General features: G+C 42.8%; 66 protein-coding genes, 1 tRNA gene and 14 pseudogenes (1 of these 81 cut by a window edge). 35 read left to right on the top strand and 46 right to left on the bottom strand.

The window, feature by feature from the left end; genetic code table 11:
- A protein-coding gene (locus tag HK413_RS16065; protein ID WP_246229522.1) for a methionine--tRNA ligase crosses the window boundary here: on the top strand, positions 1-248 show its 3' portion. It extends 247 nt beyond the left edge of the window; the window shows 248 of its 495 coding nt (coding positions 248-495); the start codon falls outside the window, past its left edge; the stop codon is at positions 246-248.
- 86 nt (positions 249-334) lie between these two features.
- Positions 335-406 (top strand) — tRNA-Arg (locus HK413_RS01915).
- A gap of 108 nt (positions 407-514) precedes the next feature.
- Here the strand turns inward: HK413_RS01915 and HK413_RS18990 are convergent.
- From HK413_RS18990 to HK413_RS01870, 13 genes and pseudogenes are all read right to left on the bottom strand, one after another.
- Complete coding sequence (locus HK413_RS18990) at positions 515-601, bottom strand: hypothetical protein (RefSeq protein ID WP_317169197.1); 87 nt, start codon at positions 599-601, stop codon at positions 515-517.
- A 26-nt stretch (positions 602-627) separates the two neighbouring features.
- A complete protein-coding gene (locus HK413_RS01910; protein ID WP_262886733.1) occupies positions 628-1,731 on the bottom strand; it encodes a HAMP domain-containing sensor histidine kinase in 1,104 nt (367 codons plus the stop codon).
- A 77-nt stretch (positions 1,732-1,808) separates the two neighbouring features.
- Entirely contained in the window at positions 1,809-2,195 is a 387-nt protein-coding gene (locus HK413_RS16060; protein ID WP_246229521.1) for a hypothetical protein, read from the bottom strand.
- 71 nt (positions 2,196-2,266) lie between these two features.
- A pseudogene (locus HK413_RS01905) lies at positions 2,267-3,393 on the bottom strand (sensor protein KdpD).
- Positions 3,394-3,505: 112 nt separating this feature from the next.
- A complete protein-coding gene (locus HK413_RS01900) occupies positions 3,506-4,069 on the bottom strand; it encodes a K(+)-transporting ATPase subunit C (protein WP_175268933.1) in 564 nt (187 codons plus the stop codon).
- A 4-nt stretch (positions 4,070-4,073) separates the two neighbouring features.
- Positions 4,074-6,091: pseudogene (gene kdpB / locus HK413_RS01895) on the bottom strand (potassium-transporting ATPase subunit KdpB).
- Positions 6,092-6,103: 12 nt separating this feature from the next.
- A pseudogene (gene kdpA, locus HK413_RS01890) lies at positions 6,104-7,821 on the bottom strand (potassium-transporting ATPase subunit KdpA).
- Positions 7,822-7,832: 11 nt separating this feature from the next.
- Positions 7,833-7,910: a potassium-transporting ATPase subunit F gene (locus tag HK413_RS21820; RefSeq protein ID WP_175268938.1), complete on the bottom strand. Its 78-nt coding sequence runs from the start codon at positions 7,908-7,910 to the stop codon at positions 7,833-7,835.
- Between the two features lie 246 nt (positions 7,911-8,156).
- Positions 8,157-8,297, bottom strand: coding sequence for a helix-turn-helix domain-containing protein (locus tag HK413_RS20500; RefSeq protein ID WP_317169196.1), 141 nt, complete (start codon positions 8,295-8,297; stop codon positions 8,157-8,159).
- A 66-nt stretch (positions 8,298-8,363) separates the two neighbouring features.
- A pseudogene (locus HK413_RS01880) lies at positions 8,364-9,505 on the bottom strand (sigma-54-dependent transcriptional regulator); the annotation flags it as partial.
- Positions 9,506-9,791: 286 nt separating this feature from the next.
- A pseudogene (locus HK413_RS18985) lies at positions 9,792-10,909 on the bottom strand (glycoside hydrolase domain-containing protein).
- 58 nt (positions 10,910-10,967) lie between these two features.
- The gene (locus HK413_RS18980; protein WP_217451947.1) at positions 10,968-12,023 is read right to left on the bottom strand and encodes a glycoside hydrolase domain-containing protein; all 1,056 of its coding nucleotides are present in this window, start codon (positions 12,021-12,023) and stop codon (positions 10,968-10,970) included.
- Positions 12,024-12,296: 273 nt separating this feature from the next.
- The gene (locus HK413_RS01870) at positions 12,297-13,259 is read right to left on the bottom strand and encodes a glycosyltransferase family 2 protein (protein ID WP_175268932.1); all 963 of its coding nucleotides are present in this window, start codon (positions 13,257-13,259) and stop codon (positions 12,297-12,299) included.
- A 190-nt stretch (positions 13,260-13,449) separates the two neighbouring features.
- On the opposite strand from HK413_RS01870, the gene HK413_RS21815 reads away from it, so the two are divergent.
- Positions 13,450-13,716 carry a nucleotidyltransferase family protein gene (locus HK413_RS21815; protein ID WP_175268937.1) on the top strand — a complete coding sequence of 89 codons (267 nt, stop codon included), beginning with the start codon at positions 13,450-13,452 and terminating at the stop codon, positions 13,714-13,716.
- Positions 13,715-14,539: pseudogene (locus HK413_RS01860) on the top strand (nucleotidyltransferase family protein); the annotation flags it as partial. The gene HK413_RS21815 and the pseudogene HK413_RS01860, both read left to right, overlap by 2 nt.
- 50 nt (positions 14,540-14,589) lie before the next feature.
- Here the strand turns inward: HK413_RS01860 and HK413_RS18975 are convergent.
- From HK413_RS18975 to HK413_RS16045, 4 genes are all read right to left on the bottom strand, one after another.
- On the bottom strand, positions 14,590-14,718 hold the full coding sequence (locus HK413_RS18975; RefSeq protein WP_262886732.1) for a hypothetical protein: 129 nt from the start codon (positions 14,716-14,718) through the stop codon (positions 14,590-14,592).
- Positions 14,715-15,128 carry an ATP-binding cassette domain-containing protein gene (locus HK413_RS18970; RefSeq protein WP_262886731.1) on the bottom strand — a complete coding sequence of 138 codons (414 nt, stop codon included), beginning with the start codon at positions 15,126-15,128 and terminating at the stop codon, positions 14,715-14,717. Before HK413_RS18970 ends, HK413_RS18975 begins: the two co-directional genes overlap by 4 nt.
- Positions 15,109-15,807, bottom strand: coding sequence for an ATP-binding cassette domain-containing protein (locus HK413_RS18965; RefSeq protein ID WP_262886730.1), 699 nt, complete (start codon positions 15,805-15,807; stop codon positions 15,109-15,111). The genes HK413_RS18970 and HK413_RS18965 overlap by 20 nt, the downstream gene beginning before the upstream one ends.
- 76 nt (positions 15,808-15,883) lie before the next feature.
- The gene (locus HK413_RS16045) at positions 15,884-16,243 is read right to left on the bottom strand and encodes a hypothetical protein (protein ID WP_246229520.1); all 360 of its coding nucleotides are present in this window, start codon (positions 16,241-16,243) and stop codon (positions 15,884-15,886) included.
- A 258-nt stretch (positions 16,244-16,501) separates the two neighbouring features.
- Here HK413_RS16045 and HK413_RS01850 point away from each other — a divergent pair, with 258 nt between their 5' ends.
- Both HK413_RS01850 and HK413_RS01845 read left to right on the top strand, forming a co-directional pair.
- Complete coding sequence (locus tag HK413_RS01850) at positions 16,502-17,245, top strand: serine kinase (RefSeq protein ID WP_246229519.1); 744 nt, start codon at positions 16,502-16,504, stop codon at positions 17,243-17,245.
- Between the two features lie 143 nt (positions 17,246-17,388).
- Positions 17,389-18,246, top strand: coding sequence for a sulfotransferase domain-containing protein (locus HK413_RS01845; protein WP_175268931.1), 858 nt, complete (start codon positions 17,389-17,391; stop codon positions 18,244-18,246).
- A 116-nt stretch (positions 18,247-18,362) separates the two neighbouring features.
- Here the strand turns inward: HK413_RS01845 and HK413_RS01840 are convergent, their stop codons facing one another.
- The 6 genes and pseudogenes from HK413_RS01840 to HK413_RS01815 form a co-directional block, all read right to left on the bottom strand.
- The gene (locus tag HK413_RS01840) at positions 18,363-18,920 is read right to left on the bottom strand and encodes an SET domain-containing protein-lysine N-methyltransferase (RefSeq protein WP_175268930.1); all 558 of its coding nucleotides are present in this window, start codon (positions 18,918-18,920) and stop codon (positions 18,363-18,365) included.
- 10 nt (positions 18,921-18,930) lie between these two features.
- Positions 18,931-19,659, bottom strand: coding sequence for an asparagine synthase-related protein (locus HK413_RS01835; RefSeq protein WP_246229518.1), 729 nt, complete (start codon positions 19,657-19,659; stop codon positions 18,931-18,933).
- Complete coding sequence (locus HK413_RS16040) at positions 19,626-19,892, bottom strand: hypothetical protein (RefSeq protein ID WP_246229517.1); 267 nt, start codon at positions 19,890-19,892, stop codon at positions 19,626-19,628. Before HK413_RS16040 ends, HK413_RS01835 begins: the two co-directional genes overlap by 34 nt.
- A 44-nt stretch (positions 19,893-19,936) precedes the next feature.
- On the bottom strand, positions 19,937-20,257 hold the full coding sequence (locus HK413_RS01830; protein ID WP_175268929.1) for an asparagine synthase-related protein: 321 nt from the start codon (positions 20,255-20,257) through the stop codon (positions 19,937-19,939).
- Positions 20,258-20,365: 108 nt separating this feature from the next.
- Positions 20,366-20,694, bottom strand: a pseudogene (locus tag HK413_RS20495) (hypothetical protein); the annotation flags it as partial.
- Complete coding sequence (locus tag HK413_RS01815; RefSeq protein WP_175268909.1) at positions 20,595-20,804, bottom strand: hypothetical protein; 210 nt, start codon at positions 20,802-20,804, stop codon at positions 20,595-20,597. The pseudogene HK413_RS20495 and the gene HK413_RS01815, both read right to left, overlap by 100 nt.
- 80 nt (positions 20,805-20,884) lie before the next feature.
- Here HK413_RS01815 and HK413_RS01810 point away from each other — a divergent pair, with 80 nt between their 5' ends.
- The gene (locus HK413_RS01810) at positions 20,885-21,439 is read left to right on the top strand and encodes a hypothetical protein (RefSeq protein ID WP_175268927.1); all 555 of its coding nucleotides are present in this window, start codon (positions 20,885-20,887) and stop codon (positions 21,437-21,439) included.
- Here HK413_RS01810 and HK413_RS01805 read toward each other — a convergent pair.
- The 3 genes and pseudogenes from HK413_RS01805 to HK413_RS01795 all read right to left on the bottom strand — a co-directional run bounded on the left by HK413_RS01805 (position 21,433) and on the right by HK413_RS01795 (position 22,808).
- Positions 21,433-22,050 carry a 2OG-Fe(II) oxygenase gene (locus HK413_RS01805; protein WP_175268926.1) on the bottom strand — a complete coding sequence of 206 codons (618 nt, stop codon included), beginning with the start codon at positions 22,048-22,050 and terminating at the stop codon, positions 21,433-21,435. The genes HK413_RS01810 and HK413_RS01805 overlap by 7 nt on opposite strands.
- A 105-nt stretch (positions 22,051-22,155) precedes the next feature.
- Positions 22,156-22,299, bottom strand: a pseudogene (locus tag HK413_RS21810) (lasso peptide biosynthesis B2 protein); the annotation flags it as partial.
- A gap of 212 nt (positions 22,300-22,511) precedes the next feature.
- Positions 22,512-22,808, bottom strand: a complete 297-nt coding sequence (locus HK413_RS01795) for a PqqD family protein (RefSeq protein ID WP_175268925.1) — start codon at positions 22,806-22,808, stop codon at positions 22,512-22,514.
- A gap of 73 nt (positions 22,809-22,881) precedes the next feature.
- On the opposite strand from HK413_RS01795, the gene cysC reads away from it, so the two are divergent.
- From cysC to HK413_RS21805, 5 genes are all read left to right on the top strand, one after another.
- Positions 22,882-23,373: an adenylyl-sulfate kinase gene (gene cysC / locus HK413_RS01790; protein ID WP_246229516.1), complete on the top strand. Its 492-nt coding sequence runs from the start codon at positions 22,882-22,884 to the stop codon at positions 23,371-23,373.
- 278 nt (positions 23,374-23,651) lie between these two features.
- The gene (locus HK413_RS01785) at positions 23,652-24,077 is read left to right on the top strand and encodes a response regulator transcription factor (protein WP_246229515.1); all 426 of its coding nucleotides are present in this window, start codon (positions 23,652-23,654) and stop codon (positions 24,075-24,077) included.
- A 159-nt stretch (positions 24,078-24,236) separates the two neighbouring features.
- A complete protein-coding gene (locus tag HK413_RS01780) occupies positions 24,237-24,713 on the top strand; it encodes a DUF4199 domain-containing protein (protein ID WP_175268924.1) in 477 nt (158 codons plus the stop codon).
- Positions 24,714-24,733: 20 nt separating this feature from the next.
- The gene (locus HK413_RS01775; protein WP_246229514.1) at positions 24,734-24,991 is read left to right on the top strand and encodes a hypothetical protein; all 258 of its coding nucleotides are present in this window, start codon (positions 24,734-24,736) and stop codon (positions 24,989-24,991) included.
- An 18-nt stretch (positions 24,992-25,009) separates the two neighbouring features.
- A complete protein-coding gene (locus tag HK413_RS21805; RefSeq protein ID WP_394353105.1) occupies positions 25,010-25,120 on the top strand; it encodes a VOC family protein in 111 nt (36 codons plus the stop codon).
- A gap of 62 nt (positions 25,121-25,182) precedes the next feature.
- Here the strand turns inward: HK413_RS21805 and HK413_RS01770 are convergent, their stop codons facing one another.
- From HK413_RS01770 to HK413_RS18955, 4 genes are all read right to left on the bottom strand, one after another.
- Positions 25,183-26,067 (bottom strand): pirin family protein, encoded by an 885-nt coding sequence (locus tag HK413_RS01770; protein WP_175268923.1) that lies wholly within the window; start codon positions 26,065-26,067, stop codon positions 25,183-25,185.
- A gap of 64 nt (positions 26,068-26,131) precedes the next feature.
- Positions 26,132-26,992, bottom strand: coding sequence for a sigma-70 family RNA polymerase sigma factor (locus HK413_RS01765; RefSeq protein ID WP_175268922.1), 861 nt, complete (start codon positions 26,990-26,992; stop codon positions 26,132-26,134).
- A 243-nt stretch (positions 26,993-27,235) separates the two neighbouring features.
- Entirely contained in the window at positions 27,236-27,451 is a 216-nt protein-coding gene (locus HK413_RS18960; RefSeq protein WP_262886729.1) for a DUF1080 domain-containing protein, read from the bottom strand.
- Positions 27,452-27,536: 85 nt separating this feature from the next.
- Positions 27,537-28,061, bottom strand: a complete 525-nt coding sequence (locus HK413_RS18955) for a 3-keto-disaccharide hydrolase (protein ID WP_262886728.1) — start codon at positions 28,059-28,061, stop codon at positions 27,537-27,539.
- A gap of 151 nt (positions 28,062-28,212) precedes the next feature.
- On the opposite strand from HK413_RS18955, the gene HK413_RS01755 reads away from it, so the two are divergent.
- From HK413_RS01755 to HK413_RS01725, 7 genes are all read left to right on the top strand, one after another.
- Positions 28,213-28,830 carry a hypothetical protein gene (locus tag HK413_RS01755; protein WP_175268921.1) on the top strand — a complete coding sequence of 206 codons (618 nt, stop codon included), beginning with the start codon at positions 28,213-28,215 and terminating at the stop codon, positions 28,828-28,830.
- On the top strand, positions 28,793-29,599 hold the full coding sequence (locus HK413_RS01750) for a hypothetical protein (protein ID WP_217451946.1): 807 nt from the start codon (positions 28,793-28,795) through the stop codon (positions 29,597-29,599). The genes HK413_RS01755 and HK413_RS01750 overlap by 38 nt, the downstream gene beginning before the upstream one ends.
- 342 nt (positions 29,600-29,941) lie before the next feature.
- Entirely contained in the window at positions 29,942-30,484 is a 543-nt protein-coding gene (locus tag HK413_RS01745) for a hypothetical protein (RefSeq protein WP_175268919.1), read from the top strand.
- Positions 30,469-31,170, top strand: a complete 702-nt coding sequence (locus tag HK413_RS01740) for a sensor histidine kinase (RefSeq protein WP_217451945.1) — start codon at positions 30,469-30,471, stop codon at positions 31,168-31,170. Before HK413_RS01745 ends, HK413_RS01740 begins: the two co-directional genes overlap by 16 nt.
- A gap of 61 nt (positions 31,171-31,231) precedes the next feature.
- Positions 31,232-32,812 carry an XdhC family protein gene (locus tag HK413_RS01735; RefSeq protein WP_175268917.1) on the top strand — a complete coding sequence of 527 codons (1,581 nt, stop codon included), beginning with the start codon at positions 31,232-31,234 and terminating at the stop codon, positions 32,810-32,812.
- Between the two features lie 2 nt (positions 32,813-32,814).
- The gene (locus HK413_RS01730) at positions 32,815-33,300 is read left to right on the top strand and encodes a nucleotidyltransferase family protein (protein WP_217451944.1); all 486 of its coding nucleotides are present in this window, start codon (positions 32,815-32,817) and stop codon (positions 33,298-33,300) included.
- 177 nt (positions 33,301-33,477) lie between these two features.
- Positions 33,478-33,969 carry a DinB family protein gene (locus tag HK413_RS01725; protein ID WP_175268916.1) on the top strand — a complete coding sequence of 164 codons (492 nt, stop codon included), beginning with the start codon at positions 33,478-33,480 and terminating at the stop codon, positions 33,967-33,969.
- Positions 33,970-33,971: 2 nt separating this feature from the next.
- Here HK413_RS01725 and HK413_RS01720 read toward each other — a convergent pair whose 3' ends face one another.
- From HK413_RS01720 to HK413_RS01710, 8 genes and pseudogenes are all read right to left on the bottom strand, one after another.
- On the bottom strand, positions 33,972-34,520 hold the full coding sequence (locus tag HK413_RS01720) for a hypothetical protein (RefSeq protein WP_175268915.1): 549 nt from the start codon (positions 34,518-34,520) through the stop codon (positions 33,972-33,974).
- A gap of 234 nt (positions 34,521-34,754) precedes the next feature.
- A complete protein-coding gene (locus HK413_RS14390; RefSeq protein WP_217451943.1) occupies positions 34,755-35,069 on the bottom strand; it encodes a molybdopterin cofactor-binding domain-containing protein in 315 nt (104 codons plus the stop codon).
- A gap of 87 nt (positions 35,070-35,156) precedes the next feature.
- Positions 35,157-35,723: pseudogene (locus HK413_RS14385) on the bottom strand (molybdopterin cofactor-binding domain-containing protein); the annotation flags it as partial.
- A complete protein-coding gene (locus HK413_RS14380; RefSeq protein ID WP_217451942.1) occupies positions 35,711-35,998 on the bottom strand; it encodes a hypothetical protein in 288 nt (95 codons plus the stop codon). The gene HK413_RS14380 and the pseudogene HK413_RS14385, both read right to left, overlap by 13 nt.
- On the bottom strand, positions 35,992-36,291 hold the full coding sequence (locus tag HK413_RS14375) for a hypothetical protein (RefSeq protein WP_217451941.1): 300 nt from the start codon (positions 36,289-36,291) through the stop codon (positions 35,992-35,994). Before HK413_RS14375 ends, HK413_RS14380 begins: the two co-directional genes overlap by 7 nt.
- A 38-nt stretch (positions 36,292-36,329) precedes the next feature.
- Positions 36,330-36,812, bottom strand: coding sequence for a molybdopterin cofactor-binding domain-containing protein (locus HK413_RS14370; RefSeq protein WP_217451940.1), 483 nt, complete (start codon positions 36,810-36,812; stop codon positions 36,330-36,332).
- Complete coding sequence (locus HK413_RS22560; RefSeq protein ID WP_317169193.1) at positions 36,809-36,958, bottom strand: 2Fe-2S iron-sulfur cluster-binding protein; 150 nt, start codon at positions 36,956-36,958, stop codon at positions 36,809-36,811. The genes HK413_RS14370 and HK413_RS22560 overlap by 4 nt, the downstream gene beginning before the upstream one ends.
- Positions 36,958-37,275 (bottom strand): 2Fe-2S iron-sulfur cluster-binding protein, encoded by a 318-nt coding sequence (locus HK413_RS01710; protein ID WP_317169192.1) that lies wholly within the window; start codon positions 37,273-37,275, stop codon positions 36,958-36,960. The genes HK413_RS22560 and HK413_RS01710 overlap by 1 nt, the downstream gene beginning before the upstream one ends.
- Before the next feature lie 552 nt (positions 37,276-37,827).
- On the opposite strand from HK413_RS01710, the gene HK413_RS01705 reads away from it, so the two are divergent.
- Positions 37,828-39,222: a hypothetical protein gene (locus HK413_RS01705; protein ID WP_175268914.1), complete on the top strand. Its 1,395-nt coding sequence runs from the start codon at positions 37,828-37,830 to the stop codon at positions 39,220-39,222.
- A 186-nt stretch (positions 39,223-39,408) separates the two neighbouring features.
- Positions 39,409-39,879, top strand: coding sequence for a hypothetical protein (locus tag HK413_RS01700; RefSeq protein ID WP_175268913.1), 471 nt, complete (start codon positions 39,409-39,411; stop codon positions 39,877-39,879).
- 573 nt (positions 39,880-40,452) lie between these two features.
- Here the strand turns inward: HK413_RS01700 and HK413_RS01695 are convergent.
- The 6 genes from HK413_RS01695 to HK413_RS20480 form a co-directional block, all read right to left on the bottom strand.
- Positions 40,453-40,956, bottom strand: coding sequence for a dihydrofolate reductase family protein (locus tag HK413_RS01695; RefSeq protein ID WP_217451939.1), 504 nt, complete (start codon positions 40,954-40,956; stop codon positions 40,453-40,455).
- Between the two features lie 313 nt (positions 40,957-41,269).
- On the bottom strand, positions 41,270-42,028 hold the full coding sequence (locus HK413_RS01690; protein ID WP_175268912.1) for a hypothetical protein: 759 nt from the start codon (positions 42,026-42,028) through the stop codon (positions 41,270-41,272).
- A 346-nt stretch (positions 42,029-42,374) separates the two neighbouring features.
- Positions 42,375-42,815 carry a DUF1801 domain-containing protein gene (locus tag HK413_RS01685; RefSeq protein WP_175268911.1) on the bottom strand — a complete coding sequence of 147 codons (441 nt, stop codon included), beginning with the start codon at positions 42,813-42,815 and terminating at the stop codon, positions 42,375-42,377.
- Positions 42,816-42,858: 43 nt separating this feature from the next.
- Positions 42,859-44,577, bottom strand: a complete 1,719-nt coding sequence (locus HK413_RS01680; RefSeq protein ID WP_175268910.1) for a PQQ-dependent sugar dehydrogenase — start codon at positions 44,575-44,577, stop codon at positions 42,859-42,861.
- 151 nt (positions 44,578-44,728) lie between these two features.
- On the bottom strand, positions 44,729-44,983 hold the full coding sequence (locus HK413_RS20485; RefSeq protein ID WP_317169191.1) for a substrate-binding domain-containing protein: 255 nt from the start codon (positions 44,981-44,983) through the stop codon (positions 44,729-44,731).
- Positions 44,984-45,311: 328 nt separating this feature from the next.
- Entirely contained in the window at positions 45,312-45,749 is a 438-nt protein-coding gene (locus tag HK413_RS20480) for a GntR family transcriptional regulator (RefSeq protein WP_317169190.1), read from the bottom strand.
- A 114-nt stretch (positions 45,750-45,863) separates the two neighbouring features.
- Here HK413_RS20480 and HK413_RS22555 point away from each other — a divergent pair.
- The 12 genes and pseudogenes from HK413_RS22555 to HK413_RS16015 all read left to right on the top strand — a co-directional run.
- Positions 45,864-47,090, top strand: a pseudogene (locus tag HK413_RS22555) (family 78 glycoside hydrolase catalytic domain); the annotation flags it as partial.
- 62 nt (positions 47,091-47,152) lie between these two features.
- Positions 47,153-48,241: pseudogene (locus HK413_RS22550) on the top strand (alpha-L-rhamnosidase-related protein).
- Positions 48,216-48,527, top strand: a complete 312-nt coding sequence (locus tag HK413_RS21800; protein WP_394353108.1) for an alpha-L-rhamnosidase C-terminal domain-containing protein — start codon at positions 48,216-48,218, stop codon at positions 48,525-48,527. Before HK413_RS22550 ends, HK413_RS21800 begins: the two are co-directional and overlap by 26 nt.
- A gap of 12 nt (positions 48,528-48,539) precedes the next feature.
- Positions 48,540-49,511: an L-rhamnose/proton symporter RhaT gene (gene rhaT / locus HK413_RS01665; protein ID WP_246229513.1), complete on the top strand. Its 972-nt coding sequence runs from the start codon at positions 48,540-48,542 to the stop codon at positions 49,509-49,511.
- 10 nt (positions 49,512-49,521) lie between these two features.
- Positions 49,522-49,665, top strand: a complete 144-nt coding sequence (locus HK413_RS16025; protein ID WP_246229512.1) for a hypothetical protein — start codon at positions 49,522-49,524, stop codon at positions 49,663-49,665.
- 23 nt (positions 49,666-49,688) lie between these two features.
- Positions 49,689-49,895 carry a hypothetical protein gene (locus HK413_RS21795; RefSeq protein ID WP_394353104.1) on the top strand — a complete coding sequence of 69 codons (207 nt, stop codon included), beginning with the start codon at positions 49,689-49,691 and terminating at the stop codon, positions 49,893-49,895.
- A 49-nt stretch (positions 49,896-49,944) separates the two neighbouring features.
- Entirely contained in the window at positions 49,945-50,172 is a 228-nt protein-coding gene (locus tag HK413_RS21790) for a hypothetical protein (protein WP_394353103.1), read from the top strand.
- On the top strand, positions 50,070-50,420 hold the full coding sequence (locus HK413_RS21785) for a class II aldolase/adducin family protein (protein ID WP_394353107.1): 351 nt from the start codon (positions 50,070-50,072) through the stop codon (positions 50,418-50,420). Before HK413_RS21790 ends, HK413_RS21785 begins: the two co-directional genes overlap by 103 nt.
- The gene (gene rhaD, locus HK413_RS01660; RefSeq protein WP_394353106.1) at positions 50,350-51,804 is read left to right on the top strand and encodes a bifunctional rhamnulose-1-phosphate aldolase/short-chain dehydrogenase; all 1,455 of its coding nucleotides are present in this window, start codon (positions 50,350-50,352) and stop codon (positions 51,802-51,804) included. Before HK413_RS21785 ends, rhaD begins: the two co-directional genes overlap by 71 nt.
- Positions 51,805-51,810: 6 nt before the next feature.
- Positions 51,811-53,079: pseudogene (locus HK413_RS01655) on the top strand (L-rhamnose isomerase).
- Positions 53,063-53,239, top strand: coding sequence for a hypothetical protein (locus HK413_RS16020; protein ID WP_246229511.1), 177 nt, complete (start codon positions 53,063-53,065; stop codon positions 53,237-53,239). The pseudogene HK413_RS01655 and the gene HK413_RS16020 overlap by 17 nt, the downstream one beginning before the upstream one ends.
- Before the next feature lie 655 nt (positions 53,240-53,894).
- Complete coding sequence (locus tag HK413_RS16015) at positions 53,895-54,371, top strand: FGGY-family carbohydrate kinase (RefSeq protein WP_246229510.1); 477 nt, start codon at positions 53,895-53,897, stop codon at positions 54,369-54,371.
- Position 54,372: 1 nt separating this feature from the next.
- On the opposite strand, the gene HK413_RS16010 is transcribed toward HK413_RS16015, so the two are convergent.
- Both HK413_RS16010 and rlmF read right to left on the bottom strand, forming a co-directional pair.
- The gene (locus HK413_RS16010) at positions 54,373-54,567 is read right to left on the bottom strand and encodes an RlmF-related methyltransferase (RefSeq protein ID WP_246229509.1); all 195 of its coding nucleotides are present in this window, start codon (positions 54,565-54,567) and stop codon (positions 54,373-54,375) included.
- A pseudogene (gene rlmF / locus HK413_RS01645) lies at positions 54,510-55,249 on the bottom strand (23S rRNA (adenine(1618)-N(6))-methyltransferase RlmF). Before rlmF ends, HK413_RS16010 begins: the two are co-directional and overlap by 58 nt.
- A 213-nt stretch (positions 55,250-55,462) precedes the next feature.
- On the opposite strand from rlmF, the pseudogene HK413_RS14345 reads away from it, so the two are divergent.
- Positions 55,463-56,040, top strand: a pseudogene (locus tag HK413_RS14345) (alpha-L-fucosidase).
- A gap of 10 nt (positions 56,041-56,050) precedes the next feature.
- Positions 56,051-56,788, top strand: coding sequence for an alpha-L-fucosidase (locus HK413_RS14340; RefSeq protein ID WP_217451935.1), 738 nt, complete (start codon positions 56,051-56,053; stop codon positions 56,786-56,788).
- Positions 56,789-56,848: the final 60 nt, after the last annotated feature.

Raw genomic sequence — 56,848 nt, 5'->3', positions numbered from 1 at the left:
CCAAAAAGCTGATGAAACTGACCATTGATACCGGCATAGACCAGCGTACAGTAGTATCGGGCATTGCCGAACATTTTGAGCCCGAAGGTATAATTGGCCAGCAGGTAAGCATATTGGTAAATTTAGAGCCCCGCGAAATAAAAGGCATACTATCACAAGGCATGATTTTAATGGCTGAGAATGCCGAGGGTAAACTCAATTTTGTATCACCTGTAAACTGGATGCCTAACGGCTCGGGTGTACGGTAGTGGATGTGCAAATGGATTTAAATTTGCGCTTTAGATAATCATCTATAATTTGCACATTTGCACATCTGCATATTTGCAAATCAAATGGTCCCGTAGTTCAACGGATAGAATAGGAGTTTCCTAAACTCTAGATATGAGTTCGATTCTCGTCGGGACCACGTTTAAAAACAAATAAACTCTGTAAGTTAATGACTTATGGAGTTTATTGTTTTTTGCCAACAACAATCCAATTTTTAAATAAGCAGTATCATCCTGTTTAATCTAAATTAAGCGGTAGCCACAGGCAATGTAAAACTAAACCGACTACCGACACCAACTTCACTTTCTACACTAATATCACCACCCTGTGCTATTATAAATTCTTTTGATATCGCTAAACCTAATCCTGATCCCGATTTGTTTTGACCATCGGTTGGTACCGGAAATATCGATCAAACAACCGTTCCTGATATTGTGCATCTATTCCTTTGCCAAAGTCTTTCACAGAAAATTCTACCATGTTTTGTTTTTTCGTTACATTGACGATGATCTTTGATTTGGCATGGCTGTAACGTAAGGCGTTAGATAGAAAGTTCACCATCACCCGGGCGGTCTTTTCTACATCTGCATAAACATCCGGGGTGTTGTCTTCAATAATCTGATCAATGATAATCTCTTTTTGATCTGCTTCAAACTTTACCGCTTTAACAGCATATTCCAAGATTTGTTCAGGTCGGGTTCCGACAAAGTTTAATTGAATATTACCGGTTTCAACTTGAGAAAGGTCAAGTAATTCGTAAGTTATTTTTAGTAAACGCTCAGCATCACCGGCAATATGTTTAACCAATTGACTTTGCTCGTCGTTAAGGCCGCCTATCCTATCATCGCCCAGTAGTTTAGCGCTCATTTTTATGGCTGATATCGGCGTTTTAAGTTCATGCGATATAGTTGCTATGAAATTGCTTTTGGCCTCGTCGCGCTCTTTAAACTCGGTAATATTACGTAATACATAAACTTTACCTGCCGACTTTAAGGCTTTCACTATAGGTGCGGTGTCGTCCGGTGATAAATTAGGGACAGAAATTTCACGGGTTTCCAACTGAAAGTGCGAATCCTTTCCATCCGCATAAATTTTAAAAGGTTTATTACTATTTCCACCTTCAACAATTGATCTGAACAAGTCGTTGCTCCCGGCAATTGCTGTTATGGTTTTTCCCTCTGTACTCTCATCCTTTAAACCTAAAATGGTTTTGGCTGCTGTATTTATAAATAATATTTCCTCCTTTTCGTTTATACCGATAATAGCATCCTGCATTTGTTCTATAATTGTCTCTATCCGCCGTTTTTCGGACATTATCTTTGAAAGGTTGCTGTTTTCCCACTCATCCAATCGCCAGGCCATGTCATTAAAAGCGTTTGCCACTTCTGCAAACTCGTCGTTTTGATCAAAATGGATACGTTGTTTATAATTCTTTTTAGCAATCTCCCTGATACCATCAAGCAAAGAATTTAAAGGGTTAGAAATTATGCCTGGAAAATTTACGCTGAAGCTAAATAAAATAAGGAAGGTAATAGCGCCCGCTATGCCCGGAAAACACTTGCATCTTCAACCGATTGATGGGCCTTGTCGTTTTTAAGAACTATGGCACGCAGGTTTACGTTGTCAATTGTTCGCAGATGTTTGCGTGCTTCTCTCTCTGCTAATTTAAGTCGCTCACGTGGCGCAGTAACATATTGCAATTCGTTAAAGGCTTTGCGCAAGTTCTTTACCGCTGCCAATTCGCCCGGCTCGGTTACATTATGTTCTTCCTTGATAAGTTGTCTATTAAAATCTGCCGATGCTTCCGGACTAAGCGGCAGGTCATGCTCATCAAGAATGGTTCGCATTTCTTTAGTGAAGTTCAAAGTCTTATAGTTATCCTTTAAAATCACCTTGGCGCTGTCAGAGATCTCGTTAATGTAAAACAAGGAAACACAGCCAAAAAAGAGTACCACGACAAATAAGAAGCCGAACCCTAAACGCAATTTATTTTTTACTTTCATGATAGTATAACTAAGTCAATTTCTGTGGATGCTATATTTTTAAGCAGTCCGTTAAATATGGGTGTTCTTATTATTACCTGGAACAGGCTTAAATGGGGTTTGCCAATACAGATAGTTGTTATCTCGCGGTCTTTGGCTACCTGCATAATAGTTTGGGTTATTTGGTCGCTTTTTACTTTCATAACTTCAGCACCCAATTCGGTAGCCAACTTAAAATTATTAATTAAATAGCGCTGTTTGTCCAACTTTATCTTGTCAAGACTTTCGCTGCTGCTTTGAACGTAAAGCACTATCCATGGCGACCGATAATAGGATGCCAAACGTGCAGTTTTACGGATTACAACCTTGGATGTTTCTGCATTGGATGATATACAGGCCAGAACCGTTCTTGCCGCAATTTAATCTGTTTAGGTACTTCTATATCAATTTTTCGCTCTAAGTGGTGTGCTACTTCCTTTAACGCTATCTCTCTTAGCTGCAATATCTTTTCGCTGCGAAAGAAGTTTTGTAAGGCCCGTTCGACTTTTGATTTATCGTAGATCTTGCCATCTTTAAGGCGATCTATTAATTCGTCGGCGGTTAGATCGATATTCACAATCTCATCTGCCATTTCCAATACCTTATCAGGTATGCGCTCGTTTATCGGTATACCAGTGATCTTTTCTATCTCCTCATTAAGGCTTTCAAGGTGCTGGATATTTACGGCGGATATTACGTTGATGCCAGCCTCTAATATGTCAACCACATCCTGCCAGCGCTTGGTGTTCTTGCTGCCTTCAATATTGCTATGTGCCAGTTCATCCACTATCACAACTTCCGGATGACGGTTAAGTATGGCCTTAAGGTCCATTTCTTCTAGCTCCTTACCCTTGTAAAATATTTTACGGCGTTGAATTAAAGGTAAGCCTGCTAATAAGGCGTGGGTCTCTAATCGGTTATGGGTTTCTATATAACCAATCTGTATATCGATGCCATTGCGTAGTAATGAATGCGCTTCCTGTAACATACGGTAGCTTTTGCCTACACCAGCACTCATACCGATATAAATTTTGAACTTACCACGCCCGGAGCTTTTTATCAGTTCTAAAAAATGCGCTACAGACTGCTCTCTATTTTCTTCCATAATTAACCTGTAAACCTATAAAAGGGGATGTAAAAAACACCCCCTTTTGCATACTCACATTTAACTAACTAATCAACAACAATTAGTATGTCGCGTATGCTTTATCTTCATTTTATTTCAATTGATCAAGTGCAACATTTAATTTAAGTACATTAACTTTTGATGGACCGAATAAACCCATTAACGGGCCTTCTGTGTGTTTTTTAACCAACTCGACTACCTTGTTCTCATTTAACTTTCGGTAAGCAGCTACGCGCTTAATTTGAATGGTTGCAGCTTCAGGCGATACGTCAGGATCAAGACCGCTGCCTGATGCAGTGACCATTTCAGAAGGAATATCGCTGCGTTTTAAATATGGGTGGTATTTTAAAAGGGTATCAATGCGGTTGGCTACGTCTTTTAAATAACCAGGATTACTGGGGCCCTTATTAGAACCGGCAGAACCTGCAGCATTGTAGCCAACTGCCGATGGCCTGCCCCAAAAGTATTGTGGTTTGGTAAAGCTTTGACCAACTGCCGCATAACCGACAATTTTGCCGTTTACTATAATTGTTTCGCCGTTACCGACGCCTTTAGATAATTTGCCTGCAAAGGCAATAAATATAGGATAAATAACACATAATAGTACGGTAAGCACTACGGTAAGCCTTATGGCTTGTATGATGTATGTTTTCATAGTTTTATAACATTATAGAAATAACCATATCAATTAATTTGATCCCGATAAAAGGCGCTATTATACCGCCGGCACCATAGATCAATAAGTTGCGGCGAAGCAATGCGCTTGCACCAATGGGCTTGTATTCAACACCTTTTAACGCCAACGGTATCAGCATTGGGATAATGATAGCATTAAATATCACTGCGGAAAGGATAGCACTTTCGGGGCTATGTAACCCCATAATGTTAATGCTTGCCGGGGCGGGTATAGATGCCATAAACAAAGCCGGAACAATGGCAAAGTACTTAGCCACGTCATTAGCTATGGAAAAAGTGGTTAGCGTTCCTCTTGTAATTAGCAATTGTTTGCCTATCTCAACAATCTCTATTAACTTAGTTGGGTCATTGTCAAGGTCTACCATGTTGCCGGCTTCTTTTGCTGCCTGGGTACCACTGTTCATTGCTACACCCACATCCGCCTGTGCAAGTGCCGGGGCGTCATTGGTGCCGTCACCCATCATAGCAACCAGTTTGCCGTTTGCCTGCTCTTCGCGGATGTAGCGCATCTTGTCTTCGGGCTTTGCTTCAGCAATAAAATCATCAACTCCAGCCTTATCCGCAATAAATTTGGCAGTAAGCGGGTTATCGCCGGTTACCATCACTGTTTTTATGCCCATTTTACGTAAGCGCTCAAAACGTTCGGCAATACCGGGTTTAATAATATCCTGTAGTTCTATTACACCCAAAATGTCATTATTTTGCGCTACAACTAAAGGCGTACCACCATTCGAGGCAATGCTTTAACCCGCTCTTCCACATTTGCAGGCACTTCCTTATTTGCTTTATGTGCCATTGTGCGGATAGAATCAAATGCACCCTTACGAATAGATTTGCCGTCCGGCGTGTCAATACCGCTTGATCTTGTTTCGGCGGAGAATTTGATGAATACCGCGCCTTGAGGGACTTGTAATGAGAGGTCGGCCAATTCTATAATTGATTTACCTTCCGGGGTTTCGTCGGCTAATGATGATAGGGCCGATGCTTTAATCATATCGGCTTCGTTTACACCTTCGGCGGCCCAAAAATGGGTAGCTTTACGGTTGCCTATTGTTATTGTACCGGTTTTATCCAATAATAAAACATCAATATCGCCTGCTGTCTCAACAGCTTTACCCGATTTGGTTATTACGTTTGCGCGTAATGCCCTGTCCATTCCCGCAATACCGATAGCCGATAATAAGCCGCCGATAGTTGTGGGTATCAGGCAAACGAATAAAGATATGAGCGCGGCTATGGTTATAGGCGTATTTGCATAATCTGCAAATGGTTTAAGCGTAACGCACACAATAACAAATATCAACGTAAAGCTTGCTAACAAGATAGTTAGAGCTATCTCATTTGGTGTCTTTTGGCGCGACGCACCTTCTACCAATGCGATCATTTTATCCGGGAAGCTTTCGCCGGGCTGGGTGGTAACCTGTACCTTGATCTGGTCAGACAAAACCTTTGTGCCACCTGTTACTGAAGATTTGTCGCCGCCGGCTTCGCGGATAACCGGAGCCGATTCGCCGGTAATGGCCGATTCGTCTATAGTTGCCAGGCCTTCAATTATTTCGCCATCGGTAGGTATGGTATCACCGGCTTCACAAATAAACACATCACCTTTTAGTAATTGGTTTGATGAACGGGTAACTATCTCTCCTTTAGCTAACACAACTTTAGCGGGTGTGTCTTCACGAGTTTTACGCAAGCTGTCAGCCCGGGCCTTACCGCGTGCTTCTGCTATGGCTTCTGCAAAATTTGCAAATAATACGGTAAGCAGTAAAATAATAAAAATGATGACATTGTAAATGAACGAACCCTGCCCGTGATGGCTAAAGCTATATACGCTCATGTAAAGCATGATAGCAGTGCCTATCTCCACGGTGAACATCACCGGGTTACGCATCATGATCTTTGGGTTTAGTTTTACGAACGACTGTGCCAGCGCGGTTTGTACTAATGCAGGTTCAAATAATTTATTAGATTGAGTTTTCATTTTTTTGAGCGATTATTTAAGCATTGAAAAATATTCGGCGATAGGCCCTAAAGCCAGCGCGGGGAAGTATGACAACGCGTTTAAAACTAAGATGACAGCAAACGTCATTAAGCCAAAAGTTACTGTATCAACCTTTAAAGTACCTGCAGATTCAGGTATAAATTTCTTTTGAGCCAATAAACCTGCTATTGCTATCGGGCCAATTATTGGCAGGAAACGACCCAGATCAGTACAAACCCGGTTGAAACGTTCCACCAGATATTATTATCGCCCAAACCCTCAAACCCTGAACCGTTATTTGCGTTTGCCGAAGTGTATTCGTACAGCATTTCAGAAAAGCCATGATAGCCCGGGTTATTCAGCCACGCCGACGGTTTTACGGCCCAATCAACTGCCGGATGAGCTACAAATACATAACTGGCTAATGCCGTACCTGCCATGATCAGCAAAGGACTTAATAGTGTGATGAGGGCTGCTATTTTTACTTCACGGGCCTCAACCTTATGCCCCAAAAATTCGGGCGTACGGCCTACCATAAGACCAGAAATAAAGACTGCGATAATCAGGTAGATAAAGTAATTTAACAAGCCAACACCACAGCCTCCAAAGAAGCCGTTTATCATCATGGCCAACAATTGCCATAGGCCGGTTAATGCCATGGTACTATCGTGCATTCCGTTTACAGAACCTGTCGACGTTACAGTGGTTAAAGTACTCCAGTAAGCTGTCGCTGCGGGGCCAAATCTTACCTCTTTACCTTCCATTGCGCCGCTGTGTTGGGTTACGCCCATTTTGGCGATCAACGGGTTACCACCCAATTCGCTGCTTATAGTTGGTAACATTAGCATAAATACGCCAACCATCATCACCCCAAACATAACCCAGCCTAATTTTTTGCGGCGAATGTAAAAGCCGAAAGCTAAGATCATAGCTACGGGGATAATAAACTGAGAGACGATCTCGGTCATATTTGTAAGGTAGTTCGGGTTCTCTAACGGATGTGCAGAGTTTGCACCGAACCAACCGCCGCCGTTTGTGCCTAAATGTTTAATGGCGATCATTTGTGCTGCAGGCCCGCGGGACAGGTTAACCGTATCGCCTTGCAGCGAAATAAATTTATCCTTACCTGCATAACTGCTTGGCGTGCCATTAAAAGCTAAAACGATAGCCACGATTACAGATAGCGGCAACAATAAACGGGTAATAGCTTTTACAAAGAAATTCCAGAAATTACCAAGGTCTGTTGTGGTTTTATCTCTGAACGCTTTAAACACAGCAACGGCTGAAGCAATCCCTGTAGCCGCACTCGCAAAATGTAAAAACATAAAGATGAAATGCTGTGTGAGATAAGTGGCGCCAGATTCGCCTGAATAATGTTGCAGGTTACAGTTTACTACGAAACTGATAATGGTATTGAAAGCGAGATCTGGTGTTTGGCCGGGGTTACCGTCAGGATTAAGCGGCAACTTATCCTGGTACATTAAAGCGAAAAAGCCATATACCAACCAAAACAGGTTAATGGTCATCATGGCTTTCAAAAACTGTTTCCAGTTCATGGGGGCATCCGGGTTGATGCCAGACAGTTTAAAGATGCCTCTTTCAAGAGGTTTTAAAAAATCAGTCCAAACCTTTTCGCCGGCAAACATTTTTGCCAAATACTTACCCAGGGGTATAGCTATTAAAAGCGTGATGACGAAGGATGCAATGATTCCAAGTAATTCAGTGTTCATTGTTTTGTTAATTAAAAGTTTTCGGGTTTAAGCAGCACATATACCATGTATATAAAAACCGCAATAGAGATGATGAATAATGCGAACATAGCTTTCAGATTTTTTCGAACCAGTTGATGGATTTAAAAATGAACCACCAGCATACCAGGATGGCGAGGAAAAGAATTAAAGTGATCATAGTTTTTTATTTGTTAGCCTATTACCAAAACTGGCACCAGCTTTAAAATAAAACTTCAATCATCTGATAATCAATGTATTAATTTTTTACAAAGACGCATTAAACAAAAAGACCCTACCAAAATGGAAGGGTCTTTTTATCAAATGAGCAGGGTTGTTTAAGAGATGGTATAATGTTCCAGTTTACGGTAAAGTGTAGTTAAACCAATGTTTAACAACCTCGCGGCTTCGGTTTTATTACCATGTGTATGGTTTAGTACTTTATAGATATGCTGTTTTTCTATTGATTCAAGGTCCATAGCATTTGCATCAATGTGGGTGGTCCTAAATTCAATAGGCAATAAATCAACACCTATAACCCCCTTTTCGGCTAATATTACAACGCGTTCAATTACATTCTTCAACTCGCGCACATTGCCTTTCCAATGATGCTGTGTGAGGACGTGGATAAACTCATCACTCATGCGTTCAATGCGGGTGTTTATTTTAGCTGCAAACTGTTTAAGGTAATGTTTGGCTATAAGTTCTATATCATCTTTACGTTCATTTAACGAGGGAAGGTTGATGGTGAAAACAGACAGCCTGTAAAATAAGTCTAAACGAAATCTGTTTGCTTCGGCTTCCTTTTGCAGATCGCGGTTGGTAGCCGCCAGTATGCGGATGTTAACTTTGGTGGTTTGAGTATCTCCAATTTTTATAAAGGTACGGCTCTCTAACACGCGTAGTAGTTTGGCTTGTAGTTCCAAGCTCATTTCGCCTACCTCATCTAAAAATATGGTTCCGTTATTAGCTTCTTCAAACAGACCTTTTTGTCTTTAACGGCGCCGGTAAATGATCCGGCTTTGTAGCCAAATAGTTCACTCTCTAATAACCCGGAGGGGAAACTACTGCAATTAACAGCCACAAAAGGTTGCAATTTACGGCTGCTTTCATAATGGATAGATTCGGCAAAAACTTCTTTACCGGTGCCGGTTTCGCCCAATAATAGAACGGTTGTATCTGTTGGTGCTACCTTTTTCGCAACAGCTATCGCCTCGCGTATCGCTTTTGATTTTCCGAGGATGTGGTCAAAGCTATATTTGCCTGTTATACGCGCTTCCGTGTTGAGTACACGTAATTGAAATTGAGCTTTTTCCGCTGCTTTATAAACTAACGGGATAATCTTGTCATTATCATCTCCTTTGGTGATATAGTCAAATCCGCCGTTTTTAATAGCCTGAACGCCATCTGCTATAGTTCCGTGGGCGGTTAAATTAATGACCTCAACATAAGGTTTCTTTTCTTTAATGAGCTTGACTAGTTCAACTCCATTGATGTCCGGTAATTTCACATCGCTTATTACAACGTGGATATCTTCCAGCATTAGAGTTTTTAAACCTTCCTTAGCTGTATAAGTTTTGAAAAGATGAAAGCCTTCCAGTTCTAATACCCTTGCAATTAAGGCCGCAAGTCCCTGTTCATCATCAATGATGAGAACATTTGCTGATTCTGTTATTTTGGTTTGCATAAAAAGCTATTAGCTAAAAGAAGGCCTAATATATAATAATCGTTAAAGTTACTTTAATGAGCTGTGGGATAAGTCTTTTAACTTTAGATTGTCGGCAATCATTTCTAAAACCCTTTCAAAAGTACAGATCATTTTATCATTTTGGGGTGATAATTCACTCACAATAGAAGGACTTGAATTTATGAAGTCAACTATCTTAAGAAAATCTTCTGCAAAAAGATTCGATAATTGAGGTAGTTGTCCATATATAACAAAAAAGGAGCGATCACATCGCCCCTTTCTTATTTTATACTTTTCGGTAAGCATTACTTTGTATAAATATCCAACGCTTTACCTTTTTCATATCATCATAATCAACAAACCAGCCTTTAAGCGGTTTTCCACCTATAGCCAATTTGCTAATGTTTTTGCCGCTTCCTTTTTTGTTGATGGTAAACGTCTTGCCATCGCCAAGCTGCATTTCCACTTTGTCGAAAATAGGGACCGATACAATATATTCAGGATCTGTAGGTGAATAAGGGTAGATGCCCATCGCATTAAAGACATACCATCCTGTAAGCGAGCCATAGTCATCCATTCCTGCCAATGCAAGTCCTTCGGGACCCATACCGTAATATTCTGACAAGAGTTTGGTAAGGATAGCCTGCGATTTTTCAGGCTTGTTTACGAAGTAATAAAGATAAGGGTAATTAAAGTCGGGCTGGTTACCCATACAGAACTGCCCCAAAAAACATGAAAGGTTATCCTTTGCATAACCACCCCATGGAATGGTGAAAAGCGAATCTAACTTAAGCTCGAAGTCTTTAGGGCTTTTGTACAGAGCGATAAGTCCTTTAGTATCATGCGGTACAAAGAATGATGCCTGCCGGCGTTTGCCTCGCGGTACATAAATTCGTAGTAGGGATAGGAAGGGTTGAACGGTGTGACCCATTTTCCGTCAGCAAGGCGGCCTCTCATAAACCCGGTTTGGGCATCAAATACCTTCTTATAGTTTTGGCTGCGGTTCATCATGGCGTTATACGTATCCTTATCGCCAAGCACCTTAGCCAGTTGTGCTACCGAATAATCCGAATAAGCAAATTCAAGCGTTTTGGTGGTTCCGGCGGTAGATACAGTTTCCGTGGTTGGGTTCGGAATGTTTACTTCAGCCACATATCCCAGTTTAAGATAGTCGTCGTTATGAGGCACGGGTGTCCTTACACCATTACCAGAAGGTGTATTGGCGTTATTAAGCATCAAACTATATGCTTTTTGGACATCGTAGCCCTTAACGCCGCGTGCATACGCACCGGCTATATATGATGAAGCGAAATCACCATGAAACGAAGTAGACAGGAACCCTGTACGCTCGCCGGCAAGGATCATCGATTTGATAACGTTATTACTGACGTCGGGCAGAAGCATATTCAACATAACAAGCTGCGTGCGGAAAACATCCCATAAACCCGGGCCCCGGTAAACATCAAATCCGGGCACTGTATCCCTTGGCGCAGCCATGGTAACCGGCGCATCGCCCCTGGGCTCGCCGTCTGCCGCCGCCACCAATTGCTATTTTACCATTAGCGTCACTTATAAGGCTTGGGTACCAAAACTGCCTGTAAAGGCATGAATAGAACATCTCCTTTTGTTTTTTTGTCCCGCCGGTAACCTTTATCCTGCCCAACAGATTTTCCCAGCTTTGATCGGCCTCCTTATAAACCCGGTTGAAGGTTTTGTTTGCTATTTCTGTAGTATAGTTAGCTTTTGCACCATCGGCACTAACGCTCGAAAGGGCAATTTTAACTTCTAACGGTTTCACGGATTGTTCGAAACTTATAACCGGGACATCAATGTTCCCGGTAAGTTTCCGCTGGCCGCCTGCTCCCTGGCCGCTGCGCGGGATATCGGGCTGGTTAGGGTTACGTTTGCTGATATCAATACTTTTGATCTTATGGTTCATCACGGCATAAAAATACAGGTTGCCCTGTTTTCCCGTAACTGCATAATCGCCGGCCTTATTAATTTCCCGTGCTGCTGCCACCGCCTGAGTGTACAAGATCAAATGCGAGTTTTTATCCCGGCCGCCTAAGTAGGTGTATTTATAGTATGCGCACCGTTTGGTGGCGGTTAGCTCTGCCTTAATATTGTAGCGGCTTAACAGCACCCGGTAGTACCCCGGATGTGCCGCTTCGTTTGCATGGCTATAAGCTGAAGCAAAGTCATCAGCGGTGAAATTTTTACCTTCTAACGGCATAATGGGGATGTTAAGCTGGCCCCAATCGGTCCCGCTTGTTTGTGCGAAAGCTTTAATGGTGCCAACCTCGTACTCATAACCGCTACCACTGCCATAAGTAGTAACCGGAACAGCTTGTACCATGCCAAATGGTGTAGTAGCTGCAGGCCCGTCAAGGCCGTTCCACGTGCGCCATGGCGGATCATAGCCAAGCAACTTGGGGTCAGTTAAAACTGTTGTGCCTATCAGCGGGTTTACATAATTGGTAAGGCGGATTTTGGCCTGTCCGTAAGTTAGAGCCGGCAAGACAATCCCGGCCAAAATAAGGCTCCTTATTTTTTCATAATTATTTAAAGTAAAAAATATGCAGGTTATAAACTTGGTAGTTTTTATAATATAAAACTAATAAAAAGAAAAGATGAGTAACAAAACAGTAACAAGAATACTACCGATAAAAACAGCTAATAAAAAAGGATATTAATGTTTTAATACAGATTTTGAGTATAAATACTCAACTATATCGATTGCGTAGAAATGCCAATATACAGTTGCCTAAAACCGACCCGGACAGAAATTTGATTATAGGTTTGTTGCAATTTTGTTTTTATAGAATTGAGAAATAATAATTAAAAAATGGTAAAGCCATAAAAATAATGCGGGACTTACAGACACCATTAAATATTTTAGCTTAAACAAAAACGAAGGCTTCCGATCCATATATTCCGACAACATTTTAATAATGTCGGCATAGCTGTTAGTTTCAATGCCAAAACATTTGCGCCATATAAACAGCCCTTCGCCATAGCTATCAAGGTACTCCATGGTCTCATTACCCCATTTGCTTAGTAAAATTTGCTTAAAATCGGTGTTTCCCAATGTATTAGAAGATAACCGGGTATCCGGGTGCATATTTATTTGTACTAATGCATCAGGTATTGATTTTACTTTTAAATTCAATTCAATTAAGCGCCGGCAAAGGTCATAGTCTTCCATTCTGCGCAGGCGTTCGTCAAAAAACAGATTGTTATCAATAAAAATTTTTTTGTTGATAATGATAGATGAACATGACATCATCATTAGCCCTTTGCTGTGCCGTACTTTGTCATATTTATAATACCGGTACATTTTAAATGGGTATGGATATATATTAGCTTCGTTAGCGCAGTACAACAGTGCCAGCCCGGCATCATTTAACAGGTATTGTACACGTGTTGCCAGGCTGTTGTTCAATAATTCGTCATCATCATCAAGCAAACAAACAAATTGTCCTTTAGCTATTTTAAGTCCATCATTACGCGCGCCTGATGCAAAAGGCTTTGCGCTATGCAGGTATTGCCAGGCTATGTCAGGATGCGACCTTTCAAAATCTTGCAAGGTTTTTTCAACACCATTGCTAAACGCAGGGTCGGGGTTGTTATCAACCACCATTACCTCCATATTTTTAACAGCATTTTTTACAACTGATAATAATGCTCGTTCTAAAAGGCGCGGACGGTTGCGGGTAGGTATAAGTACGGTTACCAATGTGCTGTTACCGTTCATATATTTATTTGGGGCTTCCCTGTTTTGTTTATACATTTAGCATTCAATAATACTAAAATTTTCAGGCAAGCAAAATGCTTGCGGCATTAATGCTAACCATCCAACAACTTAAAAAACCTACCCTGCCGAGCAGGTAACATTAGTTTTATTAGCAAGGCTATACTTTAATACCGTAACACCAAATGAGGTTATAAATTTTATAACCGAAACTACTATTAACTGGCCCCTTTTATATAAAATTACCCGCGCACATGGCTTGCGGTCTTTTATTTACTTTATTATTAAACAGCATGCTATTATTACCACCCAACAGTTTGAAGGTAGGCTGCAAAGCAGTTATGATAAAATAAGGCGGCAAAACTTGACAATGGCTATCGCCGCTTCTAAGATACTGAGCGATCTTAAGAAACAGGGCATTGTAATAATACCGTACAAAGGGCCTTTTTTTTGCATATAGCTATTACGGCGACATTGCCCTCAGAGAGAGTACTGACCTTGATTTTTTAGTAGCTCAAAATGATGTTGATGAAATTGAAAGCTATTTTATCGGCAATAATTATTTGGCTAAAACTACTGTACCTAAGGCATACCTAAAATATTATAAGCAGCACTTTAAAGATATTGTTTACCGAACCCCGTGCGGTCGTGGCGCTTTTAGTGTGGAGATGCATTGGCGGTTAATGGAAAAATTTTCAGGAGATTATCCTTCATATGATTTTTTTCTGCAGCACTTAAAGCCTAATGCACTGGGTGGATTAAAAGTAAATAAACTATCACCTACTTATGATCTGATAGCCGTGATATCAAACCATTTCGTAAAGGATATGAGCATAAAGTTCAAATACATGGTTGATGTTGCCTGTCTGATACATAAAGAAGAGGTTTTAATAGATAAGCAGCTCTTAGAAGAAACGGCCAAGCGCTATGGATTTAACAAGCGGTTACAAATAGGCTTAGCACTTACAGAAAACCTGCTTGGTATAAAAATGGGCAATGAGCCCGGAGCAATTACTGATGTTACGGCTTTCTTGCCTGTACCACTGGCATTTCCGCTTCATCTTCCACGATTATACATTAACGAGCCCAAGTTTATTAAGCGCTCGTTACAACTGCAGGACAATAATTGGAACAAAGTAAAGTTTATCTGTAAGATTATAAGCTACGCCCTTTTACCTACTTATGAAGATATTAACCGGCAGGGCACTGCGCCCAAACATTTACTGCGTTTAATTATAACAAGGCCTTTCCGGTTGTTTTATGGAACAATAAAGCGTAAATAACTATAATTGTTGAGCATCATACATCTTTTTGAAAACTCCGTTTCGGGTTATTAACGTTTCCGGCTGCCTTCTTCAATAACACTGCCTTCATGCATCAAATAAATATAATCGGCTATTTTTAAATTATACAGGCGGTGCGTTATCAGAATAACCATTTTATCCTTTAACTGTTCCTTCACATTTTTATATACCTCAAATTCGGCATTTGCGTCGAGCGCGCTGGTAGGCTCATCCAGACCACCAGCTGTGCCTTTTTATAAAATATCCTTGCCAGGGCAAGCTTTTGCCATTGGCCGCCGCTTAACTGCTCGCTACCTGTAAACATTCGCCCCATACGGGTTTTGTAAGCGTTGCGTAATGTCGAAATAAAAGGGTGGGCGCCCGATAATACCGCAGCGTTTTGTACCGCTGTCGGGTCAAATTCATCTTCGCCAATTGCTATATTTTCTTCTATCGTAAAAAAATACTTTTCAAAATCCTGAAATAAAAAAATAGAGTTTTTCCTGAATTCGGGTAAATTAATAGCGTCAAGAGGCTCATCATTTAAATGTATAGTTCCATCCTGAACGTCATAAAGCCGGGCGAGCAATTTTACCAGGGGTTGATTTTCCGCAACCATTTTCGCCAACTATGGCAATAATTTTCCCCGGTTCGCATTTTAATGATACTTTATTTAAAGCTACCCGTGTTGACAGCGGATAGGTAAACGATAATTTGTTTATAACCAACCCTGCGCCGGTATAAGGATAGCTGAGGGAAGTTTCCTGCCCGGCTGTTTTAATATCAAAAAAGGCAAATATATTCTGTAAAAAAGGCGTTGCTGAAAAAGCTGCACCCGGCTTGCAAAAACTTTTTGAAGCGCTTTGCAAACGTTGGAAGCCCCGGATATAAATTACAAACGAGGCTACTGTAATTGCCTCCACCCACGTTTGTTTAGCCAAAACGCCAAAAACAATTGCCATAACAATAATTTCAAACGCTTCTGATCCAAGGCTATAAACTGTAAACCGGTAGTTGAGCTTTCGTTTTTCTTTATGTATATGCTTGCGTATTTTTCTGAATTTTTCAATAAAAGCGTGTCCAAAGCCAAATACACGCACTTCTTTGGCTGCGCTGATGCCAGTTAAGGTTTGGTGCAGATAACCGGCTTCCCGCTCAAGCGGGACAAACTGCCGATCGAGCTTTAATAATGCAACGCCCGAATACCATTTTACCACTGCTAACGGGATAGATAGCAGCATAAAAAATAGTGCGAATAATGAATGCATGGTTATAAAAAAGCCAATAAGCCCCACCAGTGTGATTGTATTTACAACAATTGCATTAAAATTTGAAAAAGTTGACTCACCCGCGATACTGATTGCTGTTGTGCCAGTGCAGGGTATCATGATAGGCGGGGTTTTCATAATATTCATAACTTACATTAACCGCCTTGGTCAATACCTCAGAAGATAAAAAATCGGTTAGCTTTTCCCGGTAAATGGTATTTATATAACCGGCATATTGGCCTGCAAGCGACGATAAAAACTGAATTCCGCCAAAAGCGATAATTATTGGAATAATTGTTTCAAAAGCACGATGACGATCGCCAATGGCTTCCAGTAACAACTTCATAAAATATAACGAAACAATAGGCAATAATGCCAGCACACCCTGCAGCGCCATATTAAGCAGTGTTATTTTTTTATCAACTTTCCACAACAAAAAGTGGCGCGTAGAAGGTCGTTACTAAAAGAGGTAATTTTTTGTTTCACAGTACAATAGCAATATATCGGGCCCTAAATGTAACAATAGGTCGATATTCTTTACGGCAGCCAATATACAACACCGTTAGCTTTTTGTGCGGCTTACAAAGTCTATAATCGTTTAAATTATTTACATTCGGCTTAAATTATTTTATAAATGTTTCAATATTGGGGCTTTGGGTTGCTCATTTTATCAGATATAGAGTTTCCAGAATTTATGCCGGCTGATTTTGACAAGCCGGATTTAACTATCACCCTTGGTTCCGTTCCTGAAAGATTGCATGGCGACGATGTAGTAAATAAAGTAAGGGTTTCCATGAGCCCAACCGAATATCTTCAAAAGGTAATTAATGTTGCGTCCTACTACGTAGCAAATGGCAATGAAATACGGATTGATCCCAATCCGGCGGCTGACGAAAAAAGTGTCCGTTTGTTTTTGTTAAGCAATGCTATGGCAGCAGCACTGCACCAACGTAACCTAATACCTTTGCATGCTTCGGCAATATTCCATGAGGATGGGATTGTGTTGTTTTGTGGCCCATCAGGTGTAGGTAAATCAACTACTGTAACTGCCTTGCAGGCAAAGGGGTACAAGGTTTTTTCGGACGATGTATGTGTGTTAAAACCATCGGTTAATAATCCTGACCTAATTATGGCTGTGCCATCATACCCAATGATGAAGCTATGGATAGACAGCTTTAATAAAACAGGGGTACAGATGGCCGGTGAAGAAGATCGCATCAGGCCACATTTGGCTAAGTACGCCCGTTTTTATCATGACGAATATGAAATAGCGCCGCGGCCAATTAAACGTGTATTTATGCTTGATTCGGGCAGCCTTGAGCAACGAGCAATAATAAAAGAAATGTCGACTATAGAATCATTTAGCGCGTTACAGCGCAATACCTACCGGCATGTGCAAATGAATGCGATGAAAAACGAGATTTCCACTTCTCTATAGTTAGTAAATTAACTGCTACCGTACCCGTTTCGCGTATTAGCAGGCCGCAGCATGTAAATACAGTTAATGAAGTTGTTGAATTGGTAGAATCAACCCTGAAGCTTAATGGATAATACCGGGGAAAATACTCCATCAAAAATTGTTTGGCTGGCTTCATATCCAAAAAGCGGCAATACCGGTTCAGGGCGTTTCTTACCGCTTTATTAGGCAACGGCGACCTGAACATTAACCAGATGCGTACAGATGGTATTTTTTCATCAAGACATATTTTTGATGATGCTACCGATATGGACTCAAGTTATTTATATGACGAAGAGGTAAAGCAGTTATTGCCCGAAGTATTTACGCAGGTAGTATCAGAATATACCAAAGAGCGGTTGTTTGTAAAAATACATGATGCTTACACTTTAAATAATGCCGGCATACCTATAGTGCCTGCCGAACCAACCTTATGCGCTTTATATTTTATACGTAACCCGCTGGACGTGGCAGGATCATTCGCCAACCATAACGCCGGCCCTATTGATGAGGCTATACACACCATGAATAAACCCCGTGGCACATTGGCTAAACAAAAACGCCCGATAGGCGAAGTAAATACCAACAACCAATTTGCCCAGTTAATGCTTAGCTGGAGCGGCCATGCAGAAAGCTGGACTGCACCCGAAGTTCCTTTCCCGGTGATGGTATTACGCTATGAAGATATGCTGCACGACCAGTTGAACACCTTTAGTAAAGCCGTAGCCTTTATGGGCCTTGATAAAACACGCGAACAAATTGAAAAAGCGATTTTTGAGAGCCGCTTTGAAAAATTGAAGGAGCAGGAAAAAGAAAAAGGTTTCATGGAAAAGAACCGCAATACCGAATCATTTTTCCGCAGTGGCAAGGCAGGTGGTTGGATGAATGAGTTAACACCAGAACAGGTAAAATCTATTGTCGATAACCACCGCGAGGTGATGGAAAAATATAATTATCCGATACCTGATTTGGCGAATAAATAACTTCCTTAATTATCACTAAGAGGAGTTTCTTTATTCGCTGCTTGTAACTGTCTTTTAGCTTTAGCTACTTTTTCTAAGGCGTTAGTTTTTTGGATATTTTTCCAAAAAATCGCGCACTAAAAATATTTATCGCCATAGGTAACAAATATCTCTTCGTCTTTCTCAATTCTGCGGCGAGCTTTTATGGTAAAGACTTCAGTTTTAAAATTTAAATTTTGTTTGGTGTTTGGCGTATCAGCATGATTATATATTGAGCCCAACCCCAGCGCAAGGTATTGAAATGCGCCATGCCTTTGGCATTCAACACAGGTACACCCACGGTTACCCCAGGCATAATCTTTAATAGTTGGGTCTGTTGGGTATGCGCTTCTCCATTGCATTTTCAACAACTTACATTCCTCAATAAATTCACCTTCTTCAATAATTTCTTTAGCAAAAACACCATACCCATGTACGGGCGATCGGCGTACCTCAACTTTAGTTGAATGGCCCTTGATAACATCCGGGAGTTCAAACTGTGGCCTGCAAAGCGTAGCATCATCTTTTTTATTTAAAAACTGTTCGGCATCTTTGGCAAACACTACATCATCAGCACTAAAAACAAGCTGCCTGTTTTTAAGCTCGGGGTGCGCTTCTAATAATTTTGCCAGATCATTTTTTAAAGATTCGTTCATTTTTAACGATTTATATTTCGCCCTTAGCGTGCTTTTCTAACCACCTGAAGATAGTTAAATTCATTCTTTTTTCTTTTAAAGTTGCCGGTTTAATAAACGGGTTGCCTTTAAGTGTTCTAATCATTTCGTCAACTAACGCCTTTGAGCGCTCTTGTTTTGCTTTTATTACAGCCTCATCAGTAATTGGCTCCTTATAAGGTGCCATACCGCCTTGTTTATCATCGCGTTCTAAAACTTCCGGTGGCAAGTATTTGCTTAGTGCTTTCCGGTAAGCCGTACGGTACAACGTCCCTTCGTACTTTAAATAATTGGGCATTGAAAGATAGTATTGTACCAATCGTATATCCGCCATCGGGAAACGCGGCTCAAAACCAAAATACAGGCCATACCGGGTTTCGCTTTCCATACGTGCAGGCAAATGATAACGCAAAAAACGTTGTTTTTGATAATGCCTGTAGCTTTTAAACTGATCAATAACCAAGGGATGAAGCCAGCTTATATCACCTTTTTCTTTAATAGCTTTGGCAGGTACGTTAAAGATCTTTAAAGCTGTTTTTATATGTTTGTTATATAAGCCAAGCTTGTTTTTTAACAGGTGTAACTTATACCGAATATTATGCGGGACAAGAGGATCAAGCTTGTGGAAGCCCGGAAATTTACGTTTGGCAAACAGGTATTTAAAGTATTGTTTTTTATCCGGGTAGTCTAAATAATAATACTTACCCCGGTAGGTAACCATTTCATCGCCGGGGAAGCCGGAAAGCAGCGTACGTATACCTTCTTTTTTGCAGCTTCGCGTATAGGTATTTGCCAGTGCTGCTCCCAGTTGTCAAGGCCCGAGTTTACATCCAGCATAAAATCAATATCTGAAAAAATATGTTCAGGAGGGGATGAAACGGTGTAAATGGCCTTCTCAATATGGTTAAAATTAATTACAGCATCTATCCAGGTTCGTTCGCTTTTTTGCAGCATCTCCTCATTGGTAATGTGCGGGGGTATGGTGTTTGATATCGTAATTAAACTACGGCCTTCTTTTTTAAAATATGTGACGCCACACCGGTAATACCCGATGAATCCATGCCTCCGCTCAGTTCAACACCTATGGGATAGGCAGTACGTAACCGGCATTTAACGGCAGTTTCAAAATGGTGCAATAAAGCGTCATAATACTCTTGCCGGGTATCAAATTTAATTTCGGTATCCGCGTCAAGGTGCCAATACTGTTTTAATAAAGGTGTTTTGCTTTCGAGATCTAAAGTAAGCGTATGTGCAGGTGCCAGCCGGTGTATGTGTTTATATAAAGTTGTATCCACCCTTTGCTCAGACGCGCGGAACATTTGGTTATATAAAAATTGGGTATTTATAGACTTGTCGATTTCGGGCAAGGCAAGTAAACCCTTTATTTCAGATGCGAAGGCGAAATAATTATCGTCCTGGTAATAAAAAAACGGCTTGATACCTATTTGATCGCGGGCGCAAAAAGTTGTTGGGTCTTATCATTCCAAACAGCAAAGGCAAAATCGCCAATAATATGTTTAACACAATCTTCACTATATTTTTCATATAGCAATAGTATTAAGCTGCTATCAGGCAATTGTTTTTCTTCAGATGAGTTTAAACCTAAAAGCAGATACAATTCATCACGGTTATCAATCCGGGCATCGGCAGTAATAGCTAACCCGCTTTCAGTTTTAAAAAAGGCAGCTTTTCGTTTAACGATTCGGGCGTGTTGTAAAGCATTAAATGACCAAGACCAACAATAGTGTTGCTCCACACCCCTGTAGCATCGGCATTCCAATGGTTAAGTTTATCTTGTACTAATGAAAGATTTTTGGGAGAGACCGCAATTCCTTTAAAATTCAGCTTACCATATATAGTACTCATTGCCGTAAAAGTAACAAAAACTATAAGTTTGAAGCGGTTATTTATTAAACCTGTATATTATTGATTATTTTGGAACCTAAATGATAAACGCCGAAAATAATTTTAAAGAAAAGGGTTTTATGATGGTGAATGGATTGACCGATACCACCTCGCTTTATAGGTTTATTAATAAACTGGTTGATTTGGGAAAAGGGCGAAGTGACCAACAGGTACCGGGTGCTGTAGGATTTTATAAAAACCCGTTGTTTGAGAAATTATTAGAAAATTTGTTGCCGGCGATAGAGCAACATACCGGATATTCATTATATAAAACTTACAGCTATGCCCGCAAATACAATACAGGTGATGAACTTAAACGGCATTTAGATAGGCCGGCATGCGAGGTTACTGTAAGCTTATGTTTGGGCAATGATGATAAGCCCCGGCCTATATACGTGCGCGATAAAGATAAAAACAAACATTGCTTTGAGATGCGGGCCGGCGATGCGGTAATATTTAAAGGCGTTGAGCTAATGCACTGGCGCGAACCCAATATATACGGCCCTTGCGCTAACGCTTTTTTACATTATGTAAACCAGCAAGGCCCGTACGCTGACCAAAGGGATGACCTGAAAAATGCCAAAGGACATTATTGAGCTGCAGGGACAGCCTCTTCTTGTTCTGCTTTTTTCCATATCCAGCCATTTAAAGTAAAACGGCCATGCTCAAATTGCCCGCTGGGGCAATTTACCGGGTGCACCGCGTGCAATAAGGACGAGTTAAAGAAAACAATGGAGTTATTATTCGGCTCGATAATTAACGGCTTGGGTTTGTTATGTAAAAACAACAGCTGCCCACCGGTAAACTCGCGCGGTATAGAGTGGAAATAATATACAAAGGTTATTACCCTGTTTTTTAATTGGCCGGCACCGTTATCGATATGGGGTTTATAAAACTCACCATGGTTATGGCTGGTAAGGTGCATTTCGATATGGCCAAATTCAAAAGGCTCTATATTTAATTGTTGTGCTATATCAGGCACCTGCGCCTTTATTTTCTGTGCAAGTAATTTATAATAATCTTTAAAGTATATGGGAAGTAGCGAGTTGGAGTGCCTCCATTTTTCGTTTACCATGCCCTTACCATCTTTACCAACCGTTTGGGTATGCTCAAACGCTTCCTTTTGCAACAAAGCATGTGCATAAAGCCCGGCGTTATCTTCGGGTACTAAAAAATCATTAAAAATAAGGCAGGAGTTGTTTTCCATCGGGATATGAGCTTTAAGAAAAAAAAGCGTTTACATGAAACTGGGTAAGGTCCATATTGCCTGATATGACGTTATCATTTGGGGTTTTTAGCCGTGGCATGGCCTTCATATTTTTCCCCGTTTTTTAAACCCGATATAAAGAGTGCTGGGTATATTTCGGCGGCGCAATAATATTTTACCCGTAAGTGCCAGCGTGTAGCATTCGGTTTTCCAAAGCGCATACCTATCGCATAACTTTAAGGTATGGTAAGTTTTTTTATTTGTATTATTTGCTCAGGTGTCAGTTCAATTTCGGGCCGTACATTGGTTTTGCCCAACCAGCCCATTACTTTTTTAAAAGGCAAAAAACTCAACGTAAAGCGTACCCAAGCCGACGTAACCAAAGCTTCGGCAAACAGTAATTTGCTTGCCCCGGCATGTCAAACGCAGTTTTTATTTTACGTAAAAGCTTCATTTTTTAATTACCCGGTAACTACTATCATATCCTGTTTAAGCATGCGCTGTACAAATTCGTTAATTTCTGTTTTTAACTGTGCTTCATCAGCATCATATAGTTCGCCTACTTTGGTAACTAACTCATCAACCCGTGTAGGCTCTGTAAGCAAGTTCCATATATCGCTCCCTACGCTGTTAACGCCAATATAATCACCGTTATCGGTGTTCATCATTACAATTTCTTCACCTAAGGCACTCGCCAAAAATTTAGTCTCGTTTCGCTGTATTAATGATGTTTCGGTTATTTTCTGGGGTTTGCTCATTTAGATATGATTAGAGGGCAAATATTACTATTTATTTTAATATTTTAGGCGTTAATTATAATACTATAAACCAATGCCGACAAATGACGTTAGCCAAAACTTGTTTGCACAAACAACTAAAGTTACACGTGCGCAACGGGAGGGGCTTAACAACCACAAGGCGTTTACCTTGTGGTTTACAGGGTTATCGTCGTCGGGTAAATCAACGATAGCCGCCGAACTGGAAGCCCGCCTTTTCAAAGCTGGATACCGCACCTATATTTTAGATGGGGATAATACGCGCCTGGGTGTTAACAGTGATTTGTCCTTCTCTGTAAAAGACCGTTCTGAAAATATCCGGAGAGTGGCACAAATAAGCAAACTTTTTAATGAGGCAGGAATTATTGTAATTGCTTCGTTTATAGCGCCCTTTAAAAACGATCGCGATGCCTCCCGTAATATTATTGGAGAAGACAGTTTTATTGAGGTTTTTATTGATTCAAGCCTTGAGGTTTGTAAAATGCGCGACCCAAAAGGTTTATACAAACAGGCGCTGGCCGGAAAATTGAAGATTTTACAGGTATAGGCAGCCCCTATGAGGCTCCTCTTTCCCCGGATATTCATTTACATACCGATGCAACCTCGCCCGATGAATGTGTCAAAGTTATAATTGACTGGCTTAACAACACCAACCGATATAAGTTATAGCGGCCAATAATTTCAACGGTATGTTCATAATAATTGGTGAGATAATCTAAAATTATGATAAATTGCATTTGGGTAAATGCAAAACTTCATCCCATGATTCTTGGAGCGATCATTAAAAATAAACAGAATATACTGTATGGGGTATCCCTTGCCTTGTTGCTGTTTTTATTAAAATGGCTGGAGTGGCGCTTTCTGATTATTAACCATGCTTTCGAAATTTATGCCGGTGCCATAGCGCTTATTTTTACCGGCCTTGGTATATGGCTTGCTATAAAACTAATAGCGCCCAAAGTAAAAACGGTTATAGTTGAAAAACAGGTGTTTGCCGGTGCTGATTTTATTTTAAATGAGGCCGAACTAAACCGGCTGCGCTTAAGCCCCCGCGAACTGGAAGTTTTACAATTAATAGCCGACGGTTTAAGCAATCAGCAAATTGCAGAAAGGCTGTTTGTATCATTAAACACTATCAAAACCCATACATCCAATCTGTTTTTAAAAATGGAGGTAGAACGCCGTACACAGGCTATCGAAATGGCCAAACGGTTAGGCCTGATACCCGACGCGCATCATACTTTAGTGTGATAATAGCCGGTTTTTTAAAAATCACCCAAAAGTATGACTAAAAACACAAGCCATTAATTCAATTTTGGGGAGGATTTAAACTTAAACAATAGAAAGAATGAAAAAGATAATTTGGATTTGCGGAGTTATAGCCGGTGCTATAAGCATTGCCTGGGGGTATTGTGCGAAGGGCTGTTTAGCGATAGCCTGAGCCTTAACACCCGGATGATTTTTGGGTACGCTACAATGATATTGGGCTTTTCGCTGATTTTTGTGGCTATTAAAAACTACCGGGATACCTATAACAACGGACAAATTACTTTCGGCAAAGCGCTTGGTATTGGCCTTTGGATAACGCTTATTGCGTCTACTGTGTATGTGGTGGTTTGGATGATCTACTACCAATATTTCGTCCCGGATTTTGGGGATAAGTACCAGGCACAGGCCGTTGCCGAAATGAAGGCAAGCGGGGTAAGCGCCGCTGAAATACAAAAGCAATCGGCAGAAATGGCAGCAATGATGGCGAAATACAAAACAAATATTGCCTATAGGGTGATGTTTACCTATCTTGAAATTGCGCCTGTAGGCATTGTAATATCATTAATAGCTGCGGCTATACTTAGGCGCAATGTTAAACCAGCTATAGTTAACGCATAATTAAAATATAACAGAGTAATATGAAAAAAGTAACAGGTATAGGCGGCGTATTTTTTAAAAGTAATGACCCGAAAGCAATGAATGAATGGTATGCAAAAACCCTCGGACTGCCGACGGGTGAATACGGGACAACGTTTGACTGGCTGGATGCCGAAGAACCGTCGAAAAAAGGATCTACATCATGGTGTGCGTTCGCGGAGAACACGAAATATTTCGATCCGTCGGTAAAACCTTTTATGATCAATTATCGCGTTGAAAACCCGGGTTGCGCTGGTTGATGAGTTAAAAAAGACAATGTGACCATTGTTGATGAAATAGCGGAGTACGACTATGGCAAATTCATTCATATCCTCGATCCCGAAGGTAATATTATTGAGCTTTGGGAACCGAAGGATGAGAATTTGTAATAGATAGCATTATTCATTTATGTAGCGATGGGTACTTAACCCATCGCTACAATATTGCCGGCTTATTTTTTAATGAATGTGGGATAAGGTACAAATTCCCTATCGTCTCCCTTTATCTTATCAAATGTTTGCGCAATCCATTTTTGTTTGGCTGCGTTTATCAGTTCCTTATCGCTGGCTACAAAATTCCAATCTATAAATCTCTCTTCTGCAAAAGGTTCTCCGCCAAACAAGTATATCGTGCTGTTTGCTGCTATGGTAAATTCGCACAACGAGCTGTCTTTGGCTACCAACAACTGTTTTGCGTGGTAAATATTTCCTTCGCTTTCTATCTGCCCTTCCAGTATATACAGGCCCGCTTCGCCATAAAGCTCATGCCCAATATTAACAGTTTGCGTGGTCTTACTTTTAATCTCCAGCATAAATAGTTTGCTGTACACCGGCACAGCAGATTTATGGCCAAATACTTCGCCGGCCACTAATTTAAATTGCAGGTCGCCGTTTGTCCATGCAGGCAATTGTGCGGCGTCAATATGGAAAAATTCCGGAGCCATTTGTTCCAGCTCTTTGGGTAATGCCACCCAAATTTGTAAGCCATGCAGCGTTTGATCCTCATGGCGCAGATATTCAGGCATGCGCTCTGAGTGAACGATACCTTTCCCTGCGGTCATCCAGTTTACCGCGCCTGGTTTTATCTCTACAACATTACCCAAAGTATCCCGGTGCACGATGCAGCCCTCAAATAAAAAGGTAAGCGTAGAAAGGCCAATATGCGGGTGCGGCAGTACATCAAAGCTTTGGCGTTCGGTTAGTTTTACGGGCCCCATATGGTCAATAAAAATAAAAGGACCAACCATCCTTTTTTCGCGGAACGGCAATAAGCGGCCAACCATAAAGTTGCCAATGCTGGCCGCTCTTTCTTCAATGATGAGACTGATATTAGACATAACCGTAATTAATTGCTTTACAAGGTAAAGATAAACAGGCTAAACTAACTTTAGGCGATTTTTATTAGTCTAAGTACGATATCAACACCCGGCTGCTCCGGCTTTCGCGAAGCCTTGCCAATGCCCGGTCTTTGATCTGCCGTACCCGTTCGCGGGTGAGGTGGTACATTTCGCCAATTTCTTCCGTGCTGTGGGCCTGTTGATTTCCCAGTCCAAAAAATAAGGACAATACATCTCTTTCTTTTTCAGGAAGTACACGCATGCTGTTAGAAACTTCAATACTTAATGATTCATTCATCATCTCCTTATCAGTTCCGGGCTCAGCGCTTTGTAGTACATCCAGCAGCGTATTATCTTCCTCGGCAGAAAACGGCGTATCATAAGAAAGATGCTTGCCTGAATTAGCTAAAGAATTGGTCACCTTTTCAACAGTTGTTTCTAACTCTTCGGCCAGCTCCTCAGGTGTTGCCTGTCTTTCATATACTTGTTCCAGCCTCGAAGCAGCTTTAGCTATTTTCGACAGGTCGCCAACCTGGTTCAAAGGTAGCCGCACCATGCGCGACTGCTCGCCAATGGCCGACAAAATGGACTGACGGATCCACCATACCGCGTACGAAATAAATTTAAAACCCTTAGTTTCATCAAAACGTTTTGCCGCTTTAACAAGGCCAAGGTTACCTTCATTAATCAGGTCGCCGAGCGTAAGGCCCGAGCTTTGATACTGTTTTGCAACCGATACAACAAACCGCAGGTTCGCGGTTGTTAGTCTTTCCAGCGCAGCCTGGTCGCCCTCCCTGATCTTTTGTGTAAGCGTCACTTCTTCCCGGGGCGTAATCATCGGGATCTTTGCTATGTCAGACAAATATTGATTTAACGACGCCGTCTCACGATTGGTGATCGACTCACTTATTTTAAGCTGTCTCATTTATAAATCTTTTTTAAGTGAATGCTAAAGATCCGGTGCCTTAAGATGCGCGATAAGCAAAATAAACTCTCCTGGAGATTGCAGCGAATTGCTGGGTGCTTGCGAAGATAGGATTAAAAAAATCTTTAACGTACAAAGATACGCACTAAAGTAAAAAATAGTGTTAACTGGATGTCAAGAAGTTACATTGGGTAAATGCGCAGATAATTTGAATGTAAAACAGAAGTTTCTGAGTTATTGATTTTACCGCTCTTCAACCGGCAATTGTTTAATCTCAATATTCCTGAAATCAACCGGCTGGCCTTCGCTTTGCAGGGCTATATAGCCGTTGCTTAGCAATTTGCCGTCCACTTTATATTTAGGATCGTATCCTGTTGCTACGCCGCCGCCAATGGTGGGTTTTGAGTATTGCAGCACGGTATCGCCATTAATAATATGTGTAATTAGTTTACTACCCAAAACAATCAGTTCGCCTTTTACCCATTGATCGCCATCATAAGTTTTTGAGGTGGAGTTAATGCAATGATCGGGCGATACCCGGCCCTTATAAACAACATCGGTTCCCCGGCGAACACATGTTACCTGTCGGCCTCGGTTTGCCGTCGCCAAGGCCGCCCAACAACTGCATCTCGATAGAGATAGGCCAGTCCCGGTTTTTTAGCATAGTGCGCGGGTCCTGCGAGTGGAACATCACACCGCTGTTCAACAAAGTATAACTGGGCGCACCTTCTTGCTGTTTACCAACAAAACGATACTCGAAGCGTAAATGGAAGTAAGAAAACGGTGTTTTATAATATAAGTGGCCAAACTGATCGTCAAACTTCCCGTATCGGTCGTACCTGATCTTAATGATACCATCCTCAACCCTAAAGGTATTCCCAAAATTTTCGCCCGTTTCATGATGATTGATCTTAACGGTCCAGTCGTTAATATCTTTACCATTAAAAAGCGTCTTCCAGCCCTTGTTGGCATTGTTGTCGGTTAGCTCTTTAGCTCCACCACAGCCTAACAGCAGGCACCCGGCTAAAATTAAAGTATAACGGGTTTTGGTAATTAAAGACAGGTTCATGTTTATTGATTTGGTTGGCTAAATGTAATTATTGAGATTGGTGATTACAACTAACCCACTAACGCATACAGGTAATATTTGTCTTACCAATAAAGATAATCTTTCTTTTTATACGAAAATATTTACATTTACGTGCAAGCACCGCTATATCATGCCCAAGCCGTTTTTGTTTAAGATTAAGCTAACCACTCTTTTACTTTTTGTTTGTGCCGCATTAAAAGCCCAGAACAGCCAAATAAGGCAGGCATTTGATTTTCCGACCAAAGAGGTGTATGATCTTCTTGTGGACAGGCATGGTTTTGTATGGGTAGCCAGCGATTATGGTATAGCGCGCTACGATGGCATTAACTGCGTCCATTTTAGCAGCCCGCTTCAAATTTCTTTAGGGTGTACCAATTTACTGGAAGATAACTACGGCCGCATCTGGTTTAACAATTTCAACGGGCAGATCTTTTATATCGATCATGAAACGGTAACGCTGGTAAAAAGCTATAACTATATAAACGAGAGTAATTTTCCCGTGCTTGCGCTGTTCCACGACCAGCTTTTAGCAACTTCGGATAAGGGCCTTTTTGTACTGGACACGCGAACCTTAACAGGCAGGTATATCAGCCCGGGCACTTACACCTCCAGCCTGGCGGTATTAAAAGACCGTGTGTTGGTTAATGGTAATAAAAACTGGTATTCGTATAAAACGGGTACCGGACTAAAAAAGCTGGCTTATAGCGGTGATGCCCGCCCCGGGCAGTGTTTACATAGTAGCGCCTAACACTTATAAAGATACGGTGTACATGATGGCTAATCCTGCCGGCGTGGTTAAAAAGCTGTTGCTGCAAAACGATACAGTTAAACAGCATGGGCAACTTAAATTTAACGGCTTTATCAATACGCTCTCCATCACCTCCGCTAACCAATGGATCAACACCAATGATGGCAGTTATTCGTTAAAAAATGGAGAGAAAATAAGTGGGTATAATTTATCCGATATCGTAACCGACACGGAAGGTAACCGGTGGTTTAGCAGTTTGTTCTACGGATTGCTTATTCAACCCAAAAAAGATTTCGCCAATAAAACTGTTATCCCGGCTTTAGCTGACAACGACCTGGTGGTAAGTATCAGAAGTTACAAAAACCAATTATTACTGGGTACCCAACAGGGTTACCTGATGCTTTATGACCCGGTTTCCAAAAACATCGGCTTTAAACTCAAGGTATCCCCAGCCGCCGGATCTATTTATAATATTACAGCTATTAGCCCGGACGAATATATCGTAGGTTGCGCTATCACTACCTATAAAGTGAATATACCGGCCCAAACGGTTACAGAACTGGTTAGCATTAAAACGGTAAAGCAACTCAGTTACGATGATAAAGCCGTTTATGTTGCATCTACCAGCGGTGTGTTTATACTGCCAAAGGAAAAATCAGAACAGTTAAACAAGCAGCTTGGCGCCGCGTTTGGCCAGTGTTTAAATACAGCCCGGCCGATAATTATTTTTCCTGCGGCAGCGCAGCCGCGCCATTGCCTATTTCCCTGATCAGGCTGCCTTGTTCGTAACCTTTAAAAACAAACTGTTTAAAATCGACAAAAATGGTATGAACCCGTTTTTGTTCAACAGCAACGAAGTGTATGCCGCCTCATTAGCCTGCGTAGATCACCGGCTCTATATCGGTACTATCAGTAACGGCCTGTTGGTGGTCGAAAAAAACGACGTCAAACATATTTCAGCCCAAAACGGCCTGTTTTCCCGGTCAATATTCAAGCTTAAACCAACCGGCAATAATTTATGGATCCTTGGCTCGGGGCCGTTACAGCTATTTAATACGCAAAAAGTATCCTGGTTGACAATTATACGTTTCCCGACCGCAGCGCATCGCAGGTGTTTGATCTTGACCTTGCCGGCCAGCGCATCTACTTAGCTACCCCGGCAGGACTGGAGAACTTCCCGCTGGTAAAAAACGCGGATGATAAGCGGCTAAAAAACTATCTCTTATCTGTTAAGGTCAACAATCAAACAGCAACTAACGACGATAGTCATAAATTAGCCTATACCGAAAACAATGTCCTGTTTAACATTGGGGTGCCAGCTTATTTAAAAGCCAAAGACATTTATATAAAATATTGCCCGGCAACTAAAACTGACAGTAGCTGGCTAACCACCGAACCCGGCGAGCGTGCCATCCGCTTCTCTTCATTAATGCCGGGGAGCTATAACTTTAAAGCCATAGCTGTTGACCCCCGGCTGGGCGTGGCGGACACCATGATAAGCTATGATTTTACCATAGCCGAACCCCGGTGGGGCGGGATAGGCTTTAAAATAGTTTTAGGTTTTGTGTTCCCGGCCGTTATTTTATATGGTTACGTAACAATGCTGCGTAAAAGACTGGCGTTAAAAAAGCATTTGATATGCAACAGCAATTGATACTGACTGAAAGACAAAGAATAAGCGCTGAAATGCATGACGATATTGGCTCGGGAGTATTTGCTATTCATTCGTTTGCCCATGCGGCCGGCAAAAAAGAAAATGCCAGCCCGGAAATAGGCGAGATAGAGAATATGGTAACTGATCTTTCTGTAAAGATCCGCGATGTTATCTGGAGCACTAATGTGGGGTACGACAACCTGGAGAACCTGTTTTATTATACTTATATACAGATCAATAAACTGTTTGAGCATTCTGAAATAGAGCTTGTATATGAGTTGCCCGAAGATATTATTGATTTAAAGATTACCGGGTTGAGCCGGAGAAACATCTACCTGTTGGTTAAAGAATTGGTACATAACGCCATCAAGCACTCTAAAGCAAAAACGATAGAAGTAAAAATGTTCACCGACGGGCAAACGCTCCATATTGCTGTTAATGATAACGGCGTAGGGATAAATCCAGATAATGCCCGGCCAAACGGTATGGGGCTTGGGAACATCAGGCAAAGGGTTGAAAAATTTAAGGGCACCATTTCGACAGAAAATAACAAGGGCGCTCATATCAGCATTCAGATCCCCCTCAGCGAATTGCAAGTTGTTGAATTTGACAAAAAGCTAAATAAATGGCAGTTGTTTATAACAAGGCTTTTAAGGATCCCGACAGATACGGCGGGGGAGAAATAGGGCGATAACAAGGCCGGATGTAATTGTAACCATCAATAACTATTCATAGCTTTATAGCGCCGTGAAGGAGATAACTGACATAGTAACCGCTTTTAACGAAGCCGATAAGCAGGGCAAAAAAACCGCCCCGGCTACGGTAGTTTTGGTTGAGGGTTCGGCGTATCGCCGGGCAGGCGCGCGCATGTTAATTACCGAAGACGGCCAGCTTACCGGCGCCATAAGCGGCGGCTGTTTAGAAGGCGATGCATTACGAAAAGCCCGACTGGTAATACTGCAACAGCAGCCCATGCTGGTAACTTATGATACTACCGACGATGATGATGCGAAGTTGGGTATTGGTTTGGGCTGCAATGGAATCATCCATATCCTGATAGAGCCCATTACTCCGCAGGCAAACAACCCCATAAACTTATTAAAGGCAATAGTAAATAACCGCAAGCCGGCAGTGCTGGTAACGCTGTTTTCTGTAGATGACCGTAAAGCGTTGCAGCCCGGTACTTGTTTATGTCTGACGGAAGATGATCAGCTGATAAATGGAGTAGCCAACGCGCCCTACTTTAATTTCCTGCAAAGCGATGCACAGAGGGCCTTAAAAGATCAGCGGTCGGCAAATAATACCTATGCGGGTGATGTGACCTACACCGGGTTTGTCGAGTACGTACAACCGGTGATCTCTCTGGTAGTGATAGGTGCAGGTAACGACGCCATCCCCCTGACAAAAATAGCGGCTGTACTGGGTTGGAATATTACGGTTATTGATGGCCGTAACAACTATGCCCTGCCTGAACGGTTTCCATCAGCTGCAAAAGTAATAACTGCCCGGCCGGAACAGGTGCTAAACCATATAGAACTAAACGAGTGGACCGCCTTTGTGCTAATGACCCACAATTATATTTATGAGCTAAACCTGTTAAAAGAACTGTTGCCACTCGCCCTTCCTTACGTTGGTATCCTCGGTCCTAAAAAGAAACTGGAACGGATGCTGAGTGAACTCGAAGACATTGGCCCCAAAATAACTCCCGAACAACTCGACAAAATTTATGGACCTGTAGGGTTGGATATCGGGTCGGAAGGGGCGGAAGAAATTGCCTTGTCGATAGTCGCCGAAATTAAGGCGGTGCTGTCTGCGAGAAACGGCTTATCATTGCGCAACAAATCTGTGGCAATTCATACACATATGCAGAATAGCCTCAGATGTTGTGTTTTTACAGCTTTGTGTACGGTATTGTTTTTTGTACAGCCCTGCACAGCGCAAACCACAAAACAAGACCTGGTAGAAGCCTTTTTGAGAGATGTAGTCAATGTAAATATAACCAGCGAAGCCCTGATGAAAAAGTATATGTGCCCTGCAAATGCAGCTACGCAACAAGCTTTTGATCTTGAACTATACCGGCTAAGGATGAAGATGCTCGGGCAATCAAAAAAGGTAACTAACCATTTGAGTGAATACCTGAAACCCTACAACGATCTGCCCGGAAAAGAACAAGATCTATCAATAAACAAAGCTGATGAAAACAACGTTTTCAGTTTTAAAGGCGAGCAGGGTATTGCCTTCCTGGTATTAGTTAAAAATGATAAGATCGCATCATTTACAACCATGCAGAAAGGAAATGCACGGGTTTTTATCACCTGGTGTAATTAAGTATGACAGCGTTAATTATACTGGCAGCGGGCGCATCAAGCAGGTTAGGTTTCCCAAAGCAAACGCTTTTGTATAAGGGCCGTACCTTGTTAGAGATAGCAATTGAGGCCGGCTTAAAATCTAAATGCCAACAGGTTACCGTAGTATTAGGTGCCAATGCGGATAAGATAGAACCCGGTTTGCAGGACTATCCAATCAACATCATCCATAACGACGGTTGGGAAGCGGGTATGGGTTCGTCCATCGCGTTAGCAATAAATACGCTACAAGAAGATAAGGCTATAAAACAGGCCGTTATTATGCTTTGCGACCAGCCCTTTGTTACCGGCCGCTTGATTGCCAGCCTGCTTTATAAACAACAGGAAACCAACAAAAAGATCATTGCTTGTACCTATAAAGACACCATTGGCGTACCTGTATTGTTTAACCGCTCGCTGTTTAATGAGCTGGCTTTACTACAGGGCCGGGAAGGTGCAAAAAGGTATTGAATGCCCATCCAGATGATATTGCCATTATCCCTTTCGAAAAAGGCGGGGTGGATATTGATACCGTTGCCGACTATGAAGAGCTGCTAAGGAACTCGTGATTTGTTTACTTTATGCCGATAAAACTATTGCTGTAAACCCCTTAATTTGAGCCTACTTAAATAACCAAACCCAACAACCATGGATCAACAGCAATTATTCGTAAAAATGGCCGTCGACGGCTGGAACCAGCAACTAAAATTCACTAATGATACCTTAGATAAGATCTTGGACGAGGAATTACTTAACGAGATATCGCCAGGTAAAAACAGGGGTATTTATTTGCTTGGGCACTTAGTCGCTGTGCATGATTTGATGTTGCCGCTACTTCGTTTTGAAGAAGCCTTATATCCGGAACTTGTACAACCTTTTATAAAAGCACCCGATAAAACAGTTGCCGATCTGCCACCGGTTAGTCAATTAAGGGAGCAATGGAATATTGTAAATGATAAACTTGCAGCGCATATTAACAACTTATCACCAGCTGATTGGTTTACCCGCCATAATAGTGTATCTGAAGAAGATTTTGCAAAAGAGCCACACCGTAACCGCCTTAATGTATTGATGGGGCGTACCAGTCACCTGGCTAACCATCGGGGGCAAATAGTATTGTTGGTGCCAAAAAGCAAATAACTTTAACTTGCTCTTAGTTGTTTTGCTATCTTTTTTATAAATAGATAATTGGCCGATCCGCCGATTACTGCACCTACTACGGGTACCAATCGGCGGGCGGTTTTTGAGCCGAGATTTAGCAGCAGTTTTTCTGCCACTTCTTCCATAATATTTTTAGTTACCGTTACGCCGGCATCTACTTTTAGGGATGAGGCCACTATCTTAAAGAAATCACCAAACTGTAACTTGTAACGGCCAGTTTGGTGGTAGTGTATAGCAAGGGTTACCCTGAATTGCTGTGTTATAAGGTTAACCAGATCAAGCGGGACACCGACCAGCATAGTGGCAAAACCACCGGCACCTGCCATGGCACCGCTGCCGGCTGCTAACAGGGCGCGCTGGTTGATAAACTTATCAATGCCCTGCTCATCCACTCCTTTTTTGATGGTGAGCGGGTTAATATGATTGTAAATATTTTTAAAACCGCCCCGGGCAAGGTTCTTAAAACCCTGCCGGGCATCGGCCTTAAATTTATCCAGATTAAAATTTGGTAACAGTGGTATGGTGCTCATGGTATTAACAACGTTTATTAATAGTTGCTATTACCGTGCCATAATAATTACTTCCTGCTACCTAATTAATTGTCATCTCGACCAACGGGAGAGATCTATACACCGTATAAGTCGTCAACCTGTCTTCGTATAGATTTCTCGCTCTGCTCGAAATGACAATTGGCTTCTATGCCTTCTCAAACTCAAACGGCAATTTCCTATATCTTATACCTGTCGCTGCAAACACCGCGTTACCTACTGCCGGTGCAATTGGCGGCAGGCCGGGTTCGCCCGGCCGGTTGGGGCATCGTCTGACGGCACGAACTTTACGATCACTTCTAACGGCGCATGCTTCATCCGCAGGAATTTATAGGTATTAAAGTTCTTCTGCTCAACTGCGCCCTTATCAAACGTAACCTTGCTGAACAGCGCATGGCTCAACCCATCTATAATAGCGCCTTCCACCTGTGTTTCTGCACCACTTTGGTTAACTACACGGCCGCAGTTAATGGCGCTGTAAACTTTGGTTACGCGCAGTTTGCCGTTCTTCATCTTGGTAACCTCGGCCACGTGAGCAGCATAGGTGCTGAACGAATAATGCGCCGCGAAGCCCGTAGGTATTCGGCTTGCGGGGTTTGTTCCAGCCGCTTATGTCTGTTACCGGTCTATTACGCTTTTATATTTTACCGGATCATAACTTAAACCTTTGCCCACCGGCTGATTCTTCCCTTTTTCTATTAGCTCTAAACGTAACGCAATCGGATCCTTTTTCATGGCGTGGGCCAGCTCATCCAGAAAACACTCATCAGCAAAAGCTACCGAGTTTGATGTAGGCGCGCGCCACGGACCAGTTTGGATATTGGTTTTCAAACTATGGTTATCCGCCCGGTAATTGGCAATACTCGCTGCCGGGAAACCATCGGGCTTACCTGCCGAACCACCCGCCAGCACTGCACCGTTAAAATGCCAGGCAGCAATTTCGTTAGTGGTTGGGTTAATAGCTGCGCGATATTTGAACATGCTTGCCGGGCGGTAAAAATCGCCCTGCATATCATCCTCGCGCATCCATAACATTTGTACCGGTACTTTGGCAGCCTGCGATATTAATGCGGCTTCCACGCCGTTATCCGACTGCAATTTTCTTCCAAAGCCGCCGCCCTGCCGCGGCATGCCAAGTGTGATGTTAGCTTCTGGTATATTCAATGCACGTGCTACATCGCTGCGTAAGCGTGATGGTACCTGTGTGGGGCCGTAAAGTTCTGCCTTATCGCCTTTAACATCGGCAAAAAGTTAAGCGGCTCCATATTGGCATGCGATAGCGCGGGCACCTCGTAAGTGGCCTCTATCACTTTAAAATCTTTATTAGCTAACGCGACTTCAACATCGCCGTCATTACGGCCGGGTTTATCGCTATTGTTGCTTAATAATTCAGCAAACGACGCGTCATGCTCGTGTGTGCTTTCCAGTTTGCTGGTATCTTCCCATTCCACTTTCAGCACGTCGCGGCCTTTTTTGGCAGCCCGGTATTAGTTGCCAGCACGGCGACTACATTGTGTGCCTGTACCACATTTTTAACGCCGTTTACCTTACGGGTTTCAGTATCATCAAATGATTTCAGGGTTTTACCAAACGCCGGCGGCCGGGCAACTATAGCAAACAGCATACCTTCGCGGCGGGTATCAATACCATAAAGCGGCTGACCGGTGATGATCTTATGGTTATCAATATTATGTACCCGGGTACCTATTATTTTAAAATCTTTAGGGTCCTTTAACGTAACATTGGTTGGCACCGGCAGGGTAGCTGCTTTTGCAGCCAGCTCGCCGTAGGCTAATTTTTACCTGTTGGTTTATGGATCACGAAGGCGTTCTCGGCGGTACACTCGCTTTCGGGTACGCCCCATTGTTGTGCAGCCGCGGTTATCAGCATTTGCCGGGCTGTTGCGCCTGCAGTGCGGATTGGCATATACCTGCCGCGTACCGCGCCGCTACCACCAGCTACTTGTGCACCAAATTTGCTTGGGTCAAGCGGAGCCATTTCTACATGCACCTTATCCCATTGCACATCCAGTTCCTCGGCTAATATCATGGGCAGGGCGGTTTTTACACCCTGGCCTATCTCCGGGTTGGGCGACATCAGCGTAACCAATCCGCTTGCATCAATTGATACATAGGCATTTGGCGAAAATATCGTATCGGCCAAATGCGTTGCCGGGCTGGCATCCGCCAGTAACTGGAACCCGAACATTACGCCGCCGCCGGCTATGGCGCTTACTTTTAAAAAGTGGCGCCTTGAAAATCCTTGCTCGCTCATTTCGTTGTCGCTCCTTTCTTAGCTGCTAAGTGTATAGCCTTTCGGATGCGGTAATGTGTGCCGCAACGGCAAATATTGTTCATCGCTAAATCAATATCATCATCAGTAGGGTGCGGGTTCTGTTTTATCAGCGCCGCGGCAGCCATTATCTGGCCGCTTTGGCAATAGCCGCATTGCGGTACGTCCATCTCGCTCGGGCCTGTTGCACCGGGTGTGTGCCTTCCTTGCTCAATCCCTCAATGGTCGTGATCTTCGAGTCTTTAACCTCCGACACCTGCAACTGGCAGCTTCGCGTAGCGAAGCCGTTAAAGTGGATAGTACAGGCGCCGCATTGTGCAATGCCGCAGCCAAATTTTGTACCCACCAGGTTTAAATGATCGCGCAATACCCACAGCATCGGGGTATCGGGGTCGGCATCAACAGTAAGCACCTTATTGTTGACATTCAGTTTATAAGTAGCCATATTAAGATCGTTTAATTATTGCTAACAGTAAAGCTATTGGTAATTTATTTACCATGCAAGGGGTTGTTGGCTGATGTGTAAAATGTTACAAGGGGGTAGCGGTTGTACAGGTGAACCAGGGAGGTAGATGGGCGTTTCCCGCTGATAGAAGCGGGCCAGGCTTTTCGTTCATACGCCCTCGAGGCATTAGGCGCGGCCTTGCGCTTATGCCCTCGCCTGGCAGGTACCCACTTCAATCCTTAACGCGGCCGCCTCACCCGCCTCCGTAGGAGTCCTTCGGACCCGTCATTGTGAACAAGGTACGCGTGTGCGATCTCTACGCGATAGGTAAACGTGCTGCCCGGCGCGCAGAGATAGCTACGCTCCGCTCGCTATGAAGTGATGGTAAAGCTTTTTTATGACAGTATCTCGCGCCAGATAGGTACTATTTTAAAATAATATTTGCTAATATCTAATAGTTTAATATCTTGCCTAACAATACCGGTACCTAAACCGTATAAGTTAATAACTTTAACCTTATCGCATGAAAAAGAGTTTCCTCGCAAAAAACTATTGTTTAAACTTTCTGCTGTGTTGCTAACCTGCCTGGTGCTGTTTGTAATACATAGTTGTAAAAAGAATTTTAACGGAAATGATGCCGACGCGCAAATTACCGACCCGGAAGTGCTCAATGCCAAAACATGGTATGAGGAAACATATCCGATTAATAGAATTGATAAATCGGGCCTGCAAACTAATGGCGTGCAGGAAGTTGACGTGAGCCAAAAAATTAAACCCGATTGGCAACGGCCATCGCATTATAAAAGATTTAACGATGATGTAATTGAGATCCCGCTTGATCCCTCGGCTAAATTTAACGCGGTGCTAAAAAATACCGATTATAATAAGGAGCTTAACACGCCCGAACAAAGTCGCAGTTCGTTTTTAATGCTAAAAAACAACGGGAAGTATGACGCTTATATAATGACTATTATAGGCGATGCGGATTATTTAAAAGGCGATGTAGCTAAACTGGCCCGTAATACTTACAGTAAACGCGATACTAATTTTAGCGGCCTGGTATTTTATTTTACTCCAAAGGGGCGTTACTTAAGCGGGTACCGTTATAAAAACGGGCACCAGCTAAAACCGCAGCAGGCATCGTTACAGCGCACACAAAATGTAAAACTAAAAACCAATAACAATATTGGCATAGAGTGTTATGATATTATTACCACGATAACAACAAATGGCAGGGTAACAGATCAATACGTGTCAAATTCGTTTTGTATTGTATATGAAGGTGGAGAGGATCCGCCGCCCAGCGGAGGCGGCTCTTCTTCTGGCGGCAGCGGTGGTAATAATTCACCGGTACCGCCGCAGTGCCCGCCGGGCACCGTTGTAAACTCTGTACATTTACAAGTTAATGGCAATGCGCCACCGGGGGAAGAACCCACAGATGGGCCGGGTGATCCGGGTTTCCCGCCGCCGACGCCACCATCAGAGCAGCAATGTATGATAAGTATTCCGGTTCCGGATACGGCGGCGTCTGAAGTATTTAACAATCTTACAAACCCGGTTAAACCATGTGCATTAAAATTCAAAAACGTCACATCTAATTGGATGGCTGTCGGAGTTTCTGGGTATAAATTAGGAATCCAAGACAATGTATTTGGAACCAAATTTATAACCTTTAATTTGCAAATTGGGATGCCAAATACGGTTAGTATACAACAAGCTCAAGCTGCAACTGCGGCAGCAATGTTAGTAGCCGAAGCTACCATAGCAAATACTCATGGGGTAGACTTTTTTTTAAGCGCGGGCGCTCAACCTAAATATTCTAAAGAATTTGCTACTATTGTACAAGCTCAATTAATAGTTGAATTAAATTTACCCAGTGTACAAGTGCAAAACTCAATTTCCCCAGGCGTACGAATAATAACTTATGCAGACAACAATTGCAATTAGCATAATAGAGTAATATTTATTGAGGATGGACATACATCAGTTACTAAAAATAATATATGATTATTACCCGAAAGGCATTGATTTAAATAGTCCTGAACTATTAGAAAATCCTGTTTATTCAAAATTAATTAAGTTGTGCATAGATGCTTCAAATAATAGAGTTATATGGAATAGTTTTTAAACAACTTGAAGAAAGATTTGAATGTGGAGATAACAGAATTTGTCTTTTTGGAGCAATTAAATCCATCATTTATAGCAGTTTTTATAGTCAATGATTATGCAGACACTGGGTTATCAAACTATCAACCATGTCAATTGGTTTTAAAAATAAGTGCACTTGCACCTGTTTATTCGATACATTTCGATAACTTAATCTCTGATTGGAGCAAACGAATAGTTCGAGTTAATTCGATAAATGAAAAAGAATTGTTTGTATTTGATAAAATTGAAGAAAACATACAAAAATATTATGCTAAATTTTCAATTATAGATAGTTCTAAAGATTTTCAGATAGTAAATGAACTTGGGAATATTAGTATTTCAAATACAAGAAAACCATATTTGGATGAGTGTCTCTTTGGCCTTTACCTAAGCTTTCATCCTCATAACATCTTTGACGACAGATTTAAGTCTAAAGAATATGAAATAGTTTTTTGACTGATAGAATAATTGGGTTATTGACACTCCTGATCGGAGTTTAGCGTCGGCATAACTTCGAGCAGAGAGGTTTCCCTTATATCCCTAAACAACCGTTGGTCCTAACTAACGAATTGACTTTGTACTTTAGCATGATATGCAAATTGTGTTTGGACCGCCCATGCTTAATGTCTTATGAAAACGTTAACCGAGTTTAAAGCATCATTAACTTAGAACAGCTAATCGGCCTGTTACCGACAAACAAAAAACGCTAAACAATGGTTTGTAGATACCTTTAAGAGCGGTAAGGATGTATAGATACAATCTATAACATGGCATTAACGTCACCTGCAAAATATAACAGCATGATAGGTAACATACCTAAACTTCACCAGTATCATGCCAAAAACAAATAAGCCCGCGGCAACCGCGGCTTATTTGTTTTCAATATCCTCACACTAATTACGCCGAATCTTATAACCAACCCAATATTCAAACTAACAAACACATTGCTTTGTTTATTATCCGGTCCGTTTTGCAGCTTGTAATTATTATCAACTCATTGTTGTAATAACACCGACAACGGCCCGTTAATTAGTGCTCATGCTTCAATTCATGCTGCAAACAAATTACCCCCGAGCTAAACGTATGCGACTTTAATAGCGTTAACGATTGTTTTTCCTTGATATCTTTAAACACGGGGGCACCGCCGCCCAACAATACCGGGTTAACAAAGAGCCAGCATTCGTCAATCAGGTTTTCGGCAAGCAGGGAGTGGGCAGCCGTAGGGCTTCCAAATAGCAGAATGTCGCCGGTTGTTTCTTCTTTTATTTTGCGAAGCTTGTCAGCATAATCTTTTCCAATTACCGTCGTATTCTTAAAGTTTGCTTCGTCTAAGGTGTCCGATAATACTATTTTGCGTGCGCTTTTGTACCGGGTAGCATGTTCCTTATCGTGCTTGCTTGCATCGGGCTTATCGCCGGCAGTTGGCCAATAGCCTTCCATCAGCTCAAAAGTAACCCTGCCATATAATGCGGTGTTGGTTTGGGCAACCCTTTCGCCCACAAAATCAAAGATCTCCTGGTCTACATGGATCAACGCATGTCACCGTTCGCGTCGGTGGCAAAGCCATCAAGCGACTGGTGCATAAATAATACTATATTTCCCATACCGGTTTATTGTTTATTTAAATGTATGCTACAAATCTAATCGGAATATCACTAACGTGTTTGGGCAAACCGGACAAATAACAGGGGCATTTACGACAACTGTAAACGATACCTGATTGGTGGGAGTTTACAGCTTATGCGAGTCAGGAGCCTACTCCTCCAATTCCTTATCCACCGCAGCTGCAACAAAAAAAGCCCACGGTTTTTGCCGCGGGCTTTGTTGCATTCCCATATGCTCAACACTAAGGGCGCTGGATCTTATAGCCCAAGCCAATATTCAAATTAACAAACACGTTACTTTGTTTATTGTCCGGTCCGTTTTGGAGTTTATAATTGTCATCAACCCTCCACGGGCTGTTTGATGTTTGTAAATAATAACCAAACCTTAAGCCAATTGGCAAGCTGCGGTGGATGGTGATATTATCCATCTTTTTGTCCTTAATTGGGATCAAATAATCGAAACCGCCGCCAAACTCGAGGCCAAAACGTGGGTTCCATAGCGTTTTACTCGCCGTCAAATTCGTCAATTCGGGCGAAAAGCTGGAGGTGCTTTGCATCCGGGTATTATCCTGAATACGCAACATGGCGGTAGACAGGTTGATACCCACAAACGGGAAAGCCCGCATTTTTGGTGTGGTAGACACATCGTAACCTAACCGGCCATAAATTTGGTACTGGTTATATTTTGCCCGGATGCCGTTGGCAGTATTGGCTGCCGAAGTAGAGGTAAAGCTTGCGCCTATCCCATCTTCCATCACCCAGTTGTTATGAATGTGGTTCATGGAAAGGTTGAGCCAGTAGTTGCTTTCGGGCAAGGCCGGGATGCCATTGGCACCCAGTATACCGTTAAGCTGCCCCAGCTTACTTTGGCGGTACATTCCCTGCAACTGCATGGTTCCGGCTACTTCTTTTGGAAAATTGTCCTGAGCGCGGGCAGTGCTTCCTATGGTCAGCAGACTCACAGACAGCAATAGCGTATAAGTTAATTTAATCTTTTTCATGTGTTGTTGATTTATTGGTGTTTAAATAATAATCAACAGGATGAGTTTTTGTTTGCCCGCGATTTTATAAAAAGGATTCCCGGGCGGCTCTATATCACTTATGAGAAGGTAACAAATGTTTAAACAAATATTATTTTTATCAAATAGCTAACTATCAAGTAGTTATAATATAAAACTTGTTTCATTTTGTTTCATCGCTTTTTTGTAATTAACTTGTAATCAGATTTTTAAGTCAAAATTTTGTTTCACTTGTTTCATTTGTTTCACACGTTCGTGAAACAGCAATGTTAACCGGGGTATATATTGATATCCAGCCCGCGTAGGTCTTGCATTTGCAGCACGCTGTCTAAAGCGCGTTTGGTTCCTTTGTAATTGCAGCCCCGTTGCTTATGGCCGCTAAAAGTATATCAACGTTGATATCTTTTAGCGTTTTAAACTTAATGCAATAACCGGTAACGCTGGCCTTACCTAATTCCTTTCCATAGGTTTGGGCAAGGTAGGTCTTATTCTTAATGCCGAGGATATAGACAGAGATGCCAGTTGTGTTTGCGCTCAACCCAATTTGGAAGAACTCCCTCGTGGTACCATCGGCATACTTTATCGTGTAAGACCCATAGCCTATGTTGGGGTTACTAACCGTTTTACCTTCGCTGTTAATACCATCATCAAACCATTGTTTACACCCCGGCAATGCCCTGAGTATCCGATTGTGCAGCTCCTGCATTTCGGCACGCTTTGGTTCAGGTTGGGTGGCGATATAAGCTGCGATCTGTTCCTGTACGTTCATACAATTATTGATTATGGTTGAGTTAGTCCGCGTAAAGTAATGATCAGTTGGTAACACAATCTTTTATCTGCCAGATCTTGCCATCGGTTTTGGCCCAGATGTAAAAGGCGTTGTTTTCGCCCAGTCCAAAACGCATGTCGGTCTTGGGGTTTTTAACCAGCTGGGGGTAAGTGGTTTTCAAATCGCCAAACTGCAGGTCGAACTCTTTGATGACGGCTTGTTGGCCCAGCTTCAGATCGGCCAGCTCAACGTAGAATACACGCCCCTTTACAATATCGCCAAAGATGTATTTGCCCTTAAGCGCTGCGATATCGCCGGTATAAACAAAGCCCCCGGCTACCGAGTTACCTTCATCGTGATCATACTGCGCAACCGGGTAGGTGTACTTAGGATCATCATGCGCGGGCAGGTTGTAAATAGCGCTTTTCTTACCGGCCAAAACTGAAACAAAGGTACCCTCGCGGGTTGGCCAGCCATAGTTAAGGCCGGGTTTAAGTATGTTCAATTCCTCCACATTGGTATAACCTATTTCAGAAACGATGACTTTACCATCAGGTGCCCGGGTAATTTTGTTAGGATTACGGAACCCGCGGGCATATACCTCGCCTAAAACAGTTGGGTCGCCGGTTTTGGCCCGGGGATTACTGGCGGGGATGCCGTATTTGCCGTTGCGGCTATTACGGCCCATCGGGTCGATACGCAGAATAGAACCCCTTGGCTCTGTCGAGCCGTTGCAAAGCCATGGATAACCTAATTCGCCCGAGCCGCCATCACCAAAATCAAGGTATAATAAGCCATAGCCAGGCATGCCCGGTTTAAGTGTCGGGTCGAATATCATTTGCTGCATACCGTGCATTGCCGAGGGGTTATCCATCCTGATCATTTCGCGCGGGGTGGCTTCAAAAACAGCAGCTGCGGGGTCCTTAACTTTCCACTCGGTAACAACCCATTGCAGGGCTACGGGTATGGAATCAGCATAGGCAAAGTCGGCCGGTGCCGAACCTTTCTTTTCGGTATGGGTGGTATACAATAACCCGTTCTTTAAAAAATCGGGGTGAAAAACAAACGTCCCCCAACCTGAGGCAAGTCCCGGTTCGTGAATGAATTTTGGCTTCTCTTTAGCCATGTCCATTACTACGTTAAACTGCTTGTCTTTAATTTCATAAAGTTTGCCGCGTAGGTCGAGCATAAACAGGCGGTTACCCGTAGGTGTCTTTAAAACGTAAGTTTGATTAATGCGGGTGAGTGGTTTTTTGGTTGATGTTGCCGGCGCGGTTGCCCATTCTTCCAGCTTTAAAGTAAGGCCGGCTTTGGCAATTTTGGTTGGAATGGGGTCCTTAACCGGTGCGCCAAGCTCGGCGGTATTTACGTAAACTTCGGCGGCTTTTTTATGGGTGTTGATGAAGGATAGCAGGGCGTTTATCTCCGCCGGTTTTAACTGCGGATGCGCGGGCATTGGTATTTTATATTCGGCAAATAAAGCAACGGCCCGTTTATTACCACTTTTTATTACGGCTTGCGAGTTAACAATGAATTTGCTTAAATAAGTATAAGATGCATCGGCTGTAACACCCGAAAGCACTGGACCTATGCCCCGCTGGCGGAAGTTATGACATTCAGCGCAATTTTTCTGGAACAGCGCGTCGCCTCTATCTATTATTAATTTATTGGTTGAGTAGGTTGGTGCCGCTTTTTTTTGAGCCTGGCCGGCAACAGTAAAGCCACAAAGCATCAGTAATAAACTGCTCTTTATAAAATTCATACAGGGGGTAGTTATTGGTATGGGTTATTCAGAAACTAATATATATAACAATACGCTATTTCTATATTGCGTATCAAATTAAATACAAAAGCTTAATCACAATCAATACGATGCGCCCATCAGAATCCTTTACTTGGTCTCGGCGCGGGTTTTACAACGAATCCCTCAATGTCACTTTAAAAGGTATAGCCAAATGCTCCTTGGTATTAGTCAGCGCCATTTCGGCAGCTTTCTCACCCATCATTTTAAAGTCGGTTGATATAGTGGTGATGCCGTTAAGGATGATCTTTTTAAGCGGCGTTTCGTTATAGGATATTACACCAATATCCTCACCTACTTTTAATTTACTGCTGATGATCTTTTCTACCAGCTCAACCAGGTCGTCCTCCATTAAGTTGATATACACGGTGCCGGTTTGCAGGGTTTCGTTAGCCAGTTCGTGGATGGTGGCATACTCAAAAGCATATTGCCTGCAAAAGTTAATAAAGCCTTTTAGTATCTCCTTGGGATAATAGCTATGCTCGGGGAAGATGATCTTGATAGTGTGGTATTTGCTCAGTTTATCTAAAAGTTGTGTTAGCGCGTCATAAATATCCTGCTCAAAATTTTCGTAGACCGCGCCAAAATCGCCGGTTATATTCTCCGGCGGTCCATTAGGATCAGTTTATCCTTCGGTAATTCGTTTATTACCGCCCGGGCGCTCTCGGTATTTTCTATAAAATGCGGGATGATGATTAGTTTTGAGTAATGATCGATATTACCCATAAGCAGCTTTTTAAAGAAGTTAAAATTGCTGTTATAAATGTAAAATCGATGGCGGCATTGCTGCCCAATACCTCGGCAAAGGCATCGTAGATAATCTTTTTATGGCTGCTTAACTTATTAAACAGCAGTAAAACTTTTATAGGCTGATTAAATTGCGTGTTACTTATAAAGTACCCCTTACCGGCTACCGAGTTAATAACATTGTACTTGCGTAACTCTTTATAAGCGCGCTCAATAGTATTGCGGGCAACCTCCAGCGCAATGCTCAAATCGTTAATAGATGGCAGGATATCGTCCTTTTCAATCTTCTCCTCCTCAATGCCGCGCAAAATGCTGTTGCAAATCTGCAAATACTTGGGTGTGATGGAGTGTTCATCGATCTGGATAATCTTTAAATAATTTTTCATCTTAAAATAACCGGACAGTAGGGGACGGTTAACCAAAATCATTTTTGTTAACTTGCCTTAACCAATTATACATCCTTTTTTAATAAACAATGAGAAAAGTCTCCTTTTTATTTATTGCCCTTTTTGCAGCGCAGCTATGCCTCAGGGCAGGTAAAAGTACAACATTTACAAACCGAGAACCTGACCAATCCTAACAGCGTCGACGCCTTATCGCCACGGTTTAGCTGGCAGTTAAACGCCGGCACGGCCCGCAACGTAATGCAAACTGCTTACGAGCTAAAGGTTAGCGGACCGAAAGGCATAGTGTGGGCGCCGGGTAAGGTTACAGGCGATGAGTCGCTGTACATTACCTATAAAGGTTCGCCTTTGGTATCGGGACAGCGTTATACCCGGCAGGTGCGGGTTTGGGATAATAAAGGTAAAGCGTCCGACTGGAGCACAGCATCATTCCAAATGGGCTTGTTAACTCCAGCCGACTGGAAAGCAGAATGGATAGGCCCTGTTACCGAAGAGCCATCGCGCCCAAGCCCGTTATTCAGGAAGGAATTTGCTGTAGCTAAAAAAATCAAATCAGCATTTGCTTATATAACTGCTCATGGTATATACGAGGCACACATAAATGGCCAGCGTGTGGGTACAGATTATCTTACACCCGGTTATACCAGCTATAACAAACGCATACAATACCAGGCTTATGATGTTACCAACCTGTTAAAACAAGGTAATAACGCCATAGGCGCGGCATTGGGCAGTGGCTGGTACCGGGGCATTTATGGTATTGGCACCCGCAAAGAAATTTACGGTAAAGACATTGCATTGCTTATGCAGTTAAATATCACCTTTACCGATGGCACTACAGCTACTATAGGCACCGATGGCACCGGAAAACTTCAACAGGCGAGGTGCGTTATGCAGAGATTTATATGGGATCGACCACAGATGCCCGCATGGAGCAAAAAGGATGGTCGACAGCTGCGTTTGACGATAAAAGCTGGGGCGCTGTAGCCGTACAAAACTACCCTAAAAACATATTGATTGCTACGGTTAATGAGCCGGTTAAAAAGCACGAAACATTTAAATCGGTTAAATTATTCACCACGCCAAAAGGCGAGAAAGTGATCGACTTTGGCCAGAACCTGGTAGGTTGGGTTAAGTTTAAAGTTAAAGGTAACGCCGGTGATAAAATTGTAATATCGCACGCCGAAGTAATGGATAAAGCGGGCAATTTCTATACAGACAACCTGCGCGACGCTAAATGTATCAATACCTTTATACTAAAAGGGGGTGCCGAAGAAACTTTCGAGCCGCAGTTTACCCGGCAGGGTTTCCGTTATATCCGGATAGAGGGTTACCCGGGTGAGATCAAGCCGGAAGATTTTACGGCTACGGCTGTTTATTCGGACATGCCGGTAACCGGAACGTTTACTACTTCTAATCCGCTGATCAACCAATTACAACATAATATAGAGTGGGGCCAGCGCGGCAACTTTATTGATATTCCTACCGATTGCCCGCAACGCGATGAGCGTTTAGGCTGGACCGGCGACGCGCAGGTGTTTTCGCGCACGGCTACCTATAACATGAACGCGCATAACTTTTTTGCCAAATGGTTAAAAGATGTCGCTTTAGATCAGTTTGCTGATGGCAGTGTACCGCATGTTATTCCGGATGCTTTTGACAATGGCAAGCCTGCAGGCGCCGGCGGCAGTACAGGCTGGAGTGACGTTGCAACTATCGTCCCATGGAATATGTACCGCCTATGGCGATAAAGAGTTGTTGGCTAATCAATACAGCAGCATGAAAGCCTGGGTTGACTGCATGAAAACCGCAGCCGTAACAATCTGTGGAACACCGGCGGTCATTTTGGCGACTGGCTGTTCTTCACCCGAAATGATGATAATGATGGCACAGCAGCTATCACCAGTAAATATTTAATAGCGCAATGCTTTTATGCTTATTCAACCCAGTTGCTGATAAACGCGGCGAAAGTTTTAGGCAAAACTGATGACGAGGCTACGTATACCAAATTATTAGCTGATGTTAAAGCCGCCTATTTGAGGGAATATGTTACTCCTAACGGCTTAATATCATCAGACACCCAAACAGCTTACACCTTAGCGTTACAATTTGATATGCTGCCCGAAAACTTAAGAATGCAAGCGGCAGACAGGTTAGCTGCTAACGTACGCCGTTATGGTAATCACCTAACTACCGGCTTCCCGGGCACGCCTTATCTATGCAGTGCGCTTAGCCGTTTCGGGCATGCCGATGTTGCCTTTACCTTATTATTGCAGCCAAACTATCCGTCATGGTTATATCCGATTAAAATGGGCGCCACTACTATTTGGGAAAGATGGAACGGTATCCATCCTGATGGAACGCTCGAAGTACCTTCCATGAATTCCTATAACCATTACGCGTACGGCGCCATTGGCGACTGGATGTACCGCACAGTTGCAGGTTTAGATACTAAAACCGACCGTAGGCTATAAAGGCATCATCATCAAACCAACTATAGGCGGCAACTTTACTACCATTGCTGCGGATTATGAAACACCTTATGGAAAAGCAAGCTCGCACTGGAAAATTGATGGCGGTAATTTTGTACTGGATGTAGTTATCCCGGCAAATGCAACGGCCACCATTTATGTACCAACCAAAGGCGATAACGCGGTTACCGAAGGCGGTAAACCGGTTACAAAAGCAGCCAATCAAATAGCAGGTTATACTGCTGTAAATGTAGGCTCAGGCACTTATCATTTTACAACATCAATGTAATACCTAAAAGACATGGAAGTAATTTTCGGAGTAATATTTCACTTTATCGGCGGCTTTGCCTCGGGTAGTTTTTATATCCCTTACAAAAAAGTAAAAGGCTGGGCATGGGAAAGTTTCTGGATTGTAGGCGGATTGTTTTCATGGTTGATCGTTCCGCCTATTGCGGCCTGGTTAACGGTTCCCAACTTTGTGGAGATCATTAAGGCTACTAACGGTGGTATATTAGGTTTAACCTACTTCTTCGGGTTATTATGGGGAATAGGCGGTTTAACTTACGGTTTGGGTGTGCGCTATTTAGGGGTGTCATTAGGCAGTACCATTATCCTGGGCTTATGCTCGGTATTTGGCGCGCTGGTACCGGCGGTTTATTATGAGTTTTCGCCGAAGGACGGTAAAGACAGCATTGGTATGCTGGCATTAAGTCATTGGGGTCAGATCGTATTGATAGGTATAGCTGTATGCGTTCTCGGTATTATTATTTGCGGCCGCGCAGGTACGCTAAAAGAGCGGGACTTAAATAAATCAGGCGCAGCCGTAAATGAAAATAAAGACTACAAATTTGGTTTGGGTATTACCGTAGCCATTATATCCGGTGTGTTGAGCGCCTGCTTCGCCTTTGGTATTGATGCGGGTGCCGACATGGCAAACGCCGCTAACGCGGCCTGGAGAGAAGCCAATCATATTACAGATAATGCCAACTTCCTGTATAAAAACAACGTTACTTATATCGTTATCCTTTGGGGAGGATTGACTACCAACTTTATTTGGTGCATGATCTTAAACGCCCGCAACAAAACATTCGGTAACTATACTGATGGTAAAACCCCGCTGTTGAAAAACTATATCTTTTCGGCATTAGCGGGCACAACCTGGTTCCTGCAGTTCTTCTTCTATGGTATGGGCGAAAGCAAGCTGGGTAACGGCGCAAGCTCATGGATCCTGCACATGGCGTTTATTATCCCGGTAGCAAACATGTGGGGGTAATATTGAAAGAGTGGACGGCCGTAAGCAAAAAGCATTTACCACCTTAGTGGTAGGTATAGTAACCATTATCCTATCGGTTATTTTGGTAGGCTATGGCAACAATTTAAAAGACAAAGAAGTCGCTAAAACAGCGCAAGTAGAAATAAACAAATAACAATACGATCAACAAACAGTACAATGTCTATCAAAGAAACAAATTTTAAGCACGTAAGCTATTTATGGGACGATGCGGAGGCTGCAAAGCTTGCGGGTGACGAAGTGGCACTTTTAATATACCGGTCTAACCTGTTAGGGGCCGACTTGCGCCTGACTAACTACGGTGGCGGCAATACTTCCTGCAAAGCAATGGCTAAAGACCCGTTGACAGGCCAGACGTTGAAGTGATGTGGATCAAAGGATCGGGCGGCGACATAGGTACGCTTAAAAAAGCGGATTGGCTGCACTGTATGTAGATAAATTGCGCAGCCTTAAAAATATATATCGGGGTTTGGAGCATGAGGATGAAATGGTGGAACTGTTTAACCATACTATTTACGACCGGCATCTAAAGCGCCGTCAATTGATACGCCGCTACACGGGTTTTTACCCTTTAAACATATCGACCACCTGCACCCCGACGCAGCTATTGCCATCGCGGCAGCAAAAGATGGTAAGCAAATAACTGCCGACCTGTTTAAAGGTAGAATTGGCTGGGTAGAATGGCAAAAACCGTGTTTCGACCTGGGCCTGCAATTAAAATCTTGTTTAGATGCTAATCCGGGCATCCGGGGTATTATGCTGGGATCGCATGGCTTATTTACCCGGGGCGATACCGCTTACGAAAGCTATATTAATACGCTTGAAGTTATTGAGCAATGCGCCGAATACCGGAGCAAAACTATGGCAAAAAGGCCCCATCTTTGGCGGTAAAAAGCTGGATAGTTTAGACGAAGCCGGTCGTAAAAAACAGGCTATCGCCTTAGCGCCGATACTGCGCGGTTTCTGCTCGTCAAAACAAAATATGATCGGGCATTTTACAGATGATGCCCGTGTATTAGAGTTCATTAATTCAAATGATCTGGATAGATTGGCACCGCTTGGTACCAGTTGCCCGGATCACTTTTTGAGGACAAAGATCAGTCCGCTGGTATTAGATTTAGGAAAAGACGAGGATTTGAGTGATGTTGAAGCGTTAAAAACACGCCTTGCCCCAGCATTCGATGCTTACCGGGCGATGTATACCGAGTATTATAACACCTGCAAGCATGATAACAGTCCGGCTATCCGCGATGCTAACCCGGTGGTAATTTTATATCCGGGTGTTGGTATGTTCACCTTCGCTAAAGACAAGCAAACCGCCCGCGTAGCCGCCGAGTTCTATATCAACGCCATCAACGTAATGAAAGGTTCTGGAGCTATTTCTGAATATACCTCATTACCACGCCAGAAAGCTTTTAATATTGAATACTGGTTGTTAGAAGAAGCCAAACTGCAACGCATGCCGAAGCCTAAAGCTTTATCAGGTCGCGTGGCATTGGTCACCGGTAGTGCAGGTGGCATTGGTAAAGCTATCGCCAAAAAGTTTGCCGAAGAGGGAGCATGTGTGGTATTGAATGATATGAATGCTGAACGCCCGGAAGGTGCCGGCGAAGAGTTTAAAAAGCTTTTTGGTAAAGATGCTTACACCAATGCCATTTTGGATGTTACCAAAGCGGATCAGATTGACAGCGCGGTAGCTGAAGCAATTTTAGCTTTTGGTGGTGTGGACCTGATCGTTAATAATGCCGGGCTGTCTATCTCAAAAACCATTGCCGACCATACCGAAAAGGATTGGGACCTGCTATATGACGTATTGGTGAAGGGCCAGTTCATGGTTACACAGGCGGCTTCTAACGTGATGAAGAAACAGGATATCGGCGGTGATATCATTAATATCGTCAGCAAAAACGCGTTGGTAAGCGGTCCAAATAACGCCGGTTATGGCAGCGCCAAAGCAGCGCAGTTACACCTAAGCAGGTTGAATGCCGCAGAGTTGGGTGCCGATAAGATCCGTGTTAACGTGGTTAACCCGGATGCGGTTATCAGCGACAGTAATATCTGGGCCGGTGGCTGGGCCGAAGGCCGGGCCAAAGCATATGGCATAACCGTTGCCGAACTGCCTGCTTATTATGCTAAACGCACTTTATTAAATGAAGTTATTTTGCCGGTAGATATTGCCAACGCCTGCTTCGCTTTCGCGGGCGGTTTATTAGGTAAATCAACCGGGAATGTTTTAAATGTTGATGGCGGTGTTGCCGCTGCATTTGTAAGATAATATACTATGGAACAACAAAAAATTGATGAATTTAATCATCAGCATATAAAAGACCATCAGCGCAAATTTAATTTCGTTGCCGAGGATGTAATTAATTTGGATGATGTATTGCAAAAACTGCAGGCATTCAATATTGCCATACCAAGCTGGGCATTAGGTACCGGCGGTACCCGTTTTGGCCGTTTTTCGGGCGGTGGCGAACCACGTAACCGGAAGAAAAGATAAGCGATGTGGGGATGATCCACGCGTTAAACCGTTCGAGTAATTCTATCTCGTTGCACATCCCGTGGGATATTCCTGAAAATGCTACGGCGATAAAGGCCCACGCGGCGCAATATGGTCTACACTTCGACGCGGTAAACTCTAACACTTTCCAGGGATCAGAAAGATGCCAAACTGAGCTATAAATTTGGTTCGTTGCACCATACTGATAAAGCGGTGCGCGACCAGGCTATAGCACACAATATCGAAGTAATAAAATACGGTGTTGAATTGGGCTCAAATGCGTTATCGGTTTGGTTGTCTGATGGATCAAACTTCCCGGGACAATTGAATTTCCGTAAGGCATTCCAAAATACACTGGACAGCCTGCAGCAAATTTATGAAGCTCTGCCTGACGACTGGAAAGTTTGGATTGAGTACAAACCCTTCGAACCAAATTTCTACTCGACCACCATTGGCGATTGGGGGCAATCATACCTGTTAGCTTCCAAACTTGGTAAAAAAGCGCTGACGTTGGTTGATCTTGGTCACCACCTGCCCAACACCAATATAGAGCAAATAGTGTCTTTATTGCTGATGGAGCAAAAGCTGGCCGGTTTCCATTTTAACGACTCAAAGTATGGTGATGATGACCTCACTGTAGGCAGCATTAACCCCTACCAGCTTTTCCTGATATTCAATGAGTTGGTTGAAGGTATGGATGCCCGCGGCTTGAACCATGCAACCGGTATTGGCTGGATGATAGATGCGTCGCATAATGTTAAAGACCCTATTGAGGATCTGATCCAATCGGTAGAGGCTATAAAAATTGCCTACGCGCAAGCATTATTGATTGATACCAAAGCACTGGTTGACGCGCAACAAAATAATGATGTAGCCAAAGCGCAGGAGATCTTGCAAACAGCCTATCGTACTGATGTGCGCCCGCTGATAGCCGAAGCGCGTTTACGTGCCGGTGGTGCACTAAACCCTATTGCGCTATATCGTGAAGGAGCGGTGCGTGCCAACCTAATCAAACAACGCGGCGAAAAAACCCGTGCAACCGGATTATAGCATGAACCCTATACCTGTTATCGCGGTTTTTGATGTGGGCAAAACCAATAAAAAGCTCTTTCTTTTTGATGAGAGCTATAATATTGTTTTTGAACGCTCGGCCAGTTTAATGAGATCGTTGACGAAGACGGTTTCGCCTGCGAGAATCTGGATGCGCTGAAAAAATCCATCTTCGATTCGCTGAACGAAGTAAAGCGTTTAAAAGAGTTCAGGCTGGAAGGGGTTAACTTTTCGGCCTATGGGGCAAGTTTTGTTTATTTAGATAAGGACGGCGAAGCTATAGCACCGCTGTATAACTATCTAAAACCATATCCGCAGCAATTAAAAAAGCAGTTTTATGATACTTATGGCGATGAAACTAAAATAGCTTTTGAAACAGCCTCGCCTGCATTAGAAAGTCTAAATTCGGGCCTGCAACTGTATCGCATAAAACATGAGCAGCCCGAATTATTTAAGCGGATAAAATACGCGCTTCACCTGCCGCAGTATTTAAGTTATTTGGTAAGCGGCCGCGCTTTCTCTGACTGTACCAGCATAGGCTGCCATACCGCTTTGTGGAACTTTGAAAAAACACTTACCACAATTGGGTGATTAAAGAGGGTATAGATAAAGTCCTTGCACCCATAGCACCATCAAACGGCGTAGTCGAGCCGGCTGATGTGAAAGAACATTACCGGTAGGCATAGGCCTGCATGATAGTTCGGCGGCGCTGATACCTTACCCGGCGAGTTTTAATATGCCTTTTGTATTGCTGTCTACCGGTACCGTCCATCAGTTTAAACCCTTTTAACCAATCGTCTTTAACAGCCGAAGAGTTGGAGAAAGACTGCTTGAATTATATCCAGTACAAAGGCAAGCCGGTTAAAGCATCGCGTTTATTTAGCGGGCATGAGTACGATGTTGGCATTAAAGCCATTGCCGAAAAATATGGTGAGGATGTGATCAAATACCGTAATATTTCTTACGATACCGATTTGGAAGGCGAAGACATTATCGCTTATTTTGAACTGATGCATAACCTTGTCGCGAAGCAAAAAATAGCGACTGCCCTTGTGTTAAAAAACAGCCCTGTAAAACGCATTTTTGTTGACGGTGGCTTTAGTAAGAACGCCGTTTTTATGAACTTACTGGCGAAGGCTTTTCCTGACGTTGAAGTTTATGCGGCATCAATGGCGCAGGCTACCGCTTTGGGTACAGCATTAGCTATCCATAACAGCTGGAACACCAAATCAGATATCCCAAGCGATCTCATTAATCTAAAATATTACTCTGCGACAAAGAGCGCCGGTTGATCTAAGTGGCGGAACCACGTTTTTGTTTAAACCATTCGGCCTGCTCTTCCTGTGTAAAAAATGTCCAGGCTACAAAGCGGCTTGTTTTTTGGCCATGTGCCATGGTGATAGTTTTTATCCCGGCAGCTTTAACAAACTTTAACGTGCTGTAAACAGTTGGCAGGGTCTCTTTTTTGATATGAGAGAGGTAAACCATAATACCTGTTTCCCGTAGGTTACGCTTTCCTCAATCATTTTGCGCACAAAACCAGCCTCGCCACCTTTGGTCCAAAGCTCATTTTTTGGCCGCCGAAATTTAAAAAGGTAGGCTTTTTCATCACACCCAACTTTTTCCATTTGGTGGCAGTGGCATCGGCCGCTTCACGGAATGACGCGTGGAAGGGTGGATTACAAATGGTAGCGTCAAAGCGCTCATCGGGTTTAATAATGTTGGCGAATATGTCATAGCCAGGCTGCAAACGGATGTCGATCTTCCGTTCCAAACCTTTGTTTAACCCTATAATATCTTTTGCAGACCGAATAGCAGTTGGGTCAATGTCAGTACCTGCAAACTGCCAGCCATAAAAACTGGAACCAATTAACGGGTAAACCAGGTTTGCACCTGTACCAATATCAAGCACGTGTATTTTGTTTCCCTTCGGAATTGCGTTATCATTTGTCTCTGCCAGCAAATCGGCTACGTAGTGGATATAATCTGCACGGCCGGGTATAGGCGGGCAAAGGTATCCTTCGGGGATATCCCAGCCATCAACACCATAAAATTGCTTAAGCAGTGCTTTATTTAATGCTTTAATAGCTTCAGGGTTAGTAAAGTCAACCGACTCAACCTCAAATTTATTCAAGCCCACAAATTTCCTTAAAGCAGGATTAGCTTTAATAAGCTGTTTAAAATCATAGCCCTGCCGGTGTACGTTCCGGGGTGCATGCTTTCTTTTCGGGTGTTTTTGGCAGATTTGTAGTCATTATATCTTCAGCTTATAACTGCAAAGGTAATCAGTAATATCTGATAAAGTCTATATCATTAATTGTGTTAATATTTATGCCTGCCGGTACGATAATTCGCCTATATTAGTTCAAGCCAATTATCAATTATGAAGACAAACCTGAAATACCTTTTAATGGGTGTACTAACAGTGGGTACGCTTTTAACTAAAGCCCAGCAGCTGCCCATAAATGCCGGGCCGTTTAAACCAACCGACGAGTCATTAAAAGAATATAAATACCCCGAATGGTTCAGGGATGCTAAGTTTGGCATTTGGGCGCATTGGGGGCCGCAGGCCGTACCGCGCCGGGCGACTGGTATGCAAGGGGTATGTATGAGCAGGGGAGCCGTCAAAACAAATATCATGTGGCACATTATGGGCCGCCGTCAAAATTTGGATATAAGGATATCATCCCATTATGGAAAGCCGAGAAATGGGACCCCGAAAAGCTGATGGCGCTATACAAAAAAGCCGGTGCTAAATACTTTGTAAGCATGGGCAGCCATCATGATAATTTCTTTTTGTGGAAATCACAACTGCATAAATGGAATGCATTTAATATGGGGCCGCATAAAGACGTGGTGGGCGCCGGCAAAAGGCGGCACAAAAAGAGGGCCTTAAATTTGGCGTGTCAGAACATTTGGCAGCCAGTTATACCGGTTCCGTGCGTCGCACCGGGCAGATAAAACAGGCGATTTGGCCGGAGTACCCTACGATGGAGCCGACCCGCAATATGCCGATCTATACCATACCAAAGCAGCACCAGACGACAAAGCCTGGTTAACTACCAACCCTGATTATATGAAAGAATGGTATGCTAATGTAAAAGAACTGGTAGATACTTATCACCCCGATCTGCTTTATTCTGACAGTAAGTTACCCTTTGACGAGGTGGGCCGCAGCATGCTTGCTAATTTCTATAACGGTAACTTTGCGTTCCACAATGGTAGCCCTACTGCTATTTATAATTGCAAAGAAGCATCAAACGGTAAATGGGTGCAGGATCTGGAACGTGGTGTACAGGGCGATATCAATCCGTATCCATGGCAAACCGATACATCTATAGGTGATTGGTTTTACCAAACAGGCCAGAAATACAAAACCGGTACAGAAGTTATACAAATGCTGGTTGATATTGTAAGTAAAAACGGCAACCTGCTGATTAACGTAGTACAGACCCCGGAGGGCGAACTTGAGCCTGATGTGTTGAAAATAGTGGAAGATATTGCTGCCCGGATGCCCGCTAACGGTAAAGGCATTTACGGTACCCGCCCCCGAAAATTTATGGCGAGGGCCCGTCAACTATTAAAGAAAATCAAAAGAAAGGTCAGTTTTCGGGCCTTGCAGATACGCGCAGTTATCAATCTGCTGATATCCGCTTTACTACCGGGGAAACAACTTATATGCTTTTTGCATGGAAGTGCCGCAAGGTGATATACAGATCAAATCTTTAGGAAAAACATCAACCGTTAATGATAAAAAAATAGTGAGCGT

It is taken from the genome of Mucilaginibacter humi (assembly GCF_013087555.1).
This window is presented reverse-complemented; position numbering and strand designations above follow the sequence as displayed.

Coding starts and splice junctions, on each gene's coding strand:
- HK413_RS22560 (WP_317169193.1), bottom strand. CDS start 36,958: ATGGCTGCCGCGGCGCTGATAAAACAGAACCCGCACCCTACTGATGAT.
- HK413_RS01805 (WP_175268926.1), bottom strand. CDS start 22,050: ATGGAAAACAACTCCTGCCTTATTTTTAATGATTTTTTAGTACCCGAA.
- HK413_RS01770 (WP_175268923.1), bottom strand. CDS start 26,067: ATGTCTAATATCAGTCTCATCATTGAAGAAAGAGCGGCCAGCATTGGC.
- HK413_RS01730 (WP_217451944.1), top strand. CDS start 32,815: ATGACAGCGTTAATTATACTGGCAGCGGGCGCATCAAGCAGGTTAGGT.
- HK413_RS01815 (WP_175268909.1), bottom strand. CDS start 20,804: ATGAGTACTATATATGGTAAGCTGAATTTTAAAGGAATTGCGGTCTCT.
- HK413_RS01850 (WP_246229519.1), top strand. CDS start 16,502: ATGCCGGCTGATTTTGACAAGCCGGATTTAACTATCACCCTTGGTTCC.
- HK413_RS18965 (WP_262886730.1), bottom strand. CDS start 15,807: ATGCATTCATTATTCGCACTATTTTTTATGCTGCTATCTATCCCGTTA.
- HK413_RS01680 (WP_175268910.1), bottom strand. CDS start 44,577: ATGAATTTTATAAAGAGCAGTTTATTACTGATGCTTTGTGGCTTTACT.
- HK413_RS01755 (WP_175268921.1), top strand. CDS start 28,213: ATGCCCAAGCCGTTTTTGTTTAAGATTAAGCTAACCACTCTTTTACTT.
- HK413_RS01830 (WP_175268929.1), bottom strand. CDS start 20,257: ATGTTCCGCGCGTCTGAGCAAAGGGTGGATACAACTTTATATAAACAC.
- HK413_RS01725 (WP_175268916.1), top strand. CDS start 33,478: ATGGATCAACAGCAATTATTCGTAAAAATGGCCGTCGACGGCTGGAAC.
- HK413_RS16040 (WP_246229517.1), bottom strand. CDS start 19,892: ATGCTGCAAAAAAGCGAACGAACCTGGATAGATGCTGTAATTAATTTT.
- HK413_RS01720 (WP_175268915.1), bottom strand. CDS start 34,520: ATGAGCACCATACCACTGTTACCAAATTTTAATCTGGATAAATTTAAG.
- HK413_RS01810 (WP_175268927.1), top strand. CDS start 20,885: ATGATAAACGCCGAAAATAATTTTAAAGAAAAGGGTTTTATGATGGTG.
- HK413_RS01835 (WP_246229518.1), bottom strand. CDS start 19,659: ATGGTTACCTACCGGGGTAAGTATTATTATTTAGACTACCCGGATAAA.
- HK413_RS01795 (WP_175268925.1), bottom strand. CDS start 22,808: ATGAGCAAACCCCAGAAAATAACCGAAACATCATTAATACAGCGAAAC.
- cysC (WP_246229516.1), top strand. CDS start 22,882: ATGCCGACAAATGACGTTAGCCAAAACTTGTTTGCACAAACAACTAAA.
- HK413_RS20500 (WP_317169196.1), bottom strand. CDS start 8,297: ATGGACCTTGAATCAATAGAAAAACAGCATATCTATAAAGTACTAAAC.
- HK413_RS01685 (WP_175268911.1), bottom strand. CDS start 42,815: ATGAACGTACAGGAACAGATCGCAGCTTATATCGCCACCCAACCTGAA.
- HK413_RS21795 (WP_394353104.1), top strand. CDS start 49,689: ATGTCTATCAAAGAAACAAATTTTAAGCACGTAAGCTATTTATGGGAC.
- HK413_RS01775 (WP_246229514.1), top strand. CDS start 24,734: ATGAAAAAAGTAACAGGTATAGGCGGCGTATTTTTTAAAAGTAATGAC.
- HK413_RS01740 (WP_217451945.1), top strand. CDS start 30,469: ATGCAACAGCAATTGATACTGACTGAAAGACAAAGAATAAGCGCTGAA.
- HK413_RS01765 (WP_175268922.1), bottom strand. CDS start 26,992: ATGAGACAGCTTAAAATAAGTGAGTCGATCACCAATCGTGAGACGGCG.
- HK413_RS01690 (WP_175268912.1), bottom strand. CDS start 42,028: ATGAAAAAGATTAAATTAACTTATACGCTATTGCTGTCTGTGAGTCTG.
- HK413_RS16010 (WP_246229509.1), bottom strand. CDS start 54,567: ATGGTTTACCTCTCTCATATCAAAAAAGAGACCCTGCCAACTGTTTAC.
- HK413_RS20480 (WP_317169190.1), bottom strand. CDS start 45,749: ATGAAAAATTATTTAAAGATTATCCAGATCGATGAACACTCCATCACA.
- HK413_RS01750 (WP_217451946.1), top strand. CDS start 28,793: ATGCCCGCCCCGGGCAGTGTTTACATAGTAGCGCCTAACACTTATAAA.
- rhaT (WP_246229513.1), top strand. CDS start 48,540: ATGGAAGTAATTTTCGGAGTAATATTTCACTTTATCGGCGGCTTTGCC.
- HK413_RS01870 (WP_175268932.1), bottom strand. CDS start 13,259: ATGAACGGTAACAGCACATTGGTAACCGTACTTATACCTACCCGCAAC.
- HK413_RS21820 (WP_175268938.1), bottom strand. CDS start 7,910: ATGTTCGCATTATTCATCATCTCTATTGCGGTTTTTATATACATGGTA.
- HK413_RS01840 (WP_175268930.1), bottom strand. CDS start 18,920: ATGAACGAATCTTTAAAAAATGATCTGGCAAAATTATTAGAAGCGCAC.
- HK413_RS18955 (WP_262886728.1), bottom strand. CDS start 28,061: ATGAACCTGTCTTTAATTACCAAAACCCGTTATACTTTAATTTTAGCC.
- HK413_RS01900 (WP_175268933.1), bottom strand. CDS start 4,069: ATGAAAACATACATCATACAAGCCATAAGGCTTACCGTAGTGCTTACC.
- HK413_RS14370 (WP_217451940.1), bottom strand. CDS start 36,812: ATGAGCGAGCAAGGATTTTCAAGGCGCCACTTTTTAAAAGTAAGCGCC.
- HK413_RS01710 (WP_317169192.1), bottom strand. CDS start 37,275: ATGGCTACTTATAAACTGAATGTCAACAATAAGGTGCTTACTGTTGAT.